The sequence below is a fragment of the Glycocaulis sp. genome (assembly GCF_051859565.1).
Classification (GTDB): Bacteria; Pseudomonadota; Alphaproteobacteria; order Caulobacterales; family Maricaulaceae; genus Glycocaulis.
Window position 1 is genome coordinate 54,866 of the sequence record NZ_JBHYFK010000003.1, and the last position, 54,578, is coordinate 109,443.

Genomic DNA, 54,578 nt, shown 5'->3' on the forward strand with positions numbered 1-54,578 from the left:
CGCACGATTTGAGCAGATATGCGCTTCTGCCCGCCGACATTCCCTTGGCCGCAGAGCTGCGCGACCGTCTCTGATCGCCGATACCAGCGGCGCGACCGCCATTGAGTACGCCCTGATGGTGGGCCTGATCGCCCTCGCCATCATCGGCGCGTTGACGTTCGTGGCGGGTGGCAATGGCGGCATGTGGACCCATGTCCAGACCGAAGTTACCAGCGCCATGTCGGGTGAGGGGGGCTAACCCGACTTCTCGCCTGCGCTGTCCTTGCTTGAGGGAAACTCCGCTAGCCAAGGTAGCACCTCAACCATTCGGTCTTTGAACGGGTACGGCTTCACCTGACCGCTGGCCTTTAAGTCTGACTGGGGCAGCACCCATCCGAACCTGTTTTCTTTTGCGATCATGTCTCTAAGTGTTTGGAAAAACGTGCTTGGATCGCTGTTCCGAAGCGCAAACTCGACGTCGCCAATATAAATAACCGGCACTGGTACTCTGTCGCATTGTTCGATGTCGCCAGCATCATTCGCCAACTTGTGGGCTATTGAAAGCATTTGTGCTTCTTGGTTGGGCGCGAACGTAAGCCAAGGATCCATTGTTACAACGATTCCGATACAGTCAGATGCAAGGCGGGCGGTGTCTTTGAGCCCCCTGCGACAGGCAGAGATGAATCGCCAGTTTTGGAATATGCCCTTGGCGATTTCCGAGTATCCTTGCTCGGCTTTGGAAACTGGGTCTTCGGAAAACATTGCATCAAAGCTCTGTCGTTTTGCTTTGCACTCTATTAACAGAATGGCTTCGTCATTTTTATAAACAATTAAATCAGGGCTCGCTTTTCTTCTACCTTTTGGTCCAAAATCAAGCTCTCGGCGTACTGGGTTCGGAGAAAGCATTTCCCGAAAATAGTCAAAGCAGTAGGTCTCAAACCGCCGTCCAATTTCGTCCCAAACTTTTGGCCCACCCGCAACAATGTCGTTGTATATTCCGTCGGTGAATCGGAGTGCGATTAGTTCTGGAAGTGGAGAAAGAAGTCGCTCCTCGTTTGAACCAAAAGAAATTATTGGATATCTTCGAAATATGCTTTGTTTGTAGGCGGTATGCCTATTTTCAGACTGAATGAGCTTGGCTTGAACTCTAGCGGATTGATGCGGCAAGGCATACAATTTTAAGGCTAAATACTTGCTTTCCTCGCTTACTCCTGCTGGAGAAAGATCGATTTTTCTATCCAGAGAGCATGATTTAGAAAGTTGAGAGTGCAACAAAAAGCCGATTTTTACAAAATCGGATAAAGTTATATCGTAATTATTTTCAAAATATGATGAAGATTCTGCGCCACCGTATATAAAGGCGCTACGGTATATTGTGGATGCGTTTAGAAAGCCTCTTTGCCATGGAAACTGCCTCTGGGTGATTCTATGAAGTTCAGATATCACATCGTTCGATTGTAGAAATATCCCGTCCTCGGCGTTTTCAAGCGAAACTACTAACCGTTCTAGCCGCCTTGCCAAATAGAAATTGTTATATATGAGCGATCTATTTCGGCTAAATCCAGTAGGGTTCTTTTCGATAGATAAAAGCTCATTTGCTATTGTTTCTATGATCCAAGGCGGAATGTAGTGGGGAGAGCCAATTTTTACGCCCAGCGCTTCCTCCGGAAAACCAACTAACTTCTCCTGCGCAGCTGCTACGCCGTTGAGAGCAGCTGTTACAGTCGCTAAAAGCCAGAAAATGCCTTGGTCGTCGCTGCAGCTAAGCAAGCGGTGGAGTTTTTGCTTGTAATAATCTCTCTTTAATCGAGCCATGGTCCTGCGACAGGTCGTTGATCAATATTATTTGCGGTTTTAGTCGATTCGACTCAAATACCCGTCTCCTTCACGCCCAGAGCATCGGCTAGGCGGACTTTCGCCGAGCCGGGGCGCAGGGGTTTGGGCTGGCTCTCATGGGGCGCCCACCCTGCGGCGTGCAGGATTTCAAACTTAGCCGGAATGCGCCCATCGGGTTCGGCGAAGCGCTCTGAATAGACTTGCGCGGTTTTCACGAAGAATTGCCGGTGGACGGGTGTGCGCGGGCGGCTGGCGAGCACGCTGGTCTCGCCCATGCGGCGCAAATCGCGCATCAGCACGAAGGCATTGCCATAGCGCACGCTCAGCCGGTCCACGTCCGATACCGGCATGGCAAAGCCTGCGCGCCCCAGCAATCCTGCAAGGTCCACCGTGTCGGCAAAGGGCGATACGCGCGCCGACACCTGTCCGTATATCTCGTCCTCTGCGGCCATGAGGGACTGGCGCAGCTCGGTCAGCGTCGCCCCGCCCAGCATGGCGCAGGCAAAGAAGCCATCGGGTTTGAGCGCCCGGTTGATCTGGATCAGCGCGCCAACGAGATCATTCGTCCAGTGCAGGGAGAGGCAGGAGAGGACGAGATCGACGCTTTCATCGGCGATCGGCAGGCGTTCCTCGTCCATCACCAGTGCCGCGCCGGATGCTTTGGCGGCCATGGCGGGCGATATATCGGCCTCGATCAGCGTTCCGATTTTCGAGGCTAGTTCTGGCCTCGCCGCGATGGCCCGGCCCACCGCGCCTGCCCCGCCGATTACCAGCGCGCGGTCAAACGTGCGGCTCACCGCCATCAGCCGGTCGGCCAGATCGTCGGCGGCACGGCTCGCCAGAAAGGCAAATTCCTCATAGCCTCTTGCCGCACGGGTCCGCCGCTGGCGCAATAGCGCGCGGTCAAACAAGAGAGGCGGGGTGTCAGACGATGATGCCATGGGGCGGATATGGACCGGCACGCCTCGCGAGGGAAGCCTCGCGGGTGATGAGGGGTTTTGCCGACCTCATCTGGCCGCCGGTTTCGCTGCTCTCCTACGAGCCGGTATCGGCCCATGGCCAGCTATCGCCTGCCGACTGGTCGAAGATCGTTTTCCTCGACGATCCGCAATGTGCGTCGTGCGGGTTTCCGTTCGACTGGCCGCCGGGCGAGGGCGCGGTGTGCGGGCCGTGTGCCGCGCGTGCGCCTGCGTTTGATACCGCCCGCTCTGCCTTCGTCTACACGCCGGAAAGCCGCCGTCTCGTCCTGTCGCTGAAACATGGCGGGCGGGTGGACGGGCTGGCCGCCTTTGGCGGCTGGATGCGCCGGGCGGGCAGGGAGATGCTGGCAGAGGCCGATTATCTGGTGCCTGTGCCGCTGCACCCGCGCCGACTGCGCCAGCGCCGCTTCAACCAGTCGCTATTGCTGGCACAATCACTGGCAAAGCTCTCCGGCGTGGCCTGTGACCCGCATATTCTCATGCGCCGCCGCGCCACGCCCAGCCAGGGCGGGCAGAGCGCGAAGGGCCGCAGGCGCAATGTGGCGGGGGCCTTTGCGGTGCGTGACGCGGCGAAACCCCGCATCAAGGGCGCAAAGCTGATCCTGATTGATGACGTCTACACCACAGGGGCGACGCTGGAGGCGTGTGCGCGTGCCCTGAAACGGGCAGGCGCGGCGCGCGTTGATGCCCTGACGCTTGCGCGCGTTGTCAGAACCAGCGACGTGCTTACATAAGCGCCAGACCTGATTTTGCTGATTCACGAAAGCCAGACCCATGACCACGCCCGCCATCACCATCTACACCCGCCCCTTCTGTGCCTTCTGCTCGCGCGCGCTGTCGCTGCTGAAGGACAAGGGCGTGGCGTTCAAGGAGATCGAGGCGGGCTTTGATCCGGCCCTGCGCGCGGAAATGCAGGCCCGTTCGGGCCGCAACACCTTCCCGCAGATTTTCATCGGCGAGACGCATGTTGGCGGGTGCGATGATCTCTTCGCGCTGGAAGCGCAAGGCAGGCTTGATCCTATGCTGAAGGCTGGTGCGTAATGGCAAAGACGAAAATCGCCCTTGTCCAGATGCGTTCCGGAACCGACCCGCAGCGCAATATGGACGCCGCCGAAGCTGCGATCCGTCAGGCGGCGGGCGAGGGCGCCAAGCTGGTGGCAACGCCCGAAGTGACCAATCTGGTGCAGAAGGATGCCAAGGCTCTGTTCGAGACCTTGCGCGCGCCGGCTGAAGATACGGGCGTGAAGCGCCTCTCGGCGCTGGCAGCCGAATTGAACATCGATGTGCTGGCAGGGTCAATGGCGCTGAAGGGAGCCGATGGCCGGGCGGTGAACCGCTCCATGCTGTTCGGGCCGGATGGCGCGCTGAAAGCCCATTACGACAAAATCCATATGTTCGATGTCGCCATCGGCAATGGCGAAATCTGGTCGGAGAGCACCAATTACGCGCCCGGCAGCCGCGCCGTAATAGCCGAGGCGGCGGGCATGAAGCTGGGCCTGACCATCTGCTACGATGTGCGCTTTGCCTATCTCTACCGCGCACTGGCCATGGCGGGCGCTGTGGCCATCACCGTCCCGTCAGCCTTCACCCGCCCGACCGGCAAGGCGCACTGGGAGGTGCTCTTGCGCGCCCGCGCCATCGAGACGGGCAGCTTCATCCTCGCGCCTGCGCAGGGCGGCACGCATGAGGACGGCCGCAAGACCTGGGGCCGCTCCATGGTGGTGGGGCCGTGGGGCGATGTAATCGGTGTTCTGGACCATGACGAGCCGGGCATTCTCTATGCCGATATCGACGCGGAAGACGCGCTGTCGGCGCGCCAGCGCATTCCGGCGCTCAAAGGCGGGCGGGAGTTCACCGGCCCATGATCCGCTACGCCCTGCAATGTGATGAGGGCCATGGCTTTGAGGGCTGGTTCTCCTCCAGCGAGGACTATGAAAGCCAGGAGGCGCGCGGGCTTGTCGAATGCCCTGAATGCGGCTCGGTCGCTGTCACGCGCGCGGTGATGGCGCCTGCGGTGCGCACTTCCAGGAGCCGGGAAACCAGCACTAATGGCGAGCCGGACATGGAAGCGGTCGCCCGCAAGGTGCGCGCCCATATCCGTAAAAATTATGACTATGTCGGCCCGGACTTCGCATCAGAAGCCCGCGCCATCCATGAGGGCGAAAAGCCCGAACGCCTGATCTATGGTGAGACGACGCCGGAAGAGCGTGCAAAGCTCGCCGAAGACGGTGTGCCGTGCGCGCCCTTGCCGGAACCCTTTGCGCCCACCCCGCCCAAGAAGGCGAATTAGGGTTCTCACTCGTTCGTCATCCTCCGGCCGCGAAGCAGTCCGGGGGACCTATGCCTGCAACGCGATTTCCTCCCCCGTTTACGGGGGAGGTGTCGAGCGCAAGCGAGACGGAGGGGGGAACATTTCTGAGTTATCCCCCCCCCTCGGCCTTTCAGGCCACTCCCCCCGTAAACGGGGGGAGAAACCCGCTCGCACGTTACCGCTCCTACCGGCTGACCAACCACTCCAGCAGGAAAGGCGTGTCGGCATAACGCTCGCGCAGCTTTGCAGGGGCGTCCGGCCCGAAATCGCGGCCCCGCCATTCGGTACAGCCCGCTACCGTCAGATCAGCGCGACGGAAGGCGGCGAGCCAGTCTGAAAAGCTGTGCGGATGGCTTGGCATGTGGATGTCGTGGTTCCCATCGGGGAAATGCGCGCCCACGCCGGAAAGCGTCATGAAGGGGTGGATTTCGAGGATCAGCGCAAACCCGCCGGGCCGGACAATGCGCGCGAGTTCAGCGGCTGGCTCGTCCAGCCTCTCGACATGCTCATAGGCAAGGCTGACCAAAGCGGCGTCGAAACGGCCGGTTTCAACGGGCAGGGGCAGCGTGATGTCGTGCTGGACCAGGCTGGCATCCGGTGCGGCGTCCTTCGCCTTTTCCAGCATGCCAGCGGAGAGGTCGCAGCCCCACAGCTCGGTAGCGCCAGCGCGCGTCAGGGCCGCCAGATTGCGTCCGGTGCCACAGCCAAGCTCCGCTACGGATTTGCCGGAGAACCGCTCCAGATGGCGTTCCAGCGCCGCCGTGGCGGCATAGACCATCGGATTGTCGAAAGCGTCATAGCTCGCCGCCCAGCGGTCATAGGCGGCTTCAACATCAAGGAATATACGGTTTGTCATGGGTCGTGCTCCATCGCAGACCGGAGACCGTCCGGCGCGGGGCACTTAGTTTTCGCATGGTCACAGCCAGCGGCTCCACCAGAGCAGCGCCCTGCATATACCTGCGCACTGCGCCTTTCAATACGCTCCCCACCTTGCCGTCAGCCCCGGAGCGTGATCCTGTTGCGCACATCAGGATCAGGGCAGTCCGCGAGGCGGACGCCCGCGTCGGGGGCAGTCATGGTCATCAATATCGTTGTTGCTATCGGCATTCTCATCACTCTGGTGACGGCGGTGCCTGTCTTCACCCAGATGGCCAAGCACCCCAAGGGGCTGCACATCCTCTTCTTCGCCGAGATGTGGGAGCGCTTCTCCTATTACGGCATGCGGGCCCTGCTCATCTTCTACCTGACCCAGCACTTCCTCTTTGATGACGGGTTCGCGAGCACGCAGTACGGGGCCTACACCTCGCTGGTCTACCTCCTGCCGCTAATCGGCGGCTTCGTGGCGGACCGTTATCTCGGCAACCGCAAGGCCATCGCTTACGGGGCACTTCTGCTGGTCGCCGGACACCTTGCCATGGGCATTGAGGGGCGCCCGTCAGAGGAAGCGCTGCAATATGAGGGTGCATCCTATTCGCTGGTGGCTGAAGGGCGGGGGGGGCTGCGCACGGTACAGCTGGAGGTGGATGGCGCGCTCTATGATTTCTCGGCCAACCGGGAAGGTGATCTGGTGATCGCCGGCCTGCCGATGGGCGCCAGCCTGCCCGCCACACTGCCCGCAGGCAGCTTCGAGACGGAAATCACCTATCAGGACCAGCGCGGCCTTGCGATCCTCTACCTCGCCCTCTCGCTCATCATCATGGGCGTTGGCTTCCTCAAAGCCAGCATCTCCTCCATCGTCGGCCAGCTCTATGACGAGCATGATCCGCGCCGCGATGGCGGGTTCACGCTCTACTATTACGGCATCAATCTGGGGGCGTTCTGGGCGGCGATATTGTGCGGCCTTCTGGGCGAGACGGTCGGCTGGTGGGCCGGTTTCGGCCTTGCAGGCCTTGGCATGCTGCTGGGCTTCATCGTTTTCGTGCGTGGACGGCTGGCCTTCTTCCTGCCTGGCAAGAACCTGCTCGCCAATGTGGGCAATCCGCCAAACCCGGCGGCCCTGAAAGCGCGCGTGTTGGGGCCGTTGAACCGGGAGACGGTGATCTACCTTCTGGGCATTCTGGGCGTCGGCGTCGTCTACTGGCTGATACAGGCCCATCAGGTGCGCCTGCCGGTTCCAGGCCTTGGCGGGATCGACGCGATGCTGCTTCTTCTGATCGCCGGGGCGGCGGTATTTCTGGGCTATATCAGCTGGTACATGGGCGCGAAATGCACGCGCGAGGAAGGGCAACGCCTCCTGCTGGCGCTCGTTCTGATCGTCGTGTCGGTCGTGTTCTGGGCGCTCTTTGAACAGGCCGGTTCCTCGATGAACCTCTTCGCCGCGCGTAACACCAATCTGGAGCTTGCGCCGCAGCGCCTGATCGAGCTTGGGCCGATCACGCTGGACATGGCGCTGACGGCCTCGCAGACGCAATCCTTCAATGCCGGCTTCATCCTGATCTTCGCCCCATTGTTTGCAGGCCTGTGGGCCTTCCTGGCGAAGATGCAGCGTAATCCCAACACGCCGCTGAAATTCGGCCTGGCTCTGGTGCAGGTGGGGCTCGGCTTCCTCGTGCTGGTCTGGGGCGTGCAGTTCGCCGATGACAGCTACCGTGTGCCGCTCTTCTTCCTGGCGCTGGCCTATCTTCTGCACACCACTGGCGAGCTGTGCCTGTCGCCGGTGGGCTTGTCAGCTGTCACCAAGCTCTCTCCAGCGGCGGTGGTCAGCTTCATGATGGCCGGCTGGTTCCTGTCCAGTGCTTTTGCTCAATATGTCGGCGGCCTCATCGCGGCGCTGACCGCTACTGATACGGTGGCGGGGCAAGTGCTCGATCCGGAACGCGCGCTGGCAGGCTACGCACAGGTGTTCGGGGTGATCGGCCTCATCGGCATTGTGCTGGGTGTGGTGATGGGCGCTGCCAGTTTCGGGCTGAAAGCGCTGGGCCACGGACGGGCCGAAGACCAGATGCCAGCACCCTCCGAGCCGGGGCCGGAACTGCCGGTACGCGACTAGAAAAAGGGCCCGGAGGATGTACCTCCGGGCCCATTTCTTATCGTCCTAGAAGGTGCGGCGCAGCCTGAGCTGGAGGAAGTCGCGCGGATCAATGCGCTGCTCCTCGCGGAAGGCGAGGGCCTGCGTCGCCCGGTCTGAGTAGACATCCCGGTCGATGCGGAAATCATCCCAGATCGTCACCGCCGCATAGACCGCAAGGCCGTTATCGAAGGTGTATTCGCCAAACAGCGTGATGAAGTTGCGCAGCTCAAACCAGCGCTTCTGGTCCGGGTTGAAGGTGGTTTCGCGGAAATAGGGGGTGTAGTTCACGCCCCAGCGCAGATTCCAGTCCGGCACGTCATTTTCAAAGTTGATATAGCCCGTCAGCGGACGCACGCGGGAAATCTGGCGGCTATTGCCGGTCGTGGGATCGGTGACGCGGGTATGGTCGTACTGCACATTCACCGTTACCCGCCCGCGCTCCAGTCCCAGATCCCGCAAGGGCAGGCGCACATTGCTGGCGATGCGCGTCAGGCTGCCATCGCCGATATTGCCGAACGCTGTCAGCCCGCCATCCAGCGGAATGACGTCGATCACGTCGGAAATCTCATCATGGCGCAAGGTCAGCGTGGCGACTCCCTCGCCATTGAAGCGCTGCTCAAATACCGCTTCGGCAATCCAGCGCTGCTGCGGCCTGAGGTCCAGATTACCGCCGCGCACCTGGCCGTTTGAAAGGGAGGTGGAGGCGGCAAAATCGCCGAAATTGAGCTGGCCCAGCTCTCGCTCCAGCCGCAGGCGGACCTGGCGGTTCTCTTGTGGATCCCATGTCAGCGCCAGGCGGGGCTTGGGATAGAAGAAGCTGCGCTCTGCCTGTGCATCACCGCTCTGGCGGATGGTCGAATGCTCAAGGCGCAGCCCGGCCTCCAGCCTCAGCTGCTCCGAGCGCCGCCAGCTGGCCTGTCCAAACGCCTCACCCCGGATTTCCTCCACCAGCGTGGAAGCCAGCGGCAAAGGCACCGGCACCCCGTTACTCGTGAAGGTCTGGCTCGTATCCATGAAGTTGTAGGCCAGTTCCCCGCCGCCTTCCCAGGTTAGCGTTTCGCTGCGCTGCCAGCGCAGCACGCCGCGCGCAATCGTCTCGCCAGACTCGCGTTCCGCCTCGAACTGCTGGTCAAGACCGGGACCGGAGGCGCCATTGCTGAACCCGCCCCAGCGGTAATTCTGGATCAGGCGCGACTCCAGGTTCAGGCTGTCGGACAGGGCGCGCTCATAGCGAATACCCAGATCCACCCGGCTGGCATCATCCTCAAACGAGAAGAGTCTTTCGGGCGATCCCGGCACGCTGAAAGACAGCTCATCATTGTATTCAAACCAGTTATAGCCGCCGGTCAGCTCCAGCCGTCCCTCGCCCACGGGTCCGGACCAGTTGCCGCGCGCGTTCCAGCCACCACCGTCAAAGCTGTTGCGCAGGCGCTCCTCGGAGATGATGTTGCCAGCCGCGTCGCGCCGGGTCGAGGTGCCCCAGCCGGTAGAATCGCTCATGGCCAGCGTGCGCGCCACCTGAAAGCCCCATTGGGTGCCGTTATTGCTCGACGAGAACTCATAGCGGCCTGTGGGGTTGGTGGGGCCACCCTCAAACGAGTGAAGCTGGGCCATGACTGTATGCTGGCGCGACACCTCGCTGCGCAGGATGACGTTCACGACCACACTCTGGCCCTGCATGTCGATCCCCGGTGCGCCACCCCGGATCAGCTCGATGCGTTCCACCCGGCTTGCCGGGGTGCGCGACAGGACCGACGAGCCGGTGTCGTCCTTGGATGCCGGCCTTGACCCGTTGATGAGCACGTTTCCGCCGGCGCCGGCAAAACCGCGCACCGACGCGCCGTCACTGACCGAGAAGCCGGGAATGCGGCTGACCATGTCAAGCGCATTGGACGGGTTGGAGGCGGCAAAGAACGAGGGTTCGTAGATTAGCGTGCCTTCGCTAGCGCTGGCAGTTGAGGTGGCGGCTTCCTGTGCGAAACCGGCGGCGGGGATCAGCAGGGCGGCGCCAAGCGCGGCCGAGCACAACAGGTGTTTCATGATAGTCCCTCCCAAGACATGGGGAGTGGTGTGCCCGCAACACCTGTCGCACAACAGTTACAATGCAGAAATGTGCGTTACATTTCAGCAATTTGATTGCATATCGGTAATGATGCGGTGCAGCGCATCAGCCTCATGGCGCGCCGGCCTCCGTGCAAATGCTTTCACTGGCCAGGCCCAGGGTGATAACGCTCATGTCCAGCAGGTCCATGCCAGCAAAAAGGGCAGGGCGGTGGGTTAGGTTCAGTGTCTCGAAGACGGGCAGGGCGGCAATGGCGATGTCCACATTGCGCCGTTCAAGCCCGTCAGCGCTGAAGGACCGGGCGCGCATGATCCGCGCGCGAATCGCCTCGCCATCGGCGCCTATAACGCTTGCTCGCGCTGACCGGCCAGGAAGCCGGGCGAGCTGGCGGCCAAGCGCGGGATTGCCCACCGATCCGGCAAGACCAGTGTCGACAAGAACCAGAACCGTGTGGCCATTGACCTCGCCTTCAATGGCCGGGAGGGACAGCGCGCCCGGTGTACAGGGCCGGTCAGGGGCCAGCTCCAGCCTGTTGGCGGCGAGATCGATCCGCCAGTTGCGTCCCGCCAGCGCATCAAGGCCCAGAAAGCCGTCCAGTTGCCCGCGCGAGTCCGGGGCGTCAGGCAGGGCAGCAGGTAATAGCTCCGGCAGGTCCAGAGCGCCCAGTTGTGCGCCGGAGAGAGAATAGCGTTCTACGCGGGACTGCCCGGTAAGCGCCGCGAGCGCAGCGTTCCTGGAGGAAGCTGGAGCGAGGCCCAGCCGCGTGATGGCGGCTTGGGTCATCGCGCTTGTGTCCGCACCCGTGTCGAGTGCTAGGCGCAAATTGCCGGACGGGGTGGAAAGCTCCACCACCGCGTGGCCATCTGCGCTGCGGCTTAATGGAACCGGATTGGCCAAGGCGGCCGGGCAAAGGACCAGAACCGCTGCAGCCAAAGCCGCAGCGGCAGCTGTGAGGGGTTTAGCCCGCCCCGCCAACAGTGATCCCGGCAATTTTCAGGGTCGGCTGACCAACGCCAACGGGCACGCCCTGCCCTGCCTTGCCGCAGGTGCCGACGCCGGGGTCCATCGCAAAATCATTGCCGATCATGGAGATGCGGGTCAGCGCACTCGGCCCGTCACCGATCAGGGTTGCGCCCTTGATCGGCTCGGCAATTTTCCCGCCGCGTACGCGGTAGGCCTCGGTGCAGCGAAAGACGAACTTGCCAGAGGTAATGTCCACCTGCCCGCCGCCGAAATTGGCGGCGTATATCCCGTCCTCCAGGCTTTCGAGTATCTCTGCCGGATCGTGATCCCCAGCGGTCATGATCGTGTTGGTCATGCGCGGCATGGGTGCGTGGGCATAGCTTTCGCGCCGGCCATTGCCGGTCGGCTCCACGCCCATCAGGCGGGCATTCATCCGGTCCTGCATGAAGCCGACCAGAATACCGTCCTCGATCAGCGTGGTGCGGCCCGTCGGCGTGCCTTCATCATCAATGGTCAGCGATCCGCGCCGATTGGGGATGGTGCCGTCGTCAATGACGGTGACGCCCGGCGCAGCAACGCGCTTGCCGACACGGCCTGCAAAGGCGCTGGTGCCCTTGCGGTTGAAATCGCCTTCCAGGCCGTGACCGACCGCCTCGTGCAGCAATATGGCGGGCCAGCCCGCACCCAGCACCGCCTCCCATTCGCCTGCAGGGGCGTCCACCGCTTCCAGATTGACCTTGGCGACCCGCAGCGCCTCGTCAGCGAGGCCCTGCCAGCTTTCAGGTGACAGCCATTGGGAGAACTCCGCGCGGCCACCGGCCCCGGCGCTGCCGCTCTCGCGCCGTCCATTGCGCTCCACCGTGACAGAGACATTCAGGCGCACCAGCGGGCGCACATCATGGGCCATATAGCCATCGGCGCGCACAATGCCGATCACCCGGCGCGAGGCCGAGATGGAACAGCCCACCTGCACCACTTCAGGATCGCGCGCGCGCAGCCAGGCGTCGATCTCGCCCAGGAGCGCGGCTTTCGCCTCAAAGCCCGGCTCGCCTATCACATCGACATCATCATAGAGCTTCACATTGGTGCCGTGCGGGGGCGGCGCCATCACCGCATTACGGCCCTGCCGGGCGGCAGCGGCTGTCTCGCCAGCCCGTTTGAGTGAGGCAAGGCTTACATCATTGGAGTGGGCAAAGCCGGTCGTCTCGCCAAACACGCCGCGCAGGCCAAAGCCGCGCCCGGCATCAAAGCTCGCCGCTTTCAGCCGGCCATCGTCAAAAGCCAGCGTCTCGTTGGCTTCGGTTTCCAGAAAGAGCTCGCCATCGTCCGCGCCGGAAAGGCTGTCGCGCAGCACGCTGATCGCATCATCGGCATCGAAGGCAAAGCCGTCGAACGGGTCGGCGGAAGGCGTGCTGGCCATGAGACTCTCCTGCTGGGTCATTCACACCCAACATAGGCACGCGCGGAAGGCTTATCGACCCCGCTCTCGCAGGTCTTTTCCTGATGCTCAGCCCATCCGGGCTTCGCGCCTCGCATTAGCTCGGGCGCGCGGCTTGTCCCCGGCTTGATCGGGGATCGCGCTTGCGGGCCGCTTTGCGGCCCGAGAGGCCAAAGGCCGCCCGCGACTGCCTGCCCCCGCGCAGGCGGGGGTTCGCGGAACATCGCAACGCGGCCTGCCCCCGGCTATGACCGGGGGATGCGTTGCGGAACTAACGTCCCTACGGCTGATGCCGCGCGAACCGCCGCGGCTGGGCGGCCAGCAGCGCGTTTTCCGGGGCGAGGCGGGCTGCTTCGCGATAGGCTTCGTAGGCGGCGTCATACTGGCCAAGCCGCTCCAGCGCGATGGCGCGGTTGAAATGGGCCAGATGAGACGGTTCCAGCCCCAGCTCCAGCGCGCGCCGCGCCGACGCCTGCGCGCCGTTGAAATCGCCCGTGCGGATCTGCGCCGCCGACAATGTCAGGTGCAGCTCAGGCAGTTCGCCAAGCAGGCCTTGTGCAGCCATCAGATCACTCATCGCCGATCGGCCATCGCCGCGCGCGGCCGACAGGGCGGCGCGATTGAGCTGCAGCCGCGCGCGTTCCTCTTCGCCCAGCGACGAATCGCGCAAGGCAAAGTCGCACGCGCCCAGAGCCCGCGGATTGTCACCGCCGCCGCGTGCGGCATGTTCGCACTCCGAAATAGCTGAGCGGATGGCCGGGGAACGCTCTTGTGCCAAGGCTGCAGGCGCCTGGAGCATACAGGCGGCAAGGCCTGCAATTGCGGCAAATCGGGCCAGCGTGTGTGGAATTCGGGTGTCCATGACGCCTCCGGCGCTTGAGATTTTGTTCGTGTAAGGCTAGCAGACAGCGCAAGCCCGCATCAAACCGAATGTCCGGGCGGCACTGAACATTGTGAGTGCCTTGCGACAAAAAGGCGCTCATATCGCACTGACACCGGCGCTGGCTGGTTCTATATTCCGCCGCACGAAGCAGGCAAACCGGCCTGCTGGCTGCCAGATACGACTCTTGGGGGTTCCATGCGTTTGAAGCTCATAGCCGGAGCTGTTCTTGCCGCCGCGATGACCGGCGCGGCATCAGCAACGATTGTCGGCGCGCCGGTAGATGGCGGGCTTGGCCTGCAGGAGGCCGCCACGCCGGTGATGGAGAATATTGTCTCCTTCCATAACCTTTTGCTGTGGATCATCTCTGCGATCTGTCTTCTGGTGCTCGGCCTGATCCTTTGGATTGTCGTGCGCTATCGCGCCAAGGCTAACCCGGTGCCGAAGAAGTTCAGCCACAACACGCTGATCGAGATCATCTGGACGGCTGTGCCGGTTCTCATCCTGATCGTGATCGCAGTGCCGTCTTTCCGCCTGCTCTACTTCCAGGACGTGATCCCGGAGGCCGACTTCACCATCAAGGTGACCGGCAACCAGTGGAACTGGACCTATGAGTACCCCGACCATGGCGGATTCGAGTTTGTCTCGAACATGCTCGAGGACGGCGAGATCACCAGCGAGAACTGGGATCAGCTGCGCCTTCTGAGCACCGATGTGCCGATTGTCGTGCCGTCAGGCGCCACCGTGCGCGTGCAGGTTACGGCCTCTGACGTCATTCACTCCTGGGCCGTTCCTGCCTTCGGCGTGAAAATGGATGGCATTCCCGGCCGCCTGAACGAAACCTGGTTCCTTGTGCCGGAAGGCCGCGAGGGCATCTATTTCGGCCAGTGCTCGGAAATCTGCGGTATCCGCCACGCCTTCATGCCCATCGAGGTGCATGTGGTCCCTGAAGAGGTCTTCACCGCCTGGACCGAAGCGGCCAACGCCGATCCGTATGCTGCGTCCAGCGTTCTTGTGTCCTATTACGCCAGCCAGCGCGCCACCCGCGTCGCGGCGGCCCAGTAATCCCCGGAGAGGATCATCATGTCGGCTCAAGCTGCTGAACATCACGACGATCACACCCCCAGCATCTGGGACTGGAAGCGGTGGGTCTATTCCACCAATCACAAGGACATCGGCACGATGTACCTGATCTTCGCGATCTTTGCGGGGGTTATCGGTGGTGCCATGTCGGGCCTGATCCGCTGGGAACTTGCCGAGCCGGGTCTTCAGGTCTTCAACAACGGCTTCTGGGGCAATGAGCACAACTACAATGTGATCATCACCCTGCACGGCCTCATCATGATCTTCTTCATGGTCATGCCGGCCATGATCGGTGGCTTTGGCAACTGGTTCGTGCCGATCATGATCGGCGCCCCGGACATGGCCTTCCCGCGCCTGAACAATATCTCGTTCTGGCTGCTGCCCTTCTCCTTCGCGCTCATCCTCCTGTCGATGTTCGTGCCGGGCGCTGGCGGTGATGACGGCTTCGGCGGGGGCTGGGTGATGTATCCACCCTTGTCTACCACCGGCCATGGCGGGCCAGCCTTCGACCTGGTGATCCTGTCGCTGCACATTGCCGGTATCAGCTCGATTCTGGGTGCCACGAACTTCATCACGACCATTTTCAACATGCGCGCGCCGGGCATGACCCTGCACAAGATGCCGCTGTTTGTCTGGTCGATCCTGGTGACCGTATTCCTGCTGCTGCTGGCCGTTCCGGTACTGGCGGCTGCGCTGACCATGCTCATCACCGACCGTAATTTCGGGACGACCTTCTTCGATCCCGCAGGCGGCGGCGACCCGGTCATGTTCCAGCACCTGTTCTGGTTCTTCGGTCACCCGGAAGTGTACATCCTGATCCTGCCGGGCTTCGGCATGATCTCGCACATCGTGTCGACCTTCTCGAAAAAGCCTGTGTTCGGCTATCTCGGCATGGCCTACGCCATGGTCGCGATCGGCTTCATCGGCTTCATCGTGTGGGCGCACCACATGTACACGGTCGGCATGGACGTGAACCTGAAGGCCTATTTCGTGGCCGCCACGATGATCATCGCGGTGCCGACCGGCATCAAGATCTTCTCCTGGCTGGCAACGATGTGGGGCGGTTCGATTTCCTTCCGCACCCCCATGCTCTGGGCCATCGGCTTCATCTTCCTGTTCACCGTTGGCGGTGTGACGGGTGTGGTGCTGGCCAATGCGGGCGTGACCACATCGCTGCACGACACCTATTACGTGGTGGCCCACTTCCACTACGTGCTGTCGCTCGGCGCCGTGTTCGCGATCTTCGCCGGCTTCTACTACTGGTACGAGAAGATGTTCGGAGTGAAATACAACTCCTTCCTCGCCCGGACCCAGTTCTGGCTGTTCTTCATCGGCGCGAACGTGATCTTCTTCCCGCAGCACTTCCTCGGTCTGCAGGGCATGCCGCGCCGTTACCCGGACTATCCCGATGCGTTCGCCTTCTGGAACTACGTGTCCTCGGTCGGCTATCTCATCATGGCCGTGGGCATGCTGGTCTTCTTCGTGCTGCTGATCGAATCCATCGTTCGCCAGCGCAAGGGTGAAGCCAATCCGTGGGGCGAAGGCGCGACCACGCTGGAGTGGACGCTGTCTTCTCCGCCGCCCTTCCACCAGTTCAACGAGCTGCCCCGCATCAAGTAGGCGGATCGCTGAACCAGCTAAGGTCAGGCACGTAACGTGACTGAAAAATCGGCTGACACCATCACGGGCGGGGCTGCAAGCGCAGCCTCGCCCGCTGACTATATCGCGCTGATGAAGCCGCGCGTGATGACGCTTGTCGTCTTCACCGGCTTTGCCGGGCTTGTCGCCGCGCCCGCGTCCATGGACGTGTTCGCGGCCGCCATTGCCATGCTGGCCCTCGCGCTGGGAGCAGGGGCCGCCGGCGCCTTCAACATGGCCTATGACGGCGATATTGACGCTGTGATGCGCCGCACGCGCCTGCGCCCTGTCGCACGCGGCATCGTGCCAAAGGCCGAGGCCTATACGTTTGGCGGCGTGTTCACGCTGGCTTCCGTCACGCTCATGGCGCTGACGGCGAACTATGTTGCCGCCGGGCTGCTGGCCTTTTCGATCTTCTTCTACGCGCTGGTCTACACAGTTTGGCTGAAGCGCTCGACACCGCAGAATATCGTCATTGGCGGGGCCGCAGGTGCGTTTCCGCCCATGATTGGCTGGGCCGCGGCAACGGGCAGTGTCAGCCTTGATTCGGTCATCCTCTTTGCCATCATCTTTTTGTGGACGCCGCCCCATTCCTGGGCGCTTGCGCTTTACAAGTCGGGCGATTACGCGGCGGCGAACATTCCGATGATGCCGGTGGCCAGAGGCGCCGCCTCCACTCGCCGCCAGATCATGCTCTATGCCCTTGCCTATGTGGCTGTCAGCGCCGCGCCGCTTGCCACGGGGCTTGGCGGCGTCATCTACGCGGGTGCAGCGCTGCTGGGCGGTGCGCTATTCCTTTTCCTGTCCTGGCGCGTGCTGAACTCGCGTGCGGGCGAGGCGGGCACCGACGAGGACGGGCTTTACGAGGTGCGCGCCGGAGACCGGGCTGCGCGCGATCTGTTTGCCTTTTCTATTGCCCATCTGGCGCTGTTGTTTGCGGCCCTGATCGCCGAGCACGGCGCGGGACTTCATTTCGCCTTCGCGCGCTTCTGGAGCTAGAGTGAGATGAGTGACGAGACCCCTGAAACGCCCCGCAGGCTGACGCCGGAAGAAGAAAAAGCGCGCAAGCGTCGCAATGTCGCGATTTTCTGGAGCCTGATCGGGTTTATAGTATTGATCTTCCTTGTGACGCTGCAGCGTCTGACCAGCAATATCGCCGCCGGAGGTTAGATCCGACATGAAACTGCCTGTGCTGTCAGGAAACGTGAAAGTCCTCGCCATCTGCCTCGGCCTCGCGCTGGGCATGGTAGGCATGGGCTATGCGGCCGTGCCGCTTTACGACCTGTTCTGCCGGGTAACGGGTTATGGCGGCACCACGCAGACCGCGCAGTATGATCCGGACCAGATCCTCGACCGCACGGTGCGTGTGCGCTTTGACGCCAGCCGCGCGCGAGGCTTCCCCTGGGAGTTCGAGCCGCTGCAGCGCGACATGACCGTGCAGGTGGGCGAAACGGCTCTGGCCTTCTACCGGGTGACCAACCCCACCGACCGGCCTGTGACGGGTATTGCCACCTACAATGTGACACCCTTCAAGATGGGGCCGTATTTTGCCAAGCTGGAATGCTTCTGCTTTACCGAGCAGACGCTGGGGCCGGGCGAGAGCATGGAGATGCCGGTGGTGTTCTTTATCGATCCGCTGATGGATGAAGAACGGCGCATGGATGACGTGCAGACGGTAACCCTGTCATACACATTCTTCGAGGCCAGCGATTCGCGGGCCCGTAACCTTGCCGGACGTGCCCCGGACAATACCGGGCGCTAGATCGGAATAGTTTGCCTTGGCGGGCTGAAAACCAGCGCGCCACCTTATTGATCAGGGGGATGGGGGCCGCTATAGCTGCGGTTCAGATTGCCCGAATGAAGAGCAGGAGAGGCCGATGGCTGGCGGCGCTGTCAAACATGACTACCACCTCGTTGATCCGAGCCCGTGGCCGTTCGTCGGCTCGCTGGCCGCGTTCATCCTGGCCATAGGCCTTGTCATCTTCATGGCCGGGCTTTCCACCAATGAGGAAAGCTGGGCCTACTTCCTCCTGCGCGAAGGCTCCCCCTGGGTGCTCGTGCTTGGTAGCCTTGGCATCATCTACACGATGATCGGCTGGTGGGGTGATGTGATCAAGGAATCGCTTCGCGGCGACCACACACCGGTTGTGGACCTTGGCCTGCGCTACGGCATGATCCTGTTCATCGTCTCTGAAGTGATGTTCTTTGCCGGCTGGTTCTGGATGTTCTTCGAGGCCGCCATCTTCCATGATGTGCGCGCTGGCCTAAGCTGGGATGGCGCCCCCATTGGCGCGGACTATTCGGGCTGGGAAACCTGGCCGCCGCCGGGTGTGGAGACATTCGATCCCTTCCACCTGCCGCTGATCAACACGCTGATCCTGCTCCTGTCGGGCACCACGGTCACCTGGGCGCACCACGCGATGCAACATGGCGACCGCAATGGCGCCAAGTGGGGCCTGATCTGCACCGTGGCGCTGGGCGCGTTGTTCACCGTCGTGCAGGCCTATGAGTACACCCATGCCCATTTCGAATTTGGCGGCAATCTCTATGGTGCCACCTTCTTCATGGCGACGGGTTTCCACGGCGCGCACGTCATCATCGGGACGATCTTCCTGGCGGTGTGCCTGCTCAGGCTGCTGGCCGGGCACTTCACCCCGCAGAAGCATTTCGGCCTCGAGGCGGCTGCCTGGTACTGGCACTTCGTCGACGTGGTCTGGCTGTTCCTGTTCGCCTTCGTCTACGTGATCTTCCAGTAGACGCATCATGAACACTCCCCACCCCGTCATCGCAGGGATCAGCGGCCGCTGCCCCCGATGCGGGGAGGGGAGATTGTTCTCCGGCTTCCTGAAATTCGCCGATACATGCGAATCCTGCGGGCTGGACATATCTGCCGAAGACGCCGGTGACGGCCCGGCTGTTTTCATCATCCTGATTGCCGGCTTTATCGTGGTGCCGCTCGCACTGGCTCTGGAGCTTGCCCTGGAGCCGCCGCTCTGGCTGCACACCGTAATGTGGCTGCCGCTTTCGGTGGCACTGTGTGTCGCATTGCTGCGCCCTTTCCGGGGTGTGATGTTTACCTTGCAATGGCACCATTCGGCGCGCGAAGCGCGTCTGGACGAGGACGCTGGCTGACGCCGCTCCGGAAGGACCGCTTCCCATGCACTTCCGCCCCATGCCCATCCTGACTGTGCTGACGCTCGCCGCGCTCGCCTTCCTGCTTGTGCTGGGTGGGTGGCAGAGCCAGCGCATGGCGTGGAAAGAGGCCGAGCTGGAGCGGTGGGAGGAGGCGAGCGCCAATCCCGCGCGTGACCTTCACGAGGCGCTGTGCGTGGACGTTCCCTTTGAGGGGCGCAGCGTCGGCTTCCTGCCGGAGGAACGCGCCGGCAATGTACGCGTTTATGGCCGTTCGCTGGAGGACAACCGGGCTGGCTGGCGGATATTCGTGCCGGTGGATGCGCCTGCCTGTCTGGATGCGCCCTACGTGCTCGCGGAAGCCGCCTTCCAGCCCCTGGCAGAGGCGGCTGCGCCGGTCAGGATGATATCGCGCTGGCGTATCGAAACACCGCTCCAGGCGGGTGCCTTCACGCCCCCGGCTGATCCGGCCGAGCGCACATTCTACGCCTTTGACGCATCGGGTATGGCGCAGGCGCTGGGGCTCCAGGACGGGGCGATTGCGCCGGGCTGGTGGCTGGCCGAGGATACGGGCGAGCCTCCCGCCTATCTCACGGCGACGCCGCCGGAGCGGCATTTCGCCTATGCTGTGACGTGGTTTGGCATGGCGATCGCGCTTCTGGGCGTTTATCTGGTGTTTCATGCTGCGCGCGGACGGCTCTCATTCACCGGGCGGAAAGAGTGAGTGTGCCAATCTGTACGGCCCTGTGATGTGGAGGCTCTTCCTTGGCGTTGTGGCGTGATGAAATCCCTGAGACAACGCTGGCAGGCGAGGGCATCCGCCTGCGCCATCCCGGTCCGGACGACTATGAGGCGTGGGCGAAGCTGAGAAGCGCCAGCCGCGCCCTTACCGAGCCGTGGGAGCCTGCCTGGAGCGAAGACGAACTGACGCGCACGGCCTACAAGCGCCGCCTGCGCCGCTACCAGCAGGATGTCGAGACAGGCCAGGGCTATCCCTTCTTCATTTTCCGGGCTTCGGACAATGTTCTGGTCGGTGCCTGTAATCTCAACAATGTACGCCGGGGCGTGCTGCAGGCTGCCGATATCGGTTACTGGGTCGGCTCGCCCTATGTGCGCCGGGGGCATGCGCGCGCGGCGGTGCGCCGTGTGGTGACGTTCGCCTTCGCCCAGCTCAACCTCAATCGGATCGAGGCGGCGACACGTCCCGAAAACGAGGCCTCGCGCTCGCTGCTGATGAGCGTCGGCTTCAGCCCGGAGGGCTATGCCCGCAAATACCTGAAGATCAATGGCGAATGGCGTGATCATCTCAAGTTCGCCATCGTTCGCGGAGACCTGCTGCGTTGAGTGAAGGCGGCGAAGACATGCTGGCCAAAGCCGCAGAGGCGGCTGGCGCGCTTGCAATCGAGCTGGATCTGGAAAGCGGCAAGGCCCGCTTTTCCGGCGCCGCGCAAGCTTTTGGTCTGACCTGCGATGGTGTGGGCGACTTTCTCGACTGTGTGGCGCCCTCGGACCGTAAGACGCTGGCCGGTCAGGGAGAAGGGCCTGTCGATCTGCGCCTGCGTCTGGCTCCGCCGGGCGGAGAGGTGCGCTATGTCCGGCTGCTGGGCCACCGCAAGGGCGATGGTGTAACCGCACTCCTGCTGCCGGCCGGTACTGGCCCCGGCACTACGCTTTCCACACTTGATGCCGAAGCGGCGCTGACCGCTGGACTGGAGGCTCATGAGATCATCGCCCATTACCAGCCCATTATCGCGCTGGACGGCGAGTATCTGGCCGGGTTCGAGGCGCTAGCGCGCTGGCACAGGCCGGGCCTTGGCGTCATGGGGCCGGATGATTTTCTCTTCCTCGCCGACCGGCTGGGCCTGATGGGGCAGGTGGGCGATCAGGTGCGTGGCAGCGCAGCAGATAATCTTGCACGCTGGTTCAGTGACGCCCCGGCGGCGCCGGACATCTACGTCTCGGCCAATGCCAGCGTCGGCGAGCTCTTCTCTGACGGGTTTGTCGAAACCCTTGCAGCGGCGCTGGAAAGCGCAAAGGTGCCGCGCGGGCGCTACCGTCTGGAGATCACCGAAACCGAGATCATGCGTGATCCGGACCGCGCAGCAGAGCTTCTCCATGCGGTAAAGGCCTCGGGCGTGAAGCTGGTGCTCGATGACTTTGGCACGGGCTATTCCTCGCTCTCCCGGCTCGACCGTTTCCCCTTCGACGTCATCAAGATTGACCAGTATTTCGTTCGTTCGATGCTCGCGGATGCGTCGGCGCGCGCGATCACGGCCTCTGTAGTGAAGCTCGCGCGCAATCTGGGCATGACCATCATAGCCGAGGGCGTGGAAACTGCCGAAATGGCCGATCTGGTTGCCGAGATGGGGTGCGATTTCGCGCAAGGCTTCCACTATGCGGGCGCTTTGGACCCGCAGGCGGCGGGACTGGCGGTGCGGCAGGGACTCTCTGGCCGTTTCGCCCCGCCCCGGCCCCTCAGGCGTTCAGGCGTGGCCTGACGCGCCAGTCAGGTGCTCCGGGTTGACGCCTATCTTGCGCAGCGCTGCCGCCCATTTGGCTTCGTGGCTTTCACCAAAAACAAGGTCTTCGTCGGCCTCGGCAATCAGCCATGCATTGGCAGCAATCTCTTCTTCGAGCTGGCCTGCCTCCCAACCCGCATAGCCCAGCGCCATCGTCGAGCGGCGGGGCGGGGAGGGCGAAGCCATAGCCTCAAGCACATCATTGGTGGCCGTCAGGGCGAGGCCTGCGCTGATTTTCAGCGTGGCTGGCTCATGCTCGAAATCGTCTGAATGCAGGACGAAGCCACGATCACGGTCCACCGGCCCGCCATCGAGCACAGCCCGGTCCGCCACCTCAATCTCGCTTTTCACGCCCAGCTGTTCAAACAGGGTCGGCAGGCGCAGGCGCATGGGCTTGTTGACGATAATCCCCATCGCGTGGTCATCGCCATGCGCGCACATGAAGACAATCGAACGGTCAAAGCGCGGATCGCCTATCAGCGGACTGGCGATCAGTATCTTGCCCTTCAGGTAGGGCCCATCAAACGTTTTCCGGTCAAGGTCCATACAGCCAGCATCGGGCCAAAACGGGGAGCTTGTCCAGACAATCCGGCGAACAGCTACGTCCCCGGCCTTGCGGGCTGTGGCGCAGCGCACTAGCTAGCAGGCAGATTCCATCGTTCAAAAAAGCCCCTGAGGAGAGCCCTAATGACCATCAAGTCCGGCGACCGCCTTCCCGATGCAACTTTCATGACAATGGGTGCTGATGGCCCCATGCCGGTTACCACGCAGGATCTCTGCCAGGGCAAGACCGTGGCGCTGTTTGCCGTGCCGGGCGCCTACACGCCCACCTGCTCGGCCAAACACCTGCCGGGCTTCGTTGAGAAGGCGAGTGAGCTGAAAGCCAAGGGCGTCGATACGATCGCCTGCACCTCGGTTAATGATGTGTTCGTGATGAACGCGTGGGGGCAGGATCAGAATGCGGGCGAGGGCGTGCTGATGCTGGCAGATGGCAATGGCGACTTTGCCAAGGCCGTCGGCCTCACCATGGATGGTTCCAAGTTCGGCATGGGCACGCGCTCGCAGCGCTACGCCATGATCATCAAGGACGGCGTGGTGTCAGGCCTGTTCGTGGAAGAGCCCGGCGACTTCAAGGTCTCCAGCGCAGACTACGTTCTCGAGCAGCTGTAGGGTTTTCCCCTACATCAGGCCCAATTGCTTGAAGCTGGCCACCTTGTCGCGTCCGACGACAAGGTGGTCATGCACCACAATCGAAAGCGGGCGTCCGATCTCGATGACCTGACGGGTCATGTCGATGTCGGCGTGTGACGGCGTCGGATCCCCGCTGGGGTGGTTGTGCACGAGAATGATCGCGCTGGCATCAAGGGCGATGGCGCGTTTGATGATTTCACGCGGATATACCGGCGCATGGTCCACCGTGCCGCGCGCCTGAAACTCGTCAGCCAGCAGCCGGTTCTTCTTGTCGAGAAACAGCACCCGGAACTCTTCGGTCGAGGCGTTCTGCAGGGCGGTACGCACATAGTCCAGCAGCGCTGACCATGAGGAGATAACGGCGCGTCCGCTTACCTGTTCGCGGGCGATACGCGTCGCGACTTCCTGAAACAGGTTCAGCTCCAGTGCCACTTTCTCCGAGACGCCCTTGATCTCCGTCAGCTGGTCAGGGCGCGCCGCACAGACCCGCCCGATATCGCCGAACCGTGCCAGCAGCGCCTTGGCCAGAGGTTTCACATCGCGCTGCGGAATGGCCCGGAACAGGATCAGTTCAAGGATTTCGTAGTCGGCCAGCCCCTTGCCGCCGGCTTCGGCAAAGCGCGCGCGCAGGCGGTCGCGATGGCCGTGATAATGGGGCTTGTCCGCCTCCATCCGGCGCTATTTCCAGGGCGGGCAGTGATAGCCGCCGGGTGAGCTGGTGAAAATCTCGACGCCGGTTTCGGTTACGCCCACAGAGTGCTCGAACTGGGCCGACAGAGACTTGTCGCGGGTCACCGCAGTCCATCCGTCCGCCAGCACTTTCACGTGTGGTTTGCCGTCATTGAGCATCGGCTCGATGGTGAAGATCATGCCGGGCTTAAGCACCGCGCCCGTACCCCGGTCGCCGAAATGCAGCACGTTGGGCGCATCGTGGAAAAGCTGGCCGATACCGTGTCCGCAAAAATCGCGCACCACGCTGCAGCGCTGGCTCTCGGCGTATTCCTGGATGGCCGCGCCGATATCACCAAACGTATTGCCGGGCTTAACCTCGGCAATGCCACGCATCAGCGCTTCATATGTCACCTCGATAAGGCGCTCGGCCTTGCGGCGCACTTCGCCCACAGTGAACATGCGGCTGGTATCGCCGTGCCAGCCATCGACAATGCAGGTCACGTCGATATTGAGAATGTCGCCCTCTTTAAGGGGCTTGTCATTGGGAATGCCGTGACAGACCACATGATTGATTGAGGTGCACGAGGACTTTGAGTAGCCCTTGTAAAAAAGGGTCGCCGGCACCGCGCCGTGCTTGATGAAGTTGCGCCGCACGATGTCGTCGATGGCCTGCGTGGTGACGCCGGGTTTCACGACATCCACCAGAAGGTCGAGCGTTGCCGCTGCCAGCTGGCCCGCCTTTCGCATGCCTGCGAACGCTTCGGGCCCGTGCTGGCGGATATGCCCGTCGCGGACCAGTTCCACATCGTCAATCATGTCGGTATCGTTCACAAAGACCTGCCTGCTTGCCTGTTGATGTCCTCATATAGCGCCGCCCGGAGCGTTAGGAAACGCCCCGGGCGGTCAAAGGTTCGGTGAAATAGCCTTGCGGCTTATTCGCTGTAGAGTTCGGAAATCACCAGCACTGCCTCGCGCAAGGACTGGCTGCCCCAGGTGCCGACCCAGATGTCATACTGGCCGGCCATCGGGCTGTCCCAGCGGATGGACGGGTTGGTGCCGACCCCGCCATCATCATTGCAGTACCAGCCGCCATCAGGGCCGTTGATGACGAGCGTAGTGTCCGCGCTTGATGCTACCGAGATAATGAGCGGCAGGCTGCCCGGCTGGAAGTTCAGGCGGACATCCGGTGCCTCGGCGATATAGCCGACGCAATTGCCGCCAATGCTGTCATTGGCGCGGATCGGCCCGCCCGATTGCAGGCGCACCCGGTACGGGTCCGGCGTAAAGCCGCCGCGCAGCGAGATGGTCTCGTAGGTGGGGCGAAGCGACCAGTCCGGCCCGGACGGATCGCCGCCATAGCTGCCGCCGCCACTGCTGACCGTGCTGGCGGTGACCGAGCTCAGCTCGGACAGGAAGAGCAGGGCATCATGGTTCGATGCGCTGCCATAGGTGCCCACCCAGATGTCATAGCGTCCGCTCATGGGCGAACCGAAATGCAGCAGCGGGTTCAGGCCCTCGCCGCCATCATCATCGCAATACCAGTTGCCGTCGGGCCCGTTGACGACCAGCGTCGTATCGCGGCCGGACGACACACCGATGCGGAAGGGCAGGACTGAGCCGGCTGAATAATTCACCGAAAAATCCGGCGCATTGGACACATAGCCCCGGCAGCTGCCGCCGATGGTCCGGCTGACATCAATCGAGCCGCCAGACTGGAGCGGAATGACATACGGATCCGGGCTGAAGCCCGCGCGCAAGGATGTGTCGCCGTAATTGGGCTGCAGCGTGTAGTCCTGCGCCATGGCCACCGCGCCCGGCAATGCCAGTGCCAGAGCCGAATATAGAATTGCCATTCTCATAATGGTGTCTCCCCACCTGTTCCGGTCAGGCAGGTCTGCCCGCAGCCCCCTGACGCCCGAATGTTCATATCAAGGCAGAGTCTATCTGGACCGGAGATGAACAGCTTCACAAGAGAAACCACCCGGATGACAGAAATTGTCACCCGGGCGGCGTGCTGAAGGTTGCTGAAAGTGTTCAGTTCGCGAAGAAGCTGTCGTCGTTCCAGCGCGGGGTTTCGCTGGCATTGGCGACCGCGCTGATGATCTCGTAATTGATCAGCGCAAATTTCGCACCCTGATCAAAGCGCAAGGGCTGCGACAGGTCATCGCCCGGCGCGTGGTAATTGCCACCCAGGAAGCGCAGGAAGGCCTGACCTTCATCGTCTTCCGGATCGGGCGAGGAAAAGCCGGTCATCAGGAACACAGACGGTACGCCTTCACGTACGAAGTTATAGTGGTCGGAACGCACGAACAGGGACTGATCGGGAATCGGATCGGGAGACAGCGTCACCCCTGCGCGCGCCACCGCTTCGGACGCTACCGGCCCCAGCGAGGAGTGCTCCGCTCCGAACGCGATCACGTCGTTGAACTCATAGAGCATGACCGGCATGTCCAGATTGATATTGGCGACCATGCGGCCCATGGCCGGGGTCGGGTTGGCGGCCACATGGGCCGAGCCGAGCAATCCCTTTTCTTCGGCGGTTAGCGCGATGAACACCACGGTACGTGCCGGGCGCGGTCCCTGAACCAGCGCGCGCGCCGATTCCAGCATCGCGGCGGTGCCGGACGCATTATCCAGCGCGCCATTGCAGATGGAGTTGTCTGCCATGGGCTGGCAGATGCCGATATGATCGAGGTGGGCCGTGACCACGACAGTCTCTGCCGACAGCGCCGGGTCGGAGCCGGGCAGCACGCCGATCACGTTGGCACTGGCAACCGGCTCGCGGGTGGTGGCCTGGGCCAAGCCGACAGGGGTGTTGAGGGCGAAACTATCCAGCGGCTCACCGGCCTGGGCAGCTTCCACAATCTGGCTGAAGTCGCGGCCTGATACGGCAAACAGGCGCTCGGCCCCTGCGGTGCCCACGACGGCGCTGACCTCGATCGAGGCCGGGGAGGCGGCTGCCGCGACGGTCATGGACGGGCGCGGATTGGCCGCCATGGCCGCAAGGCGCGAGAAGGGAAAACGCGTCAGTCCGTCGGCCATGATGACGATGACGCCGCTGGCGCCGCGCGCCGCGGCGAACTCGGCCTTGGTGCGGTTGTTGGAAAGATGCGCTGACACGTCGCTGGGCAGGCCACCCGGCGCGCCGGCCAGCACGACAACGATCCGTCCCTCCACATCAATGCCGTCATAGCTGTCGAGGCCCAGCCCCGGCGCGACAATACCGTATCCGGCAAACACCGCCTCGGCGGTAATGGCGCTTTCATCGCGGGTAGCGTGGGCGCCGATGATGAAGTCCGTGCCGTGTTCCAGTGCCTCGCCATCAATGGTCAGGCGGGCTGCGCTGGTGTCCGCCACCATGTTCTGCAATGGCACCGGCTCGTGATAGCTGCCGTCCGATGCGCCGGGCTCAAGGCCGAGAAGGCGGAAATGGCTTTCGACATAACGTGCGGCAATGTCATAGCCGCGTGTCCCCGTATCGCGGCCTTCAAGAAGGTCATCGGCCAGGAAGCGGATGTGCGCCTCGATGGCCGCGGGTGTGATGATGTCCGCCGCCGCCGCTTCGCGCTGCGAGGGAGGGGCCGTGCCGGTTGTAGCACAGGCAGACAGGAGCAGTGCGGCGCTGGCGGCCGCGGCGAGATAGTGCCGGATCATGTTTCAAAGTCCCCGATTATGGCGCCAGGCGCCCTCTGGCCGAAGCCCTATCGTCTGGAACGGGCAGGCTCAATCACGCAGCCCAGAACATGGCCAAACTTTCATCTTTGGAAGGATGGCCGCGTCATTCGTCCAACACCCATAGTGCGGACCGCAGATGCGCGGCGCGTACCGCATCGGAAAGTTGCGCGTCAGGGACATGATAATGCCGGGCGAAATCGCGCGTCATGCGCGCAGGCTTGCCAGTTGAAAGTTGGAAGGAGACCAGCCAGGTGCGGGCCCGGAATACGGTCTCGCCGGTATCGCGCTTGCGGAACTGGTACCAGCGCTCGGCGCGCAGCCGGCCATCGCTCAGCGCTATCCATACCGCGCAACTGAGCACATCGCCGGCACGGCAATGCCCGGAGTAATCTGCCAGCGTGCGGATAACGGCCATACCCCGGTCGGCATCGCGGCATCCCTGCCGGGTAAGACCATCTGCTTCCCAGTGCGCCCAGGCCGTTTCGTCGGCCCAGCGCAGATAGGCGGCATTGTTGGCGTGGCCGAAATCATCGATCTCAGTCTCGTCAACGCGCCGGTTTCGCACGAAGGGCAGGGGCAGATCCCATCCTTTGTCGGTGGGCGCTATCGGCATGGCGCTGTCCTCATCGCGTGTTGAAACCGGCTGTCCGCCGTTGCGCGGCGGGTTATGTCATGGACCATGATCACGTCAACGCACAGCACGGCCAAAAGGATGAACGCAAATGGATGAACGAGCCGTCAAGGCAGCCGTGCTGGTGATCGGTGACGAAGTGCTGTCCGGCCGGACGCAGGATGTGAATATCCGCCAGATCGCCGAATTCTTGAGCCCCCTTGGCATAACGCTGGGGGAGGCGCGCGTGGTCAGCGATCTTGAGGCCGACATCGTGGAGGCGCTGAACGCGTTGCGGGCCCGCTGGGATTATGTGTTTACAACCGGCGGCATCGGCCCGACCCATGACGACATTACCGCCGATGCGGTTGCGGCCGCTTTCGGGCGGCATATTGATGTGCGCGAGGACGCTCTGGCCATCCTGCATGAATGGTATGCTAAATCCGGCACGCAGCTCACATCCGCCCGCCTGCGCATGGCCCGCATTCCCGATGGCGCATCACTGATCGCCAATCCGGTCACCGGCGCGCCCGGCTTCCAGGTCGAAAATGTGTTTGTGCTGGCCGGCGTGCCCAAGATCGCGCGCGGCATGCTGGAAGACATCGCGCACAGGCTGGAAGGCGGGGCGGTGACGCAATCGCTCAGCATCCGCCTGGAAGGCGTGCGCGAAGGCGACATCGCCGAAATTCTGGGCCAGGCCGCGAAGGACTTCCCCGCCATCTCCATCGGTTCCTACCCCTGGTTTCAGGAACGCGAGGGCGGCGAGCTGTCGCGCGGTGTGGCCGTGGTGCTGCGCTCTGCAGACGGTGAGACGCTCGCAAGGGCAGAGCAGACACTCAAATCACAGCTGCCTGCGCAGTCCTGACCGGCACTCGCCGCTTGCCCCGTCTGGCGGGCATGCCTAACTTGACGGGCAACACACGAGGCATTCCCGCGAGACAGGATATTTTCCATGATGGCTGACGGCTTCCGCGCGCACCCGATCCGCAATGACGACGATGACGATGCTCCTGAAAAAGGCGCCGCGCCGGCGGGTGAGGATTTTGTCGGCAAGGCATTGTTTGAAAGCCGCACTATCCTCATCACCGGCGGTATCAACGACAAGGTGGCCCGTTCGGTCTGCGCGCAACTCTTCGCGCTGGCAGCCAAGAGCGATGATCCGATCTTGATGGTGGTCTCCTCGCCGGGCGGCCACGTCGAGTCCGGTGACATGATCCACGACACGATGAAGTTCATCAAACCGCGCGTGATCGCTCTGGGTTCGGGCTGGGTGGCGTCTGCAGGCGCACTGATCTTCGTCGGGGCCGAGAAGCAGGATCGCTACTGCCTGCCCAATACGCGCTTCCTCATTCACCAGCCTTCGGGCGGTGCGGGCGGCGCGGCCAGTGATATCGAGATACAGGTGCGGGAAATGCGCATGATGCGTGACCGTCTGAACCGCATCTTCGCGGAAGCCACGGGCCAGCCGCTCGAGCGCATCGAGAAGGATACCGATCGCGATTTCTGGCTGACGGCGAAAGACGCCATCGAATATGGCCTGTGCCACAAGATCGTGACGCGTCAGGACGAGATCAAGCGCTAGGCGTATCAGGCGCACATCAGCGGGCGTGGCGGAACTGGTAGACGCACCGGACTTAAAATCCGTTGGAGGGCAACCTCCGTGCCGGTTCGATTCCGGCCGCCCGCACCACTATCCTTGTCCTTCTTCACTCCGTTCAGCCGGTGCGGGCAAAAGTGCCCGGCGGCCGGTCGGCCTTGCGGACGGCAAAGCGCCGTCCGAAGAGCGCGAACGCGCGCCCGCGGCTGCCTGTGCCAGCACAGGCGGGTATTCGCGGAACATCGCAACGCGGATGCGTTACGGAGCTAGAAAACGCCGCCGCAAGCCCGAATGGGCCCGAGTCACCCTCACCCTGGGAAGCCGCCGCAGGCGGCGTCTCGAAGGGGCGAGGGGGCGATGCAGGGATGTGCGGAGCATCACCTGAAAAGCTGCGCGGCCGCGCTTTTCAAACCGCTCTACGGCCCCAGGGACACCACATCACGCAGCGTAAAAGTTTACCTGAAAACCATGTATTCGCCCGGAAATCCTTGCGTTGGCGCTCTGCGCGCATAACGCTATGCGCCATGTTTGGGGATATGGGTGCACACTGCATTGACCGGCCATCCCGCAATGGTCAGATCAAACCTGTTTTTCAACGGGTTGGCCTGCCATGAGCGGCGATATCACGCGTGACATCTTCTTTCAGAATCACCCTGATCCCATGCTGGTCTACGAGCTGGCGACACGGCGCATCCTGGTGGTCAATCAGACCTTCCAGGTCCGGTATGGCTACACGCCAGACGATCTGAAAACCTTGCGCCTCGACGACCTCCACCCGGACGACGAACTTCGCAGGCTGGAATCGAATGTCGCGGCGGTCACCACAGGTCTGGACCGGGCGGGCATCTGGCAGCACCGGCTCAAGTCAGGCGAGCTCATCCATGTGGAGATCACCTCCCACACGATGGAGTATGATGGCAAGGCGTGCGAACTCGTCGTAGCCCGCGACATGACGGAACTCGTGCGCTTCGAGAAGGAGCGTGATCAGGCGCTCCAGCGCGAGGCCGCCCTTCGCAGCCGGGCTGAGGCGGCCGCCTACCACTTCCAGTCCCTGTTTGAATCCGCGCCGGGAAAGCTGCTGGTTCTCGAGCCGGAAGACTACACGATTGTGGCGATTAGTGATGCCTATCTGGAGGCTGTCATGCGCCGCCGGTCCGACATCATGGGCAAGCGGCTTTTTGATGTCTTTCCCGATGATCCTGATGATCCCGAGGCCAATGGTGTCGCGGCCGTCGCCGCCGTAATGGAACGGGTAAAGGGTAGCGGTCTGTCGGAAGCCTTGCCGTTGACGCGATTCCCGGTCGAGCGGCCCAGGGAGGAGGGCGGCGGCTTCGAGGAACGCTGGTGGTTGTCAGTGTTCTCCGCCGTAAAGGGGCCCGATGGCAGGGCCCAGTACATAATATGCCGTTCCGAAGACGTGACCGGCCTGATTGCCGGTCAGGCCCGTGATGCGGCAGAACTGGCTGCCGAGCTGGCGGAGCGCCCTCTGGAACTGGACCTGATGGTGCATTCACGCGAATTGCGCGAAGCGACACTGCGGCTGAACGAGCGCGAGGCCAGCATCCGCACCGTGGAACGTCTTCTGGCGCTGGGCCAGTGGCGGTTCGACCTGCAGACTCAAAAGCTGGAATGGTCCGACAGCACGTTCCGCATCTATGGCCTCGACCCGGACGAGCATGAACCGGACTATGACCTCTATGTGAGCCTTGTTCATCCTGACGACCGGGCGCGCATGGAGAGCTGGTTTGCCGAGTTTCTCGTATCCGGTGATCGCAGCAGCGAGTTCTGGCACCGTATCGTGCGCCCGGACGGGCGGGTAATTACTATCCGCGGTGTGGCCGAGCGTACGGTGACACCAGAGGGCGAGGCCACCACCGGCTTTGTCCAGGACATTACCGGCCAGCTGGAAACTGATGCGCGGCTTACCGAAGCCGACCACTTGCTGCGCCTGGCCGGCAAATCTGCCCGGTTTGGCGCTTGGCGAGCTGATCTGAAGCGTCAGGTGGTGGAGTGGTCCGAAGAGGTGGCGGCCATTCATGATATGCCCGGCACACGTGAGGTGCCGGTGCAGGAAGGCATCAATTTCTACGCGCCCGGCAGCCAGGAGCGCGTTGCGGAGATTTTCGCGCGCTGCATCGAAACGGGCGAGCCCTACGATGAAATGCTGGAGATCATAACAGCCACGGGACGCCGGGTCTGGTGCCGGTCTATTGGCGAGGCCGAGCGCAATGCCGCTGGCGAGGTGATCGCTGTGCGCGGCGCGTTCCAGGACATATCCGAGCTGGTGTCCGCCCGCCTTGAAAGCGCACAGCTGGCCGAACGCCTGCAGAGCACGCTCAACACGATGAGCGACGGTTTCTACCTGCTCGACGAAAACCTTTGCTTCTCATTCGTGAATGAGGAGGCGGAGCGGGCCTTGAGGACGCCGCGCCGTCATATGCTTGGCAAGTATGTATGGGATGTGTTCCCGGAAGACGTCCGCGACGTGTTGGAGCCGTTCTACCTGCAGGCGCGCGATACCGGCCAGACGGTCACAACCGGCTTTCACTACGCGCCCTTCAATGCCTGGTTCCACGTCAGGATACACCCCGGTGCGGGCGGGCTGGCAATCTACCTCCAGGATGTAACGGATGAGCGCCAGGCGGAGGAACAGCTACAGCTGCTGCAGGCTGCCGTGCGCCATGCCAATGACGTGGTGATTATCGCCGAAGGCGAGATCGGCCCGGAAGGGCCGCGCATCGTCTATGTCAACGACGCCTTCGAGCAAGTCTTCGGCTATACCGCAGAGGAGGTGCTAGGCGGGTCCACGCGCATGCTGCACGGGCCAGGCACCGCCCCTGAAACGGTGCTCGAAGTTCTGGCTGCCATAGCGGCGGGCCAGCCGGTCCGCACCGAAATCGTGCATTATACCCGTTCCGGCGAGGGCCGCTGGATGGACGTTGACGTGGTGCCAATCGTGGATGCACAGGGCAGGCTCACGCATTGGCTTGCAATCCAGCGCGATATCACCGAGCGCAAGCAGAACGAGGACGAGCTTCTGGCGGCGCGCGACGAAGCCGAACGCGCCAACCGGCTGAAATCGGAATTTCTCGCCAATATGAGCCATGAGATACGCACGCCGCTCAATGGCGTTCTGGGCATGTCGCAATTGCTGGCGCGCACTGGCCTTGATGCGCGCCAGACGCGCATGGTCGAGACCGTACAGTCTTCCGGCAAGGCGCTGCTGGCTATCATCAACGATATTCTCGACCTTTCAAAGATCGAAGCAGGGCTGATGACGCTGGAGCCCGAAACGGTTGATGTTGATGCGCTGTGCGAGCAGGCCCTGTCGGCGGTTCGCGGTACTGCGCAGAACAAGGCGCTCGCGCTTGATCTTGCCATCGACGAGACCGTTCCCGGTCATGTCGTCGCCGACCGCCGCCGCCTTGCGCAGGTGCTGATAAACCTTCTGGGTAATGCGGTGAAGTTCACCGAAGCGGGGTCGGTCTGGCTAAACGTGGATTGCCCGGATGCGCAGACCATCCGTTTCGAGGTGGCTGATACCGGCCCTGGCATCAGCCCGGAGCAGGCCGGGCACATCTTTGACCGCTTCCGGCAGGTTGATGCCTCCTACGCGCGCCAGCATGAAGGCGCAGGGCTGGGGCTCGCGCTGTGCAAGGAGTTTGCCGGCCTGATGGGCGGGCACATCTCCCTACACTCACGCCCGGGTGAAGGTTCGCGCTTCGCCGTGCATCTGCCGCTGGTGGTGACGGGCAGCGAAATCTCCGGGCCCGGCGAAGAGGCAGGCAATGCAAGCCTGCCCTCAGGCATGGGACGCATTCTGATCGCGGAGGATAATGCGACCAATCGCCAGACGCTGGAAATGTTTCTCGGCGAGCTTGGTGTGGCGCCGCCAGTCTGCGTCACGAACGGGCGCGAGGCAGTTGACCGGGCACTGGCCGAAGACTTCGCGCTCATCATCATGGATGTCTCCATGCCCATCATGTCGGGGCTGGACGCGATCCGGGAAATCCGCAGCAGCAATACGCCCCGGCGGGACGTGCCCATTCTGGCGCTGACCGCCCATGCGGCCCCGCAGGACCGCGAGGAATGCCTGCAAGCGGGCGCTAACGATTATCTCGCCAAACCAGTTGATCTTGAAGCGCTGGCAAGCGCATTGTCCAGACTGATACAACAACAGGCTGAAGACGTTTGAGAGGGCAGTGAATGGGACAGGCATCAAATGGCGCGCTCAACGTCGCCATTATCGATGACGATCCGGTGGAGACCGAAATCCTGTCCATTCTGATGGACGAGGTCTTCGACGGCGTTGAGATCGCAAGCTTCGGCACGATCAGCGAGTTTGTTGACCGCAGCCGTCATGCCGAGTTCGAGCTCGTCTTCCTCGACCGCCGCCTGCCGCCCTATTCAAGCTTTGACGAAACGCTGCCTCTTGTGGTGCCCGCCGCGCCCAAGGCATCCATCCTGCTGATCACGGCGCACACATTCGAGCGGGTGGACCTCTCGCGCTATCCCAACGTTGCCGGACCGTTTGCCAAGCTGGACCTGATGACGCCTGAGGATTTGCACGCGCTCATCAGCAAGCACTTGCCGCATGAATGAACCCAATGCTGATCGCGCCTGAACATGCGGTAGCCCGCAAAGACGCCGCGTTCATCGATGCGACCTGGTTCATGCCCGCCAGCGGCAAGTCGGGGCGTGAAGCCTTCGGGAAGGCCCATATCCCCGGAGCCGTCTTCTTCGATATCGATGAGGTGGCAGACCTCACCAGCCCGCTGCCGCACATGGCGCCCGGCAGTGCTACGCTCTCGCGCTGGTTTTGCGCCCATGCCCTTAAACCCGGCCAGCCACTCATCATCTACGATCAGAACTCTGGCTTCGCTGCGCCGCGCGTCTGGTGGACGCTGCGCCGGTTCGGCCTCATCCCGCTCATCCTTGACGGCGGTATGGCGGCTTGGGAGGCGGCAGGTGGCGCGGTGGAGGCCGGTGCGCCGGAGCTCGGCTTGGCTCCCGACGGTCCGGATCTGCACCTTATCAATGACGATGCCATGCGCTGGAACGATGTGCTGCATCACATCGAGGCGGGTGATGCGCTGATCGTCGATGCCCGCCCGCCGGGCCGGTTTGCCGGCATGGATCCGGAGCCGCGTGCGGGGCTGCAGTCTGGTCACATGCCGGGGGCTGTGAACCTGCCCTCCGGCCGCCTGCTGGACGGGGAGGGGCGCTTCCTGCAGGGCGAGGCGCTGGCGGATGTGTTGCCAAGCACGGACCGGCGCCAGCGCATTATCTGCACGTGCGGCTCGGGCGTGACGGCCGCCATTCTCCATGCCGGGTTCACGGCAGCAGGTTTCAAGGATGTCTGGCTGTATGACGGCTCGTGGACCGAATGGGCCGGCCGGGACGGACTGCCGATTGTGAAAAGCTGAACGGTGTTCACTCCCCATCTCGACACTCGCCCAAACCGCGCTAGCTTGCGGTGCAACAAATCATCTTCAGGGGAGGGCTTCATGGCCGGTCTGGAAATTCTGAACGGGCGCCTGAGCGTGCCGGTCATCGGTGCACCACTGTTCATCATCTCGCACCCGGATCTGGTGATCGCCCAGTGCAAGGCAGGCGTGGTCGGCTCCTTTCCGGCGCTCAATGCCCGTCCGCAGAGCCAGCTTGATGAATGGCTGGACCAGATCACCTCGGAGCTGGACAGCTATAACCGCGCCAATCCGGACAAGCCCGCCGCGCCGTTTGCGGTGAACCAGATCGTCCACCGCTCCAATGAGCGCCTTGAAGCCGATCTGGAGACGTGCGCCAAATACAAGGTGCCGCTGGTCATCACCTCGCTGGGCGCGCGTGAAGACCTCAACAACGCTGTCCACTCCTGGGGCGGCAAGACTTTGCACGACATCATCAATGTGCGCTTTGCCCACAAGGCGCTGGAAAAGGGCGCAGACGGCCTCATCGCCGTGTGTTCGGGCGCGGGCGGCCATGCCGGCACGCTCTCCCCCTTCGCGCTGATTGCTGAAATCCGTGAATTCTTTGACGGTCCGCTGCTGGTCTCAGGCGCCATCTCCACCGGCGCGGGTGTGCTGGCTGCGCAGGCCATGGGCGCAGACTATGCCTATATCGGCTCGGCCTTTATCGCGACGGCAGAAGCGCGCGCCACCGAGAGCTACAAGCAGGGTATTGTGGAGGGCAAGGCGGACGACATCGTCTACACCAACCTCTTCACCGGCGTACACGGCAATTACCTGAAGAAATCCATAACCGATGCGGGGCTGGACCCGGATAATTTGCCCGAAAGCGATCCGTCCAAGATGAATTTCGGCTCGGGCGGCAATTCAGACGCCAAGGCCTGGAAAGACATCTGGGGTTCGGGCCAGGGCATCGGCTCGGTCGATGCCGTGCGCCCGGTTGCCGATTATGTAGAGAAGCTCAAAGCCGAGTACGAGGCCGCGAAAAAGCGGGTGTGCTAGGAGCTTCCATTTGCTGAAACCCCGGAACCGCGCAGCGGTATCCGGGGCCTTGTCCCGCTTCTCTTGCACGAGGTCCCGGCTCTGCGCTGCGCTTGGCCGGGATTTCAGTGGTGGAGAGAGCCTCTATATACTCGTCAGCCAGTCGGGCTTCACGTATTTGTGGCCGAGATCGCGGGCGACCGGCTCATAGGTGACGTGGCCTTCGGCCACGTTCAGGCCGCGCGCCAGATGCGGATCGTCATTCATCGCCTTCTTCGCGCCCTTGTTGGCGATGGCCAGCGTGAAGGGCAGGGTGGCGTTGGTGAGCGCGAGCGTCGAGGTGCGCGCGACCGCCCCAGGCATGTTGGCGACGCAGTAATGGACCACGCCGTCGACGATGAAGGTCGGGCTCTGGTGGGTGGTGGGCTTGGAGGTCTCAAAGCAGCCGCCCTGATCAATCGCAATATCGACCAGCACCGCGCCATCCTTCATTTTCTTCAGCATCTCGCGGGTGACGAGCTTGGGCGCCGCCGCGCCGGGGATCAGCACCGCGCCGATAACCAGGTCTGCGCCGATAATGGCTTCCTCAACGGCTGCCGCCGTGGAGAAGGCCGTCTTTGCGCGGCCCTGGAACTGGGTGTCGAGCTCAGCCAGGCGTTTTATGGAGCGGTCGAAGATTGTCACGTCCGCGCGCATGCCGACGGCCATTTCGGCTGCGTGGGTGCCCGATACGCCGCCGCCGAGAATGACGACTTTCGCAGGCTGCACACCCGGCACACCGCCCAGCAGCATGCCGCGCCCGCCATGGGATTTTTCCAGCGCGGTGGCGCCGACCTGGATCGACATGCGGCCCGCGACTTCCGACATCGGTTTCAGCAGCGGCAGACGGCCTTCATTGTCGGTCACCGTCTCGTAGGCGATGGCGATACAGCCTGAATCCATCAGGCCCTTGGTCTGCTCAGGATCGGGCGCGAGGTGGAGATAGGTGAAAAGGGTGTGATCCGGCGTCAGGCGCGCATACTCGATGGGCTGCGGCTCTTTCACCTTCACGATCAGCTCAGCCGTTTTGAACACGGCGTCTGCGTCGGGCAGGATTTTCGCGCCCACCGCCTCATAGGCGCTGTCGGCAAAGCCAACACCGTCACCGGCTTTGGTCTCGACGAAGACTTCATGGCCCGCCTGCACAAGCTCGGCAGCACCTGCAGGCGTCAGGCCGACGCGGTATTCGTGAACCTTGATCTCTCTGGGTACGCCAACGCGCATGGGGTCTCTCCCGGTTTTTTCTGGCTATCAGGGATGACCCTGAAATTGCGGAGAAACTATCGGAATCGGCAGGCACCTGCAATCAGGCCCGTAAATGCGCAAAAATCTTGCGTATATCAGCATGACATAGGACTATTATTCCGTACGTGACCCGCTGCAGCCGCCGATTTCGTAAACTCTTCGAGAAACCACCATGACGCTGGATGAAACGGACCGTGCCCTGCTGACGCTTTTGCAGGTGGACGGGCGTCTGACCAATGCGGAGCTGGCCGAGCGGGTGGGGTTGTCGCCCTCGGCCTGCCACCGCCGCGTCCGGGCGCTGGAGGCACGCGGGATCGTGACCGGCTATGCTGCGCTGGTGGACGCAGACGCGGTAGGGCGTGGGCTTACCGTGCTGGTGCTGGTCACGCTGGAGAACCAGCGCCGGGAGACCATGCAGGCTTTCGAGACGGCGGTGGAGAAGGTGGAGGAGGTGATGGACTGCTACCTCACCACCGGCGCGGAGGATTATCTCTTGCGCCTGATGGTGCGCGATGCGCGCGACTATGAGCGCGTCCACCGCGAGCGCCTGTCGGGCCTGCCCGGCGTCGCACGCCTTATATCCAATATTGCGATGCGCAAGGTATTCACCCGCACGGCCATGCCGCTATCTGCCGGTCAGGCAGGCTCCGCCACACGGAAGGCCGGATCGGGGGCGTAGGCCTCGACCACCTCCTGCATCCACTCGTGGATGTCGCTTTCAGGTATTTCAGCGTAGCGCAACAATGCCAGCGCGAAGTCGAGCCCTTCCGGCTGGCTGCGATTGATGATGGCATGCATCCCGAGCGCCTCATGGCGCCGGCGGTCGAGCTCGTCCTTGACGGCCACGAAGCGCTCCAGCTCGGGGAAATTCTCGCGGATATACGGCGTTATCTCGGCTGAGATTTCATAGCGGGGCGCTGATACGACCAGCGCCCGCGCCTCGGTTACATCAATCGCCCGTAAAAGCCGCGTATCGGACGGATCACCGAATGTCACCGCATACCCGTCGGCGATGGCGGAGAGAAAGCGGTCCGGGTCGCTTTCAATGGCGATCACCGGAATGTCGAAGCGGGTAAGCGCATTGTAGGCCATGCGCCCGGACGGGGTCATCGCGAAGATGAGGACCGGGCAGTTCAATTCCTCCGGCGCGCTGACAGGTTTGCGGCTGGCGGTGGCATCGGCGATGCGCCGGGCGATTTTAAGTCCAAGCGATGCCCAGGCCGGTGTCAGCGCCAGCGACAGCGCGCTGGCCGCCACCAGAACGCCCGTCAGCTCGGCGCCCAAAGCTGCGGCTATGCCGGGCAGGGCCAGTATTACCAGCCCGAACTCGGACCCTTGTGCCAGCGAAAAGCTGAGCTGCGCGCCGCCCGCCAGGCTCCATCTGTTGATGATGGCCGCAGCCCAGGTGAGGGCTGTCTTCAGAACGAACAGGACCGCCAGCGCTGCGACGATCCAGTGGGCCTGCGCCACCATCATCCGCCAGTCCAGCGCCATGCCGACCGTGATGAAGAAGAAGCCGAGCAGCAGCGCGCCAAACGGTTTGGCCTCGGTGCGGATCACCGTCTTGAACGGTGTGTCCGCGATGATCATGCCTGCCAGGAACGCACCCAGCGTCAGCGACAGCTCCAGCGCGCCCGTGGCCGCCGCCGTGGCCAGCACGAGGAAGAGGGCGGCGGCGGTGAATATCTCGTCATTGCGGGTTTTCGACAGCAGGCGGAAGAGCGGCCCGATCACGAACCGGCCGGCCAGCAGCGCTACGCCAACCGCCAGCAACGCTTTCAGCGCGGACATGCCCAGAATGGTGCCCAGATCTCCGCCCCCGCCTTCGGACAGCGCAACGGCGATGACCAGAAGGAAGATGCCGGCAATGTCCTGAAACACCAGGACGGCGGTCGCCGAACGGCCCAGCGGGCAGGTGGCAATGCCACGCTCGGCGAGCGTCTGTGTCACGACCGCCGTTGCAGAGATGCCTGCCGCCGCACCGATCAGCAAAGCCAGCAGCCAGTCCATGCCGGCCAGCCAGCCGACAAGGCCGAAACCGGCCGTACATAATATCATCTGCAGGGGCGCAAGACCGATCAGATCGCCCTTGCTTTCGCGCACGGTCTTCAGTGAAAAGCCCAGCCCGATATCAAACAGCAGGAAGACGACGCCGAGCTGCGCCAGCAGGCGCGTCGTGCCATTCTCCTCGATCACCCCAAGACCGAACGGTCCGATCAGCAGGCCTGCCGCGATGAAGGTGACGATGGGCGATGTCTTCAGAAGCCGCGCCAGCATGATGGCGGCGATGCCGACGCCCAGCAGCCAGACCGCCGGCAGGATGGCTTCCGCTTCGCTCATTTTCTCGCCTTTGCGCCTTCAGGGTGTATTGTCCGGTGCCGGGACAGGGGAGTTTGCCGAATGATAGATCGAACAGATAGTGCGTTTGCAGCTGTTTCGCTCAGCGTTGGCGGCGGGTTGGTGTCGGGTGGCATCATTGGTTCTGTGACCTTCACGGATGGAACCCAGATTGTAAGCGTCATGCTTGGCTCAATGCAGTGTTCGGCCTCGCCCTCTGCGCCGCCGGGGCGTTTCTGCACTACCGTTCGCTGACGCACTGAAGATATGGTAGGATGAGGATATGGAACTTCTGTTGCTGCTTATAACCATCTTTGCCGGAGTCGTTCTTCTGGCCGGGCTTGTGCGCATTGCGTGGCCCTATCTTTTTGATGCCAGCAAGCAGCGCGGTAGCGGCACTGAAAAAGGTTCGGACAGGGACACTCTGCACACGTCTGCCGAATAGGGTACGCTTGCCCTCGCCAATTGCCTTCACAGGCGCTACATCCCCGCCATGACCGAAGAACGCTACACCAAACTCGAGCAGCTCGGCGCCCAGACCGGCGCGCCGGAGAGCCCCGAAGCGGCCCGCCTTGAGCGCGTGTCCAACCCTGCACAGGGCAATGACTACCTGATCCGTTTCACCTGCCCGGAGTTCACCTCCATCTGCCCGGTGACCGGCCAGCCGGATTTTGCCCATCTGGTGATCGACTATGTGCCCGGCGAATGGATCGTCGAATCAAAATCGCTCAAGCTCTTCCTGACCAGCTTCCGCAATCATGGTGCCTTCCACGAAGCCTGCACGATGATGATCGGGCAGAGGCTGGTGGACGAGATTGCGCCCAAATGGCTGCGCATTGGCGGCTACTGGTATCCGCGCGGCGGCATCCCGATTGATGTTTTCGGCCAGTGGGGCGAGTGCCCCAAGGGCGTCTGGGTCCCCGATCAGGGCGTTCAGCCCTATCGCGGGCGGGGCTAGCTGTTCATCTCGATAAACCAGTCATTTATCTGGCGTTTATGACAATGAGCGGAGTTTGAACGCGCCCGTCTGACGCCGTTCAGCCTGGCTTCTCTAAACCTCTCATCACTGACGGCGCACTGAAGCGCCCAGCGACGAGATTTGGAGAAAGCAGATGAAACTTCGCAGCGCCCTCGCCCTTGGCCTCAGCATCGTTGTCCTCGCGGGAACCGCGAGCGCGGCAGAGGCTCAACAACGCAACCGGGTCAATATCAGCCAGAGCGGCTATGGCAATGAGCTGGCCGCGCGTCAGAACGGCAACCGCAATGCGCTCGCCATCGAGCAGCGCGGTGGCTACCACTACGTCCAGACCATCCAGGCCGGTTCACGCAACGGCGTGACGGTGGGCCAGGGCGGGTATGCCAACGGCGCCCTCGTCGATCAGCTTGGCCAGCGCAACACCGCTGTTGTCGGTCAGGAAGGCGCCTATAACGGCGCGACCGCCATCCAGACCGGCCGCAACAACACTGTGGGTGTCGCCCAGATCGGGGTTGGCCATAGCGCCAACACCAACCAGTCCGGCTCCAACAATGCACTTGGTGTGATCCAGGTCGGCAGTGGCCAGAGCGCTAATGTGCGCCAGTCGGGCAGCGGCAATGTCTCGCTGGTCATCCAGGGCAGCCATTAGTGCCGGTTCAGCGATCCTCGAACCAGGGTCCCCGTGCGGCGGGGCGCGAAAGCGCCCCGCCGCCTCGGCGTTGGGCACAAGCCCTGCCAACCCTCTGTTCATATTCAGTTCTGGCAGATGAGCAGAGATTGAACGCGCCGCTCCGCAACCGTTCAGCCAGCTCCCGTTAGAACAGATGCCATGGCCAGCGCCTTCGGGGCCTCGCCAGCATCTGAAGACGCAAAATGGAGACCGCCATGACCCTTCGCAGCACAGTCGCCCTTGGCCTTGGGGCCCTGGTTCTTGCCGGAACGGCGGGCGCCGCCGAAGCCCAGCAACGTAACCGCGTTGACATCCGCCAGGCCGGACAGTCCCACGAGCTTTCTGCGCTCCAGCAAGGCTATCAGAACCGGCTTTCGATCAATCAGCAGGGCCGTCACCAGTTCGTTCAGACCATACAGGATGGTCTGCGCAATGGCGTCGAGGTGCGCCAGACCGGCAGCGCGAACGGCGCTTTCGTGGATCAGCTCGGACGCCTTGGCGAGGTGGTCATCCGCCAGCAGGGCTACAACAACGCCGCCAGTGCGGTGCAGACAGGAACCGGCAATACGGTCGGCGTCTACCAGTTCGGCAACAACCATTCGGCCGTCACTACCCAGACAGGCAACCATAACACGCTGGGCGTCATCCAGTTTGGCAATGGAGCCCACACGGCCGTTCACCAGACGGGCGATAACCGTAACGCGCTCGTCATTCAGGGAAGCTGGGTCATCAAGTGACCGGAGCGCCGATTTGAAAGGAGCAGGCAAATGAAACGTTTGACCGGGTTGATAGGCCTGAAGGCCTTACTGGCAGCCAGCGCTTGCGCACAGCCGCCAGATGCCCAGTTGGAGTACGACCGGATCGGGAGCGGCGCGCAGCTAGCCTCATGCTGGGTGGAATTCAGCGAAGGCCCTTCCGGGCAGACACGCCTGGAAGCCTATGCCGCGCCCGGACTGGCGGGCAGCTATGAGCTCGACATCCGTCAGGTGTCGGCCAGCGGCGATGCCAGTATCAGCCAGTCTGGTGCGTTCAGCGCCGCCGGTGACATGCCCGAGTTGATCCATCAGATCACGCTAGGCGGCAACGCGCCCATGCGGGGCGCCTCGCTCGGCGAAATGATGGCGTCCATGCGCAATGCAGAGCCCGGCACGACCGTAATCTCTTCGGGCAACGGCAATGCAGGCGTGTACGAGGTACGCTTGCGTCTGCTGGACCCAAGGGGCCGCCAGATCTGCGCCATTGAACGCAGCGGCCCGTGAGTGCGGCAGGCCTCTGGACCGGCGGGCGCTTTACGCCTTGCCGGTCCAGTGCGTGATGTCTGGTGCCTTGCGGGGGCGTTCCACTGCCGGGACCGCCTGTGTGCCGATATACATGAAGCCTGCCACGCGTTCATTGTCGGCAAGCTTGATCGCCTGCCTGACACGGGCATCGAAGGCATACCATTCGGTAAGCCATTGCGCGCCAAATCCCATGGCGTCAGCGGCCAGCAACATGTTCTGACACACCGCGCCGGCGGACATGATCTGCTCCCATTCGGGAATCTTGTGCGGGATGGTCACGCGGGAGATGACGCCGATCACAACCGGCGCGCGTTCGAAGCGCCGCCGCTCCAGCGCGTAGCGCTCCTCCCCGGCATCCGGCATGTCGGTACGCACCAGCCCTTCCAGCATTTCCCCAAAATGTGAGCGTGCCTCCCCCTCGAACACGATGAAGCGCCAAGGGAAGAGCTTGCCGTGGTCGGGCACGCGCGCGGCTATCTTCAATAGCGTGTGGAGCTGTTCTTTTGACGGTCCCGGCCCGCTCATGTCGATAGCGCGGGTAGAGCGCCGCTTCGCCATCCGGTTCAGCATGTCCTGCGAGGGTTTGGGCACGTTCAGGACATCGTTGTCATCGGGAAAGGCGGGCGGCGAAAAATGGGTCATGAAGGGGAGCATCCGGTTGCTGGGAGTGCAGGCGGCTTTGACGGATAGGTAAAGCCGGACTTATATCATGGATGTAGTGTGACAGATTCAAGCACGCTTTGAGCTGTCCGATCACATGCAGGGAAGTGCGAATGGCTGTCGATGCTGAGCTGGACGATGATCTGAGCCCGGCCGAGCGCCGCAGGCGCAAGGTGCGCGACGCAATCGTCGAAGCGGCCGAGGCCATCTTCACTGAGGAGGGCGAGGCCGGCATTTCCATGCGGCGCATTGCCGAGCGGATCGATTACTCCCCGGCAGCCCTCTACAAGTATTTCGACTCCAAGGAAGCGCTGTTCGACGAAATCCGCGAACAGTTCTTCGAGCGCCTCTACCGGCGCATGCTGGCTGTCGAGGAAACGGCGACCGAGGGGCCGCAGGTGAACGAAGCGTGCCTGCGCGCTTATGTCGAGACCGGGCTGGAGCAGCCGGCGCATTACCGGCTTGCCTTTTCAGGCTGGTTTGAGTCGACGCTGGATGACCGGGAAGGTACTTATGGTTACGCTGCCTCTGAGCGTCTGGAGCTGATGATCCAGAAGGCGATTGCTGACGGCTGGTTCCGCTCTTGCGACACCTATCTGGCCGCCACATCGGTCTGGGCTGGCGCCCACGGGCTGACCATGCTCGCGGTGACAATCCCCGACTTTCCGCGCGGCGGTAAGTCGAAGTGCTCGCATCTCTCGCTGGACGACGTGATCACCTTCCATGCCGAGATGACGGGCAGGGGGCTGGCAACACCCAAGCTCAATGCCTGGCTGGACGCGCAAAAAGCAAAAAAGTGAACGCCGTTCACTTTTCAAACGCTGTTAATTGACATATATGTGGTCCCGCCTCTAGCGCGAGGGATCGCATCATGCCCGGCTCTCAGATAATCCGGCGGCACGCCTTTGCCACCAGCGTAGCCACTCTCGCCATCGTTATTGCCGGTATCGCCGTGCTCGTCAGTGCCCTGCGCGGTGGCCCGGCGCAAGCCGATCTGGCGTTTGCCGAGGCCGCGCCAGCTACCGTTGAAACTCTGGTTGTGAACTATCTGCCGTCGGCGGAGATCGAGGCCCGCTTTCCGGGGCTGGTCGCCGCGCGGCGTGAGAGCGCGCTTGCTTTCAGCACAGGCGGACGGCTGGAAATCATCCATGTGAATGTCGGTGACCGGGTGGCAGCAGGCGACGTTCTGGCGCAGCTGGATACCCGTACGCTGGAAGCCCAGCTGGCAGCCGCCCGCGCTGATGCCAGCGCCGCTGCCGCCCAGTCGGCGCTGGCGCGCACCACGCTGACACGCCAGGAGCGGCTGGTGGAGCAGGGCCATGTTTCCGCGCAGCGTCTGGATGAGGCGGGCGCCACAGCCCGCGCCGCCGAGGCACAGGCCAGCGCCGCCAACGCTGCCGCCCGCGCGCTGGAAGTGCAGCTGGAACTCGCCCGTCTGGAAGCCCCGTTCGACGGGGTGATTACCCGCCGTAACGCCGATGAGGGCGCGGTGATGGGGGGCGGCGCGCCGCTCTTCCATCTGGTCGAGGACGGCGTGCTTGAGTTCCGTCTGGGCGTGCCGGTTTCCGATGCGGCCCGGCTTGTCCCCGGCAATGACTATATGCTCGAAGCCGGCACCCGCCGGGTGACGGCCCGCCTGCGCGCGCTCACCGGCGTTGTCGATACCGCAACCCGTTCGGTGGAGGCCGTGTTCGAGCTGGAAGGCGGGCAGGGCGTCGTGCCCGGCGAAGTAGCCCGGCTGGTCCTGCCGGGGAGCCTGCAGGAGCGCGGATTCTGGGCGCCGCTGACGGCGCTGGCCGAAGGCCGCAGGGGGCTGTGGACGGTCTACCAGCTTGCCAATGGCGGCGAGGGCTATTCGCTTGAACCGCGCAGCGTGGAATTGCTGCATACCGAGGGCGGGCAGGTCTATTTGCGCGGCGCGGTGGATGAGGGCGCCTTGATCCTCTCCGCCGGCCTGCAGCGTGTGACGCCCGGCCAGCGCGTTCTGCCGGCGCGGCCCAGCCAGCCATGAGCACGCTCTTCTACCGTTTCCCGCGCCTGGCGGGCCTGGCCCTGTTCCTGATGGTGGTGGCCGGAATCGCGGCGCTGGCCACGATGGGGCGTCAGGAAGACCCCTATCTCACCGAGCGTTTCGGGCGGGTCGTCACGCTCTATCCCGGCGCTGACGCGGAGCGGGTCGAGGCGCTGGTGTCCGAGCGCGTGGAGCGCGTGCTGCTGGAACTGGCGGAAGTCGATCAGACCACGTCTGTCTCGCGCGCCAACATCTCGTCGGTCAGCTTTGGTATTCGCGAGGATCTGAACGCCACAGAGGTTGAACAGGCCTGGACCAAAATCCGCGAGCAGGTGGCGTCCATCCAGTCCTCCCTGCCGGCAGAAGCCGGTCTGCCGCGCGTGGTGCGCGAGTATATGGGCGCCTCCAGCATCATCGTGGCCCTGTCCTGGCCGGAAGGATCAGATGCCAGCATTGGCGCTCTGGGCCGGCTCTCGCGTGAGCTGGAAGACCGTCTGCGCGGGCTGGACGCCACCTACAGGACCGAGCTTTTCGGCGCGCCAGAGGAAGAAATCCGCGTCGTCCTTGACCCAGAAGCTGCAGCCGCGCTCGGCATCACGGCAAGCGACGTGGCAGCGCTGCTGGCGCGCTCGGACTCCCGCGCACCGGCCGGGCGCCTGGCTGGCGATGACTATGACTTCATCGTCGAAGTGGAGGGCGCTTTTGACACGCTTGAGCGCGTGCGTGCGGTAACACTGAGCGGACGCGAGGGGCGGGGCTTTGTGCGCCTTGGAGACATCGCCACTGTCGAGCGCGCGCGCCGCGAGCCGGACGCCACGCAAGCCTGGTTCAACGGTACGCGGTCGGTTCTGGTGGGCGCCTATGTCCAGCCGGACCGGCGGGTTGATAATTGGGGCCGTCAGGCCGAGCGCCTTGTGGAGCAATTCCGCCAGGCGACGCCCGGACTCGATGTCGATATTGTATTTTCCCAGAGCGACTATGTGGAAAAGCGCCTCTACGGCCTCGCCATCAATCTGGGCTATTCAGCACTGATCGTGTTCGGCGTGCTGTTCCTGATGATGGGTTGGCGCTCCGCACTCATTGTCGGCTCGGCCCTGCCGCTGACCGTTCTGCTGGTCCTGTTTCTGATCAATATGTACGGCCAGCCCTTGCACCAGATGTCGGTGACGGGCCTTGTCGTGGCGCTGGGCCTGCTGATCGATAATGCGATTGTGGTGGTTGATGACTACCGCCTGCTCCGGCGGCGCGGCCTTGAGCGGCTGGCTGCCGTCGACAAGGCGGTGCGCACGCTTTTCGCCCCCCTGCTTGCTTCCACCGCGACGACCGTCTTTGCGTTCGCGCCCATCGCCTTGATGCCCGGTTCTGCCGGAGAGTTCATCTCCATGATCGGCGTGTCGGTGATCTTCGCTGTGACCGCCTCCTTCCTGCTGGCCTTCACGATCATCCTGTCGCTGGCGGCATGGTTCGATGACGAAGCTGATACGGGCGATGGGCCGCGCCCGTTCTGGCGCGATGGTCTGCGCTCGCGCCCACTGGCCTGGGCCTATCGCAAGCTGCTTGACGCGGTGATCGCCCAGCCGGCCATCGGCATGCTGCTGGCGGTCATCCTGCCCGTCACAGGTTTCCTTGCGGCCTCCACCCTGCCATCGCAATTCTTCCCGCCGACCGAGCGCGACATGTTCGAAATATCGGTGACGCTGCCGTCGGGCGTGTCGATGGAGGAAACGCGCCGCCGCACCGAGGCTGTCACGGCCATGCTGCGCGAATATGAGGGCGTGGAGGATGTCGGCTGGGTGCTCGGCGGATCGGCCCCGCGCGTCTACTACAATATGCGCCGGGGGCAGGCGGGCCGCCCGAACTATGCGGCTGGCTGGGTGCGCACAATCTCGCCCGCCGCCACCCGCTTCATCACGCAGGATTTTCAGGCCCGTGCGCGCGAAGCCTTCCCCGACACGATGGTGCTAGCAACACCCTTCGAGCAGGGACCGCCCACGCCTGCGCCGATCGAGCTGAAAATCGTCGGCCCTGAACTTGCCGTGCTGGATACGCTGGGACAGGACATACGCCGCGTGCTCGCTGCGACGCCGGGCGTCACCTACACGCAGGCCCAGTTGCTGCTGGGCGAGCCGGTGGCGCGCCTGTCCGCCGATGAGGCATCAGCCGCGCTGGCCGGCCTGCGTCTTGCCGATGTGGCAGGCCGGGTACGCGCCGACATGGACGGCGTTCTGGGCGGCACGGTGGTCGAGGGCGTCGAGGTGCTGCCCGTGCGGGTGATCGGACCGGTAGACCGCCGCGAGGCCGCAGGCAATATCGCCGCCACCCCGCTGCCCGGACAGGGGCGGGGCGCGATGAGCACGGTGGGCGCGCTGGGCGCCATGACGCTGGTGCCGCAGACTGCCTCCATCATCCGGCTGGACGGGGAGCGCGCGAACCCGGTCTATGGCTATCTGTCGCCTTTCGTGCTGCCGGCGCCGGCGCTGGAGAGCTTCTTTGCCCGGCTTGACGCATCGGGCATTGAAATGCCGCCCGGCTACCGCCTGGTGATAGGCGGCGAGGCGGAAAGCCAGGGCGAGGCCACAGCAGACCTCATGTCCACGGCCATTCCGCTCCTGATTCTGATGGTCGGTTCGGTGGTGCTGGCCTTCAACTCCTTTCGCTATGCGGGCGTCGTGTTCACGGTTGGCTTCCTCTCGGTGGGCCTTGCCCTGTTTGGCGTCTGGCTCTTCGGCACGCCACTGGGCTTTAACGCCATTGTCGGGTCGATGGGGTTGGTCGGCCTGTCGATCAACGGCACGATCGTGGTGCTCTCGGCCTTGCGTAATTCGCCGGAAGCGCTGCTGGGCGATGCGCTGGCCATACGCGAGACGGTGATGGACGCCACCCGGCACATCATCGCCACGACACTGACGACAATGGGCGGTTTTGCGCCCCTCCTGCTGGATGGCGACCCGTTCTGGCTGCCATTCGCGGCGGCGGTGGCTGGCGGCGTGGCAGGTTCGGCCATGCTGGCACTGATTTTTGCGCCCGCTGCCTTCGTCATGCTGGTACGTTTCAGGGGTGCAGGCGCACAGGCCTTGCCCGGCCCCGCACCCGCGTCGTAATCGATGTGAGACTTACCGCCCTCACGAAGGACAGTTCGCGATGACCTCACGCAAGCGCAGGCCCGGCATTGAACGCGGCCCGTGGACCGTTCACGGCGAGAAGCTGGTCTACCAGAACCCGTGGATGAAGGTACGTGAGTACGACGTCACACGGCCGGACGGCAAGCCGGGCCTTTACGGCGTCATGGAGCCGGAAAACCTCGCCATCGGCATTCTGCCGGTCTTCGCTGATGGCACGGTGATGCTGGTCGGCCAGTACCGCTTTGCGCTGGATTGCTGGAGCTGGGAGCTGCCCGAGGGTGGCGGGCCGCTGAACGAGGCGCCCCTGGATAGCGCGAAACGTGAGCTCGCCGAGGAAACCGGGCTGACGGCTCGTGGCTGGCTGGAATTCATGCAGCTGGATATGTCCAACTCCATCACCAGTGAGCGCGCCGTCGCGTTTGTCGCCTGGGATCTGGAGGCAGGCGAGGCCGAACCGGAAGGCACCGAAGACATCGAAACGCGCCGCGTGCCGTTTGCTGTAGCCTTGCGCGAGGCGATGGACGGGCGCATTCGTGATGCCTTCACACTGGCAATGCTGCTGAAGGCTGATTACATGGCTCGTCATGGGGAGCTGCCCGATGCGGTTTCCAGAGCGATACTGAACCCGGCCGGAAAGGATGACCCCCATGGCCCACGCTGACGCTGTAACCCCGCTCCGGCAGGACACTGATATTCGCGCGCTGTGGAACCGGCTGCGTCTCGAGGCGGCCTCGGTGGCCGCAGAGGAGCCCATGCTGGCCGGTCTCGCCAATGCGGGCATTCTGCGCCATGCCAGCTTTGCCGAGGCACTGGCCCACCGCATTGCGCTGAAACTCGCTGACGGCCAGCTTGATGCCATGCTGATCCATGACGTGGTCAGCGAAGCCATGAGCGCTGACGAGACGATCGTCGGAAGCGCCGCCGCCGACATGCTGGCGGTCGATGAGCGCGACCCGGCCTGCAGGTCGCTCCTGCAGCCCTTTTTCTACTTCAAGGGCTATCAGGCGCTGCAGGCCTACCGCATTGCCCACTGGCTGTGGACGCAGGGCCGCGAAACCCTTGCCTTCCACCTGCAGGGGCGCGTCAGCGAGCTGTTCGGTGTGGACATCCATCCCGGCGCCCGGATCGGCAAGGGCATCATGATTGACCATGCCAGCTCTGTCGTGATTGGCGAGACGGCAGTGGTCGGCGATGATGTCTCCATCCTGCACGAGGTGACGCTGGGCGGCACCGGGGCAGAGGAAAGCGACCGCCATCCGAAAATCGGCCAGGGTGTGCTGATCGGCGCAGGCGCGAAGGTGCTGGGTAATATCAAGGTCGGCGATCACGCCCGCATCGCCGCCGGTTCGGTGGTCCTTAGCGATGTGCCTGCGCGCTGCACGGTAGCCGGTGTGCCGGCCAAGCCCGTGGGCGGCTGCTGCGCAGAGCCTGCCCGCACCATGGATCACAGCCTTCCTGATTGATCGGCGCGCGGCGCGAGTTAGGGTGTCGGCCAACCGGCACTGAAGTGCGAATCCGTAAAAACCATTTTCAAGGAGGCTGGCGGCAGCAATGGCCCAGAGCGTTTTCAATCACACCGAAGCCAGCAAGGTTGAGGCTTTCCTGCGCCAGCGCCTCAATCCGGAGCTGAAAGTCCAGATGCGCCAGCGCCCCGACGAGTGCGCGGAAATCTATCTGGGAGCAGAATGCCTTGGCGTTGTCTCGAAGAATGTCGATGAGGGCGAGACCTCCTATTCCTTCGAGATCACCATCCTCGATATTGACCTCGACGATCTGTAAGGCACCCGCGGCTTGGTACTTGATGTCCAGGCGCTGACCAAGACTTTCCCCGGCGGTGCTGTGGCCGTTGATGCGGCCAGCTTCACGGTCGGGGAGGGGGCGCTGCTGGCGCTGGTGGGCGAATCCGGTTGCGGCAAGACGACCACGCTGAAAATGATCAATCGCCTGCTGGAGCCAAGCTCCGGCACGGTCCGGTTCAAGGGCGAGGACATCGCCGCGCTGAACCCGGTGCAGTTGCGCCGCCGCATGGGCTGGGTCATGCAAGGCGACGGGCTGTTTCCCCACTTTACCGTAGCCGAGAACATCGCTGTCACGCCCCGCCTGGCTGGCTGGGACGCCGAGCGCACGCGGACACGCATCGCAGTGCTGCTTGAACTGGTGCAGCTTGACCCGTCAGAGTTTGAGGACCGCTACCCGGCAGAGCTGTCCGGTGGTCAGCGCCAGCGCGTCGGCCTTGCCCGCGCGCTCGCCGCCGAGCCGCCGCTTCTGCTGATGGACGAACCCTTCGGCGCACTGGACCCGATCACGCGCGACAGCTTGCGCGAGGACGTTCAGGCTTTGCGTGCCCGGCTGGGCTTTGCTGCTGTCATGGTCACCCATGACATGGCCGAGGCACTGCTGCTGGCCGATGAGATTGCCGTCATGCGTGCTGGCCGCATCGTCCAGCTGGGGACACCGTCGGAGCTTCTCTCCAACCCGGCGGACCCGTATGTCGAGACGCTGCTGGCCACACCGCGCCGGGAGGCAGAGCGGGTGGCCGCCCTGTCGGCTCAGGGATGATGGAGGCGCTCGCCCAGCCTCTGGCCCTCCTGCCCGATTATCTCGGGGGCCATTTGCGCCTGTCTCTGGGCGCCATGGCGTGCGGCCTGCTGATTGCGCTGCCACTGGGCGTGGCGGCGGCCCGCAACCGGACGATTGCAGGGCCGGCTCTGGCCATCGCAGGCATATTCCAGACCATACCGGCTCTCGCCCTGCTGGCCCTGATGGTGCCTCTGCTCGGCGGACGCATCGGTTTCATGCCTGCCTTCGCAGCGCTGACGCTCTACGCAATCCTGCCGGTGCTCCGGAATACGATAGTGGGCCTCAGGGGCGTTGATCCTGTGGTGCGCGAGGCGGCACGGGGCGTCGGCATGACCCGCGCGCAGAGCCTCTTCCGCGTGGAATTGCCGCTGGCCCTGCCGTCCATCATGGCGGGTATCCGCACCGCCTCGGTCTGGGTTATTGGCGCAGCCACGCTGGCGACCCCGGTCGGCGCAGCGTCTCTGGGCAACTACATCTTCTCCGGCCTGCAGATGCGTAACTGGACGCTGGTGATATTCGGCTGCGTGGCCGCAGCGCTGTCAGCGCTCATCATTGATGGCTTGCTCAAGCTGATGGAAAGCGCGGCCGCGCGCCGCCGGGCAGGGCGGGCGCTTGTATCAGGGGCGGCGCTGGCGGCAATCGCCGCGATGGCTCTCATGCCTGCAGGCCTGTTTGCCGGCGGCGGTGATGCGCGCAGCGCGCGAAGTGCCCTTCACGCGCAGGCAGACGGATTTGGCGGGCAGCCCGTCACCATTGGCGCCAAGGCCTTCACCGAACAATACATACTGGCTGGCCTCATGGAGGGTGTGCTGCGCGATGCGGGCGCGGCTGTGCGCCGCCGGGACAATCTCGGCTCCACCGTCGCCTTTGACGCGCTCATTTCCGGCGAGGTGGACGTTTATGTCGACTATTCCGGCACGCTCTGGGCGACGCTGATGCAGCGCGAGGACATGCCCGGCCGCCATGTCATGCTGGCAGAGATCACCAGCTGGATGTGGACGCAGCACGGTGTGCTGGTGCTCGGCGCGCTGGGTTTTGAGAACGCTTACGGTATCGCGGTCAGCCGTGAGCTGGCCGCACGCGAGGCGATATCCTCGATCGCAGATCTTGCGGCAATGGATGGCGTTTCCATCGGTGCGGATTCCGAATTTTTTGCACGCGCTGAATGGTCCGGGCTTCGTGACACCTACGGTCTGGCCCGCGCCCGCACACGCGCGATGGACTCCACCTTCATGTACACAGCTGTGCGTGACGGCGAGGTGGATGCCATCACCGCCTACACGACCGACGGGCGGATATCGGCGTTCGATCTGGTGATACTGGACGACCCGGCGGGGATATTGCCGCCCTATGACGCGCTGGTTCTGATCTCGCCCGCCGCCGCCAGACGTCCGGCGATCGCGCAGGCCCTTGCTCCCCTGCTCAACGCTATTGATGCCGAAGCGATGCGGGAGGCCAATGGCGTGGTTGATCTGGAGCGCCGCGCGGTAGGCGAGGCGGTGGAGCGCCTGCGCGCAAGGCTGGATCCTCGTTTCCCCTGACGCGCTGTTGCAATTTTGCGACATGCACAAAGCTGCACTCACATGTGCGTGCATCGCGCGTCCCACGCTTCGCGTTGGAAAGAACGGATTGGGCATCAGTCATGCCGCGCCAACGCGCGGCGCAAGCGACCAAAAAGGGCAAACTGATGCAAAAACTGGCTTTACTGGCGGCTGTGGCCGCACTCCCTCTCGCCGCCCCTTCTGCCTTCGCGCAGCCGGCTGGCGACTATAACTGGAACGGTTCCTATATCGGTGTGAATCTGGGTCAGGGCAATAATGCCGACTTTGACCTTGATGCCGAGCTGGATGTTGCGTCCGGCTCCACCTTCTTCCCAGCTGCCCTGGCTGGCGGCACCTTCCCCACCATGCGCAGCTTTGACGGTGATGGATGGGTGGGCGGTATCCAGGCCGGCGCCAACTGGCACACCGGAATGTTCGTTTTGGGCGGCGAAGTAGACGTTCAGCTGTCCGATATCAGCTCCAGCATTTCCATCCCGAACGCTCCGGGCGGTGCGACGAGCAACCCGGACGGGTTCACAGACCTGAATTTCGAGGTGGATTACTTCGCTACCGCCCGCCTGCGTGCTGGCGTCGCGCTTGACCGTTTCCTGATCTACGCGACGGGTGGCGGTGCCTATGGCCGCGTCGATTTTGACCGCAACTACCGTGTGGGCACTGCTGAAATCACCGATAGCACCACATCAGACCAGTTCGGCTGGACCTATGGTGCCGGTGTCGAGTGGGGCATGACCGATTTCTGGACCCTGCGCGCCGAGTATTCGCGTGTGGATCTGGGCAGCGACAGCTTCGACACCAGCTATTCTGACGGCACGATTGGCCGCGCCAGCATCGACACCCAGTTCGATGTGATCCGCGCCGGTGTGAATTTCCGCTTCTAGCGCGCGGAACTAGCGTCAGCAAAAAGGCCCCGGCTGTCCTCTGGCCGGGGCCTTTATGGTGTGTGCTGCCGCCGGGCGGTTACAATACGTCGAGCATCGAAGCCACCAGCGGGTGGCGCACAATGTCCTTGGCTTCCAGCCGGACCACGGCGATGTCGTCAACCGTCTCAAGGCGCTCGCAGATATCCTTCAGGCCGGACATTTCCGGCAGAAGGTCTGTCTGCGCCGGATCGCCGGTGACGACCATGGTGGAGTTCCAGCCCAGACGCGTCAGCAGCATCTTAAGCTGGCCGTAGGTGCAGTTCTGGGCCTCGTCGACGACGATATAGGCGTTGTTGAGCGTGCGCCCGCGCATATAGGCAATCGGCGCAATCTCGATCAGGCCTTCGGCCATCAGCGCTTTCAGGCGTTTCGGGCTCAGCCGGTCAGCCAGCGCGTCGTAGAGCGGGCGCAGATAGGGCGCGAGCTTTTCTTCCAGAGCGCCGGGCAGGAAGCCGATATGCTCGCCCGCCTCGACCGCCGGGCGTGACAGGACGATGCGCCCCACCTGACCGCTCTCCAGTGCCTCGACCGCCTTGGAGACGGCCAGATAGGTCTTGCCGGTACCGGCCGGCCCCATGGCCATGACAAGATTATGGCCGTCTATCGCATCCATCAGCCGCGCCTGCCCCTCAGAGCGCGGTTTGACGTTCTTGATATAGCGCTGGTCCCGCATGGGTTCATTGTCGTCAGGTGACCAGTTCGTGCCGGGGAAGAGGGCGCGGACCTTCTCCTCCTCATAATGCTCGGCATTGAATCCGCCCTGACGGCGTTTTGCGGTGCGCTTGCTCATGATGGCGTCCTCCGGACAAGAAAAAACCCCTCATGCGGGTGCACAAGGGGCGGGCAAAGGCGATTCAGGCTGGACAGGGCAGATGCGGAACGGGCGGCCGATCCAAACGGGTCTGGCGTTGGGGGTGCATACGGCATTGCGCCGCGGGCCTCCTTGCAAGAAGCGTCTATCCCTCACGATCGATCCGAAGAAGCCGCCGGGGGCGGCTGTTCCCCTCTCGAATCGCATCTACAGTCTCATGCTAAGACAGTGAACGAAGTATGAGTCAGCCCGTCGCTGAAACTTCACATCCAGGCGATGCAGTTTCGCCACGCAATGCTGATGCAACGAGCAGGAAGGAACACATTATGGGCGTTTACGAGCT

Annotated in this window: 57 protein-coding genes and 1 tRNA gene (2 of these 58 running past the window's edge); 41 read left to right on the forward strand and 17 right to left on the reverse strand. The window is 63.1% G+C overall.

Annotated elements, in window-relative coordinates; all coding sequences use genetic code 11:
• Together ACTIGC_RS05165 and ACTIGC_RS05170 are read left to right on the forward strand one after the other, a co-directional pair.
• Positions 1-74, forward strand: partial view of a (deoxy)nucleoside triphosphate pyrophosphohydrolase gene (locus ACTIGC_RS05165; protein ID WP_127565890.1) — the final stretch only. 346 nt of this gene lie to the left of the window's left edge; 74 of the gene's 420 nt are visible here — the last part of the coding sequence; its start codon lies off the left edge, out of view; its stop codon occupies positions 72-74.
• Entirely contained in the window at positions 74-238 is a 165-nt protein-coding gene (locus ACTIGC_RS05170; RefSeq protein WP_439633653.1) for a Flp family type IVb pilin, read from the forward strand. Before ACTIGC_RS05165 ends, ACTIGC_RS05170 begins: the two co-directional genes overlap by 1 nt.
• Here ACTIGC_RS05170 and ACTIGC_RS05175 read toward each other — a convergent pair.
• On the reverse strand, positions 235-1,794 hold the full coding sequence (locus ACTIGC_RS05175; RefSeq protein WP_439633403.1) for a hypothetical protein: 1,560 nt from the start codon (positions 1,792-1,794) through the stop codon (positions 235-237). The two genes, ACTIGC_RS05170 and ACTIGC_RS05175, sit on opposite strands and share 4 nt — an antisense overlap.
• 53 nt (positions 1,795-1,847) lie before the next feature.
• A complete protein-coding gene (locus ACTIGC_RS05180) occupies positions 1,848-2,756 on the reverse strand; it encodes a methyltransferase domain-containing protein (RefSeq protein WP_439633404.1) in 909 nt (302 codons plus the stop codon).
• Between the two features lie 47 nt (positions 2,757-2,803).
• Between ACTIGC_RS05180 and ACTIGC_RS05185 the strand changes: the two genes are divergently transcribed.
• Genes ACTIGC_RS05185 through ACTIGC_RS05200 form a run of 4 tightly spaced genes read left to right on the forward strand, consistent with a single transcriptional unit; the run spans position 2,804 to position 5,085 of the window.
• Positions 2,804-3,529, forward strand: a complete 726-nt coding sequence (locus ACTIGC_RS05185; RefSeq protein WP_439633405.1) for a ComF family protein — start codon at positions 2,804-2,806, stop codon at positions 3,527-3,529.
• A gap of 40 nt (positions 3,530-3,569) precedes the next feature.
• The gene (gene grxC, locus ACTIGC_RS05190; protein ID WP_439633406.1) at positions 3,570-3,836 is read left to right on the forward strand and encodes a glutaredoxin 3; all 267 of its coding nucleotides are present in this window, start codon (positions 3,570-3,572) and stop codon (positions 3,834-3,836) included.
• Positions 3,836-4,660 carry a carbon-nitrogen hydrolase family protein gene (locus ACTIGC_RS05195; protein ID WP_439633407.1) on the forward strand — a complete coding sequence of 275 codons (825 nt, stop codon included), beginning with the start codon at positions 3,836-3,838 and terminating at the stop codon, positions 4,658-4,660. The genes grxC and ACTIGC_RS05195 overlap by 1 nt, the downstream gene beginning before the upstream one ends.
• The gene (locus ACTIGC_RS05200) at positions 4,657-5,085 is read left to right on the forward strand and encodes a DUF1178 family protein (RefSeq protein ID WP_439633408.1); all 429 of its coding nucleotides are present in this window, start codon (positions 4,657-4,659) and stop codon (positions 5,083-5,085) included. Before ACTIGC_RS05195 ends, ACTIGC_RS05200 begins: the two co-directional genes overlap by 4 nt.
• A gap of 205 nt (positions 5,086-5,290) precedes the next feature.
• On the opposite strand, the gene ACTIGC_RS05205 is transcribed toward ACTIGC_RS05200, so the two are convergent.
• The gene (locus ACTIGC_RS05205; RefSeq protein WP_439633409.1) at positions 5,291-5,962 is read right to left on the reverse strand and encodes a class I SAM-dependent methyltransferase; all 672 of its coding nucleotides are present in this window, start codon (positions 5,960-5,962) and stop codon (positions 5,291-5,293) included.
• Between the two features lie 225 nt (positions 5,963-6,187).
• On the opposite strand from ACTIGC_RS05205, the gene ACTIGC_RS05210 reads away from it, so the two are divergent.
• Positions 6,188-8,095, forward strand: coding sequence for a peptide MFS transporter (locus ACTIGC_RS05210; protein ID WP_439633654.1), 1,908 nt, complete (start codon positions 6,188-6,190; stop codon positions 8,093-8,095).
• 45 nt (positions 8,096-8,140) lie between these two features.
• On the opposite strand, the gene ACTIGC_RS05215 is transcribed toward ACTIGC_RS05210, so the two are convergent.
• The 4 genes from ACTIGC_RS05215 to ACTIGC_RS05230 all read right to left on the reverse strand — a co-directional run bounded on the left by ACTIGC_RS05215 (position 8,141) and on the right by ACTIGC_RS05230 (position 13,378).
• On the reverse strand, positions 8,141-10,156 hold the full coding sequence (locus ACTIGC_RS05215) for a TonB-dependent receptor plug domain-containing protein (RefSeq protein ID WP_439633410.1): 2,016 nt from the start codon (positions 10,154-10,156) through the stop codon (positions 8,141-8,143).
• Positions 10,157-10,289: 133 nt separating this feature from the next.
• Positions 10,290-11,075: a pepsin/retropepsin-like aspartic protease family protein gene (locus tag ACTIGC_RS05220; RefSeq protein ID WP_439633411.1), complete on the reverse strand. Its 786-nt coding sequence runs from the start codon at positions 11,073-11,075 to the stop codon at positions 10,290-10,292.
• Between the two features lie 61 nt (positions 11,076-11,136).
• Positions 11,137-12,561 carry a metalloprotease TldD gene (tldD, locus tag ACTIGC_RS05225; protein WP_439633412.1) on the reverse strand — a complete coding sequence of 475 codons (1,425 nt, stop codon included), beginning with the start codon at positions 12,559-12,561 and terminating at the stop codon, positions 11,137-11,139.
• Positions 12,562-12,859: 298 nt separating this feature from the next.
• The gene (locus ACTIGC_RS05230) at positions 12,860-13,378 is read right to left on the reverse strand and encodes a tetratricopeptide repeat protein (RefSeq protein ID WP_439633413.1); all 519 of its coding nucleotides are present in this window, start codon (positions 13,376-13,378) and stop codon (positions 12,860-12,862) included.
• Between the two features lie 279 nt (positions 13,379-13,657).
• Here ACTIGC_RS05230 and coxB point away from each other — a divergent pair, with 279 nt between their 5' ends.
• From coxB to ACTIGC_RS05280, 10 genes are all read left to right on the forward strand, one after another.
• Positions 13,658-14,524 (forward strand): cytochrome c oxidase subunit II, encoded by an 867-nt coding sequence (coxB, locus tag ACTIGC_RS05235; protein ID WP_439633414.1) that lies wholly within the window; start codon positions 13,658-13,660, stop codon positions 14,522-14,524.
• 18 nt (positions 14,525-14,542) lie between these two features.
• Positions 14,543-16,162, forward strand: coding sequence for a cytochrome c oxidase subunit I (gene ctaD / locus ACTIGC_RS05240; RefSeq protein WP_439633415.1), 1,620 nt, complete (start codon positions 14,543-14,545; stop codon positions 16,160-16,162).
• A 36-nt stretch (positions 16,163-16,198) separates the two neighbouring features.
• Complete coding sequence (locus ACTIGC_RS05245) at positions 16,199-17,179, forward strand: heme o synthase (RefSeq protein WP_439633416.1); 981 nt, start codon at positions 16,199-16,201, stop codon at positions 17,177-17,179.
• Positions 17,180-17,185: 6 nt separating this feature from the next.
• Positions 17,186-17,350 (forward strand): hypothetical protein, encoded by a 165-nt coding sequence (locus ACTIGC_RS05250; RefSeq protein ID WP_170175458.1) that lies wholly within the window; start codon positions 17,186-17,188, stop codon positions 17,348-17,350.
• Positions 17,351-17,357: 7 nt separating this feature from the next.
• On the forward strand, positions 17,358-17,942 hold the full coding sequence (locus ACTIGC_RS05255; RefSeq protein ID WP_439633417.1) for a cytochrome c oxidase assembly protein: 585 nt from the start codon (positions 17,358-17,360) through the stop codon (positions 17,940-17,942).
• A 115-nt stretch (positions 17,943-18,057) separates the two neighbouring features.
• Positions 18,058-18,936, forward strand: a complete 879-nt coding sequence (locus tag ACTIGC_RS05260; RefSeq protein WP_439633418.1) for a cytochrome c oxidase subunit 3 — start codon at positions 18,058-18,060, stop codon at positions 18,934-18,936.
• 73 nt (positions 18,937-19,009) lie between these two features.
• The gene (locus ACTIGC_RS05265; protein ID WP_439633419.1) at positions 19,010-19,312 is read left to right on the forward strand and encodes a DUF983 domain-containing protein; all 303 of its coding nucleotides are present in this window, start codon (positions 19,010-19,012) and stop codon (positions 19,310-19,312) included.
• Between the two features lie 40 nt (positions 19,313-19,352).
• The gene (locus ACTIGC_RS05270) at positions 19,353-20,036 is read left to right on the forward strand and encodes an SURF1 family protein (protein ID WP_439633420.1); all 684 of its coding nucleotides are present in this window, start codon (positions 19,353-19,355) and stop codon (positions 20,034-20,036) included.
• 41 nt (positions 20,037-20,077) lie between these two features.
• Positions 20,078-20,656, forward strand: a complete 579-nt coding sequence (locus tag ACTIGC_RS05275) for a GNAT family N-acetyltransferase (RefSeq protein WP_127565905.1) — start codon at positions 20,078-20,080, stop codon at positions 20,654-20,656.
• 17 nt (positions 20,657-20,673) lie between these two features.
• Positions 20,674-21,810 (forward strand): EAL domain-containing protein, encoded by a 1,137-nt coding sequence (locus ACTIGC_RS05280; protein ID WP_439633421.1) that lies wholly within the window; start codon positions 20,674-20,676, stop codon positions 21,808-21,810.
• On the opposite strand, the gene ACTIGC_RS05285 is transcribed toward ACTIGC_RS05280, so the two are convergent.
• Entirely contained in the window at positions 21,796-22,377 is a 582-nt protein-coding gene (locus tag ACTIGC_RS05285) for a YqgE/AlgH family protein (protein WP_439633422.1), read from the reverse strand. The genes ACTIGC_RS05280 and ACTIGC_RS05285 overlap by 15 nt on opposite strands.
• Before the next feature lie 141 nt (positions 22,378-22,518).
• Between ACTIGC_RS05285 and ACTIGC_RS05290 the strand changes: the two genes are divergently transcribed.
• Positions 22,519-23,001, forward strand: a complete 483-nt coding sequence (locus ACTIGC_RS05290) for a peroxiredoxin (RefSeq protein ID WP_439633423.1) — start codon at positions 22,519-22,521, stop codon at positions 22,999-23,001.
• A gap of 9 nt (positions 23,002-23,010) precedes the next feature.
• On the opposite strand, the gene radC is transcribed toward ACTIGC_RS05290, so the two are convergent.
• From radC to ACTIGC_RS05315, 5 genes are all read right to left on the reverse strand, one after another.
• A complete protein-coding gene (radC, locus tag ACTIGC_RS05295; RefSeq protein ID WP_439633424.1) occupies positions 23,011-23,694 on the reverse strand; it encodes a RadC family protein in 684 nt (227 codons plus the stop codon).
• Between the two features lie 6 nt (positions 23,695-23,700).
• Positions 23,701-24,510, reverse strand: coding sequence for a type I methionyl aminopeptidase (map, locus tag ACTIGC_RS05300; protein ID WP_439633655.1), 810 nt, complete (start codon positions 24,508-24,510; stop codon positions 23,701-23,703).
• 116 nt (positions 24,511-24,626) lie between these two features.
• Positions 24,627-25,553, reverse strand: a complete 927-nt coding sequence (locus ACTIGC_RS05305) for a peptidase (RefSeq protein WP_439633425.1) — start codon at positions 25,551-25,553, stop codon at positions 24,627-24,629.
• Between the two features lie 175 nt (positions 25,554-25,728).
• Positions 25,729-27,348: a M28 family metallopeptidase gene (locus tag ACTIGC_RS05310; protein WP_439633426.1), complete on the reverse strand. Its 1,620-nt coding sequence runs from the start codon at positions 27,346-27,348 to the stop codon at positions 25,729-25,731.
• Positions 27,349-27,472: 124 nt separating this feature from the next.
• Positions 27,473-27,982 (reverse strand): acyl-CoA thioesterase, encoded by a 510-nt coding sequence (locus ACTIGC_RS05315; RefSeq protein ID WP_439633427.1) that lies wholly within the window; start codon positions 27,980-27,982, stop codon positions 27,473-27,475.
• Between the two features lie 109 nt (positions 27,983-28,091).
• Between ACTIGC_RS05315 and ACTIGC_RS05320 the strand changes: the two genes are divergently transcribed.
• The 7 genes from ACTIGC_RS05320 to ACTIGC_RS05350 all read left to right on the forward strand — a co-directional run bounded on the left by ACTIGC_RS05320 (position 28,092) and on the right by ACTIGC_RS05350 (position 36,043).
• Positions 28,092-28,844: a competence/damage-inducible protein A gene (locus ACTIGC_RS05320; protein ID WP_439633428.1), complete on the forward strand. Its 753-nt coding sequence runs from the start codon at positions 28,092-28,094 to the stop codon at positions 28,842-28,844.
• 90 nt (positions 28,845-28,934) lie between these two features.
• Positions 28,935-29,561 carry an ATP-dependent Clp protease proteolytic subunit gene (locus ACTIGC_RS05325; protein ID WP_439633656.1) on the forward strand — a complete coding sequence of 209 codons (627 nt, stop codon included), beginning with the start codon at positions 28,935-28,937 and terminating at the stop codon, positions 29,559-29,561.
• A gap of 19 nt (positions 29,562-29,580) precedes the next feature.
• Positions 29,581-29,669, forward strand: a tRNA-Leu gene (locus ACTIGC_RS05330).
• Between the two features lie 517 nt (positions 29,670-30,186).
• Positions 30,187-33,771 carry a PAS domain S-box protein gene (locus tag ACTIGC_RS05335; RefSeq protein WP_439633429.1) on the forward strand — a complete coding sequence of 1,195 codons (3,585 nt, stop codon included), beginning with the start codon at positions 30,187-30,189 and terminating at the stop codon, positions 33,769-33,771.
• 11 nt (positions 33,772-33,782) lie between these two features.
• On the forward strand, positions 33,783-34,178 hold the full coding sequence (locus tag ACTIGC_RS05340) for a hypothetical protein (RefSeq protein WP_439633430.1): 396 nt from the start codon (positions 33,783-33,785) through the stop codon (positions 34,176-34,178).
• Positions 34,175-35,002, forward strand: coding sequence for a sulfurtransferase (locus ACTIGC_RS05345; protein ID WP_439633431.1), 828 nt, complete (start codon positions 34,175-34,177; stop codon positions 35,000-35,002). Before ACTIGC_RS05340 ends, ACTIGC_RS05345 begins: the two co-directional genes overlap by 4 nt.
• Before the next feature lie 81 nt (positions 35,003-35,083).
• Positions 35,084-36,043, forward strand: coding sequence for an NAD(P)H-dependent flavin oxidoreductase (locus tag ACTIGC_RS05350; RefSeq protein ID WP_439633432.1), 960 nt, complete (start codon positions 35,084-35,086; stop codon positions 36,041-36,043).
• 123 nt (positions 36,044-36,166) lie between these two features.
• Here the strand turns inward: ACTIGC_RS05350 and ald are convergent, their stop codons facing one another.
• Positions 36,167-37,285 carry an alanine dehydrogenase gene (gene ald / locus ACTIGC_RS05355; RefSeq protein ID WP_439633433.1) on the reverse strand — a complete coding sequence of 373 codons (1,119 nt, stop codon included), beginning with the start codon at positions 37,283-37,285 and terminating at the stop codon, positions 36,167-36,169.
• 193 nt (positions 37,286-37,478) lie between these two features.
• On the opposite strand from ald, the gene ACTIGC_RS05360 reads away from it, so the two are divergent.
• Positions 37,479-37,985, forward strand: a complete 507-nt coding sequence (locus tag ACTIGC_RS05360; protein WP_439633434.1) for an Lrp/AsnC family transcriptional regulator — start codon at positions 37,479-37,481, stop codon at positions 37,983-37,985.
• Here ACTIGC_RS05360 and ACTIGC_RS05365 read toward each other — a convergent pair.
• The gene (locus ACTIGC_RS05365) at positions 37,943-39,646 is read right to left on the reverse strand and encodes a cation:proton antiporter domain-containing protein (RefSeq protein ID WP_439633435.1); all 1,704 of its coding nucleotides are present in this window, start codon (positions 39,644-39,646) and stop codon (positions 37,943-37,945) included. The two genes, ACTIGC_RS05360 and ACTIGC_RS05365, sit on opposite strands and share 43 nt — an antisense overlap.
• Before the next feature lie 280 nt (positions 39,647-39,926).
• On the opposite strand from ACTIGC_RS05365, the gene ACTIGC_RS05370 reads away from it, so the two are divergent.
• The 5 genes from ACTIGC_RS05370 to csgH all read left to right on the forward strand — a co-directional run bounded on the left by ACTIGC_RS05370 (position 39,927) and on the right by csgH (position 42,548).
• Positions 39,927-40,088 carry a hypothetical protein gene (locus tag ACTIGC_RS05370; RefSeq protein ID WP_439633436.1) on the forward strand — a complete coding sequence of 54 codons (162 nt, stop codon included), beginning with the start codon at positions 39,927-39,929 and terminating at the stop codon, positions 40,086-40,088.
• 48 nt (positions 40,089-40,136) lie between these two features.
• The gene (gene queF / locus ACTIGC_RS05375; RefSeq protein WP_439633437.1) at positions 40,137-40,601 is read left to right on the forward strand and encodes a preQ(1) synthase; all 465 of its coding nucleotides are present in this window, start codon (positions 40,137-40,139) and stop codon (positions 40,599-40,601) included.
• Between the two features lie 154 nt (positions 40,602-40,755).
• Complete coding sequence (locus ACTIGC_RS05380) at positions 40,756-41,268, forward strand: curlin-associated protein (protein WP_439633438.1); 513 nt, start codon at positions 40,756-40,758, stop codon at positions 41,266-41,268.
• 236 nt (positions 41,269-41,504) lie between these two features.
• Positions 41,505-42,026 (forward strand): curlin-associated protein, encoded by a 522-nt coding sequence (locus ACTIGC_RS05385; protein ID WP_439633439.1) that lies wholly within the window; start codon positions 41,505-41,507, stop codon positions 42,024-42,026.
• Positions 42,027-42,056: 30 nt separating this feature from the next.
• Complete coding sequence (gene csgH, locus ACTIGC_RS05390; RefSeq protein WP_439633440.1) at positions 42,057-42,548, forward strand: curli-like amyloid fiber formation chaperone CsgH; 492 nt, start codon at positions 42,057-42,059, stop codon at positions 42,546-42,548.
• 30 nt (positions 42,549-42,578) lie between these two features.
• Here the strand turns inward: csgH and ACTIGC_RS05395 are convergent, their stop codons facing one another.
• A complete protein-coding gene (locus ACTIGC_RS05395; protein ID WP_439633441.1) occupies positions 42,579-43,211 on the reverse strand; it encodes a nitroreductase family protein in 633 nt (210 codons plus the stop codon).
• A gap of 131 nt (positions 43,212-43,342) precedes the next feature.
• Here ACTIGC_RS05395 and ACTIGC_RS05400 point away from each other — a divergent pair, with 131 nt between their 5' ends.
• The 9 genes from ACTIGC_RS05400 to ACTIGC_RS05440 all read left to right on the forward strand — a co-directional run bounded on the left by ACTIGC_RS05400 (position 43,343) and on the right by ACTIGC_RS05440 (position 53,382).
• Positions 43,343-44,029, forward strand: coding sequence for a TetR/AcrR family transcriptional regulator (locus ACTIGC_RS05400; protein ID WP_439633442.1), 687 nt, complete (start codon positions 43,343-43,345; stop codon positions 44,027-44,029).
• A 71-nt stretch (positions 44,030-44,100) separates the two neighbouring features.
• Positions 44,101-45,240, forward strand: a complete 1,140-nt coding sequence (locus ACTIGC_RS05405; protein ID WP_439633443.1) for an efflux RND transporter periplasmic adaptor subunit — start codon at positions 44,101-44,103, stop codon at positions 45,238-45,240.
• Entirely contained in the window at positions 45,237-48,341 is a 3,105-nt protein-coding gene (locus ACTIGC_RS05410; protein WP_439633444.1) for an efflux RND transporter permease subunit, read from the forward strand. The genes ACTIGC_RS05405 and ACTIGC_RS05410 overlap by 4 nt, the downstream gene beginning before the upstream one ends.
• Positions 48,342-48,381: 40 nt before the next feature.
• Positions 48,382-49,023 (forward strand): NUDIX domain-containing protein, encoded by a 642-nt coding sequence (locus ACTIGC_RS05415; protein WP_127565932.1) that lies wholly within the window; start codon positions 48,382-48,384, stop codon positions 49,021-49,023.
• Positions 49,010-49,825 (forward strand): serine O-acetyltransferase, encoded by an 816-nt coding sequence (cysE, locus tag ACTIGC_RS05420; RefSeq protein WP_439633445.1) that lies wholly within the window; start codon positions 49,010-49,012, stop codon positions 49,823-49,825. Before ACTIGC_RS05415 ends, cysE begins: the two co-directional genes overlap by 14 nt.
• 88 nt (positions 49,826-49,913) lie before the next feature.
• Positions 49,914-50,141: a DUF3126 family protein gene (locus ACTIGC_RS05425; protein ID WP_127565934.1), complete on the forward strand. Its 228-nt coding sequence runs from the start codon at positions 49,914-49,916 to the stop codon at positions 50,139-50,141.
• Positions 50,142-50,153: 12 nt separating this feature from the next.
• Entirely contained in the window at positions 50,154-50,921 is a 768-nt protein-coding gene (locus ACTIGC_RS05430) for an ABC transporter ATP-binding protein (protein WP_439633446.1), read from the forward strand.
• Positions 50,918-52,483 (forward strand): ABC transporter permease/substrate-binding protein, encoded by a 1,566-nt coding sequence (locus ACTIGC_RS05435; protein WP_439633447.1) that lies wholly within the window; start codon positions 50,918-50,920, stop codon positions 52,481-52,483. The genes ACTIGC_RS05430 and ACTIGC_RS05435 overlap by 4 nt, the downstream gene beginning before the upstream one ends.
• Before the next feature lie 146 nt (positions 52,484-52,629).
• Positions 52,630-53,382 carry an outer membrane protein gene (locus tag ACTIGC_RS05440; RefSeq protein WP_439633448.1) on the forward strand — a complete coding sequence of 251 codons (753 nt, stop codon included), beginning with the start codon at positions 52,630-52,632 and terminating at the stop codon, positions 53,380-53,382.
• Positions 53,383-53,461: 79 nt separating this feature from the next.
• Here ACTIGC_RS05440 and ACTIGC_RS05445 read toward each other — a convergent pair whose 3' ends face one another.
• Entirely contained in the window at positions 53,462-54,214 is a 753-nt protein-coding gene (locus tag ACTIGC_RS05445; protein WP_127565938.1) for a PhoH family protein, read from the reverse strand.
• Between the two features lie 347 nt (positions 54,215-54,561).
• Between ACTIGC_RS05445 and ACTIGC_RS05450 the strand changes: the two genes are divergently transcribed.
• Positions 54,562-54,578: the 5' portion of a gamma carbonic anhydrase family protein gene (locus ACTIGC_RS05450; protein ID WP_439633449.1), read on the forward strand. The gene runs 505 nt beyond the window's last position; 17 of the gene's 522 nt are visible here — the first part of the coding sequence; its start codon is at positions 54,562-54,564; its stop codon lies off the right edge, out of view.

What these genes read in the sequence shown, in the direction of transcription:
- ACTIGC_RS05175 (WP_439633403.1), bottom strand. Translation starts at nt 1,794, where the DNA reads ATGGCTCGATTAAAGAGAGATTATTACAAGCAAAAACTCCACCGCTTG.
- ACTIGC_RS05180 (WP_439633404.1), bottom strand. Translation starts at nt 2,756, where the DNA reads ATGGCATCATCGTCTGACACCCCGCCTCTCTTGTTTGACCGCGCGCTA.
- ACTIGC_RS05185 (WP_439633405.1), top strand. Translation starts at nt 2,804, where the DNA reads ATGAGGGGTTTTGCCGACCTCATCTGGCCGCCGGTTTCGCTGCTCTCC.
- grxC (WP_439633406.1), top strand. Translation starts at nt 3,570, where the DNA reads ATGACCACGCCCGCCATCACCATCTACACCCGCCCCTTCTGTGCCTTC.
- ACTIGC_RS05195 (WP_439633407.1), top strand. Translation starts at nt 3,836, where the DNA reads ATGGCAAAGACGAAAATCGCCCTTGTCCAGATGCGTTCCGGAACCGAC.
- ACTIGC_RS05200 (WP_439633408.1), top strand. Translation starts at nt 4,657, where the DNA reads ATGATCCGCTACGCCCTGCAATGTGATGAGGGCCATGGCTTTGAGGGC.
- ACTIGC_RS05205 (WP_439633409.1), bottom strand. Translation starts at nt 5,962, where the DNA reads ATGACAAACCGTATATTCCTTGATGTTGAAGCCGCCTATGACCGCTGG.
- ACTIGC_RS05215 (WP_439633410.1), bottom strand. Translation starts at nt 10,156, where the DNA reads ATGAAACACCTGTTGTGCTCGGCCGCGCTTGGCGCCGCCCTGCTGATC.
- tldD (WP_439633412.1), bottom strand. Translation starts at nt 12,561, where the DNA reads ATGGCCAGCACGCCTTCCGCCGACCCGTTCGACGGCTTTGCCTTCGAT.
- ACTIGC_RS05230 (WP_439633413.1), bottom strand. Translation starts at nt 13,378, where the DNA reads ATGCTCCAGGCGCCTGCAGCCTTGGCACAAGAGCGTTCCCCGGCCATC.
- coxB (WP_439633414.1), top strand. Translation starts at nt 13,658, where the DNA reads ATGCGTTTGAAGCTCATAGCCGGAGCTGTTCTTGCCGCCGCGATGACC.
- ctaD (WP_439633415.1), top strand. Translation starts at nt 14,543, where the DNA reads ATGTCGGCTCAAGCTGCTGAACATCACGACGATCACACCCCCAGCATC.
- ACTIGC_RS05250 (WP_170175458.1), top strand. Translation starts at nt 17,186, where the DNA reads ATGAGTGACGAGACCCCTGAAACGCCCCGCAGGCTGACGCCGGAAGAA.
- ACTIGC_RS05255 (WP_439633417.1), top strand. Translation starts at nt 17,358, where the DNA reads ATGAAACTGCCTGTGCTGTCAGGAAACGTGAAAGTCCTCGCCATCTGC.
- ACTIGC_RS05260 (WP_439633418.1), top strand. Translation starts at nt 18,058, where the DNA reads ATGGCTGGCGGCGCTGTCAAACATGACTACCACCTCGTTGATCCGAGC.
- ACTIGC_RS05270 (WP_439633420.1), top strand. Translation starts at nt 19,353, where the DNA reads ATGCCCATCCTGACTGTGCTGACGCTCGCCGCGCTCGCCTTCCTGCTT.
- ACTIGC_RS05280 (WP_439633421.1), top strand. Translation starts at nt 20,674, where the DNA reads ATGCTGGCCAAAGCCGCAGAGGCGGCTGGCGCGCTTGCAATCGAGCTG.
- ACTIGC_RS05285 (WP_439633422.1), bottom strand. Translation starts at nt 22,377, where the DNA reads ATGGACCTTGACCGGAAAACGTTTGATGGGCCCTACCTGAAGGGCAAG.
- ACTIGC_RS05290 (WP_439633423.1), top strand. Translation starts at nt 22,519, where the DNA reads ATGACCATCAAGTCCGGCGACCGCCTTCCCGATGCAACTTTCATGACA.
- radC (WP_439633424.1), bottom strand. Translation starts at nt 23,694, where the DNA reads ATGGAGGCGGACAAGCCCCATTATCACGGCCATCGCGACCGCCTGCGC.
- map (WP_439633655.1), bottom strand. Translation starts at nt 24,510, where the DNA reads ATGATTGACGATGTGGAACTGGTCCGCGACGGGCATATCCGCCAGCAC.
- ACTIGC_RS05305 (WP_439633425.1), bottom strand. Translation starts at nt 25,553, where the DNA reads ATGAGAATGGCAATTCTATATTCGGCTCTGGCACTGGCATTGCCGGGC.
- ACTIGC_RS05310 (WP_439633426.1), bottom strand. Translation starts at nt 27,348, where the DNA reads ATGATCCGGCACTATCTCGCCGCGGCCGCCAGCGCCGCACTGCTCCTG.
- ACTIGC_RS05315 (WP_439633427.1), bottom strand. Translation starts at nt 27,982, where the DNA reads ATGCCGATAGCGCCCACCGACAAAGGATGGGATCTGCCCCTGCCCTTC.
- ACTIGC_RS05320 (WP_439633428.1), top strand. Translation starts at nt 28,092, where the DNA reads ATGGATGAACGAGCCGTCAAGGCAGCCGTGCTGGTGATCGGTGACGAA.
- ACTIGC_RS05325 (WP_439633656.1), top strand. Translation starts at nt 28,935, where the DNA reads ATGGCTGACGGCTTCCGCGCGCACCCGATCCGCAATGACGACGATGAC.
- ACTIGC_RS05335 (WP_439633429.1), top strand. Translation starts at nt 30,187, where the DNA reads ATGAGCGGCGATATCACGCGTGACATCTTCTTTCAGAATCACCCTGAT.
- ACTIGC_RS05340 (WP_439633430.1), top strand. Translation starts at nt 33,783, where the DNA reads ATGGGACAGGCATCAAATGGCGCGCTCAACGTCGCCATTATCGATGAC.
- ACTIGC_RS05345 (WP_439633431.1), top strand. Translation starts at nt 34,175, where the DNA reads ATGAACCCAATGCTGATCGCGCCTGAACATGCGGTAGCCCGCAAAGAC.
- ACTIGC_RS05350 (WP_439633432.1), top strand. Translation starts at nt 35,084, where the DNA reads ATGGCCGGTCTGGAAATTCTGAACGGGCGCCTGAGCGTGCCGGTCATC.
- ald (WP_439633433.1), bottom strand. Translation starts at nt 37,285, where the DNA reads ATGCGCGTTGGCGTACCCAGAGAGATCAAGGTTCACGAATACCGCGTC.
- ACTIGC_RS05360 (WP_439633434.1), top strand. Translation starts at nt 37,479, where the DNA reads ATGACGCTGGATGAAACGGACCGTGCCCTGCTGACGCTTTTGCAGGTG.
- ACTIGC_RS05365 (WP_439633435.1), bottom strand. Translation starts at nt 39,646, where the DNA reads ATGAGCGAAGCGGAAGCCATCCTGCCGGCGGTCTGGCTGCTGGGCGTC.
- ACTIGC_RS05370 (WP_439633436.1), top strand. Translation starts at nt 39,927, where the DNA reads ATGGAACTTCTGTTGCTGCTTATAACCATCTTTGCCGGAGTCGTTCTT.
- queF (WP_439633437.1), top strand. Translation starts at nt 40,137, where the DNA reads ATGACCGAAGAACGCTACACCAAACTCGAGCAGCTCGGCGCCCAGACC.
- ACTIGC_RS05380 (WP_439633438.1), top strand. Translation starts at nt 40,756, where the DNA reads ATGAAACTTCGCAGCGCCCTCGCCCTTGGCCTCAGCATCGTTGTCCTC.
- ACTIGC_RS05385 (WP_439633439.1), top strand. Translation starts at nt 41,505, where the DNA reads ATGACCCTTCGCAGCACAGTCGCCCTTGGCCTTGGGGCCCTGGTTCTT.
- csgH (WP_439633440.1), top strand. Translation starts at nt 42,057, where the DNA reads ATGAAACGTTTGACCGGGTTGATAGGCCTGAAGGCCTTACTGGCAGCC.
- ACTIGC_RS05395 (WP_439633441.1), bottom strand. Translation starts at nt 43,211, where the DNA reads ATGACCCATTTTTCGCCGCCCGCCTTTCCCGATGACAACGATGTCCTG.
- ACTIGC_RS05400 (WP_439633442.1), top strand. Translation starts at nt 43,343, where the DNA reads ATGGCTGTCGATGCTGAGCTGGACGATGATCTGAGCCCGGCCGAGCGC.
- ACTIGC_RS05405 (WP_439633443.1), top strand. Translation starts at nt 44,101, where the DNA reads ATGCCCGGCTCTCAGATAATCCGGCGGCACGCCTTTGCCACCAGCGTA.
- ACTIGC_RS05410 (WP_439633444.1), top strand. Translation starts at nt 45,237, where the DNA reads ATGAGCACGCTCTTCTACCGTTTCCCGCGCCTGGCGGGCCTGGCCCTG.
- ACTIGC_RS05415 (WP_127565932.1), top strand. Translation starts at nt 48,382, where the DNA reads ATGACCTCACGCAAGCGCAGGCCCGGCATTGAACGCGGCCCGTGGACC.
- cysE (WP_439633445.1), top strand. Translation starts at nt 49,010, where the DNA reads ATGGCCCACGCTGACGCTGTAACCCCGCTCCGGCAGGACACTGATATT.
- ACTIGC_RS05425 (WP_127565934.1), top strand. Translation starts at nt 49,914, where the DNA reads ATGGCCCAGAGCGTTTTCAATCACACCGAAGCCAGCAAGGTTGAGGCT.
- ACTIGC_RS05435 (WP_439633447.1), top strand. Translation starts at nt 50,918, where the DNA reads ATGATGGAGGCGCTCGCCCAGCCTCTGGCCCTCCTGCCCGATTATCTC.
- ACTIGC_RS05440 (WP_439633448.1), top strand. Translation starts at nt 52,630, where the DNA reads ATGCAAAAACTGGCTTTACTGGCGGCTGTGGCCGCACTCCCTCTCGCC.
- ACTIGC_RS05445 (WP_127565938.1), bottom strand. Translation starts at nt 54,214, where the DNA reads ATGAGCAAGCGCACCGCAAAACGCCGTCAGGGCGGATTCAATGCCGAG.